Genomic DNA, 57208 nt, shown 5'->3' with positions numbered 1-57208 from the left:
GAGGTGGCGTTCGCGCGGCGAGATGATTGTCCTACGTGTTCCGGTGGAGTGCGAGGCGATATCGATGAGGATGTCTCTGTGTGCCAAACCAGCGGAGTGGCTGCGACGCGAATGGAGCCGCATTGCTACATCGCCCCCGCCGAGCTTGATGCACTGATGCGGGCGGGGACCTCAGGGGTACGGCTTATTGATGTGCGCGACGCCAACGAGTTGGAGGTATGTCGTCTGCCGGAGGCGTTACATATCCCGTTGGCTGAGTTGGACGAAAATCTGGGAGGATTGCCGCGCTCGGATCGGTATGTCGTGGTGTGTTACGCGGGTACGCGCGCAGAACGCGCGGCGTCCTCGATGCTGGCATCAGGCTTCGCGAAGGTCCAGGTGCTCGACGGCGGGATCAGACGCTGGGCGAAGGACGTCGAGCGCGATATGCCGATGTATTGAACGAGGCTATGGGTGGCGATGATCTTCGATTCGATACTTGACCTGATCGGTAAGACACCGATCGTACGACTTGCCAGCGTGTCTGGTGACACGGGGCTTTCCGTTTACGCCAAGCTTGAGTCATTTAACCCTGGGCGAAGCCACAAGGCGCGGATCGCATTTGGTATGGTGCTGGACGCCGAGCACAAGGGGCGGCTGGTTCGCGGTCGTGGTCAAACCATTCTGGAGCCGAGCGGTGGCAATACGGGGATCGGCTTGGCCATGATCGGCAACGTGCTCGGCTACAAGGTCATACTGGTCATTCCCGACAACTACAGTCCCGAGAAGCGTCGCCTGCTGGAAATGTACGGCGCGACGATCGTTCTGTCGGATAGCCGCCGAGGCAACAATTCGCACGGCGAGAAAGCGATGGAGATGCAACTGGAGCATCCGGACTACGTGATGCTCAATCAACAACGAAATCCGGCCAACCCGGAGGCACATCGGCAGGCCACCGCGAGAGAAATCATCGATGAATTCGCCGACTATTCACTGGATGCATTCGTCGGCGGTATCGGTACAGGCGGCCATATCACTGGGATAGGCGAGGTGCTGAAGCAATGGCGTCCAGGCATCCAGGTTTTCGGCGTGGAGCCTGAGCAATGTGACCTTTTACGCGGCAAGCACGCATCTCATGAGATCCAGGGGCTCTCGATTGGGATCGTGCCGGACGTGCTGAATCTCTCGGTACTCGACGGCATGATTCGCGTTTCTAAGGACGAGTGTCTGGCGATGGTCAAGAGCGTCATGCGGCGAGATGCCATCAGTCTTGGCATTTCGTCAGCAGCGAATCTCGTGGCTGTATCGAAGTTGGCGACTGTGCTTAAGCCTCGAGCCGATGTGTTGACGATGATTTACGACGACGTGGATTCCTATATTTCCTATTTCCAATAACCTCATGTCGCGAGCTCGTGTCGACTTGCGTTCACGGCGTAGAGGGCTCTGGAATCCACAGTCATGTGGGTGTTAAACGATGAAAGAACTGGTACGGAACCATATGCGCGCGGCACTGATGGAGTGCTGCTCGCCGTCGACTGTCGATTTGGTGGAACAATCACTGCCATTCCGAGCCGCCGTTGGTGTTGCAACGGAGGATCTATTGGCGTTCGCGCAGAAAGATCCTGCGGCGCGTGGTGAGGCGAAGGCGATCGCCTATGGATACTTGTCCTACAAGGCAGTCTTACATTACCGGCTTGCTCGCGCGCTTTCGTGCATGTCCAGCGGCGAATACGGCGTGCCCACCGAATTGGACGATGCCGTGCTGTTGGTGTCAGCGCGCGGGCGCCTTCTGTCAGGCGCGGAGATTCATCCGCGAAGTATGATCGGGAGTCGCTTTGTGCTCGATCACGGATACGGTACGGTGATCGGCGAGACGGCGCAGATTGGGGACGATTGCTACATCCTCGGGGGTGTCGTACTCGGTGCGACAGGCATCGCCGCCAACCCGGAGGGAAAGCGTCACCCGACGTTGGGAAGTCGTGTCGAGGTGGGTGCCTTCTCGAGGATTTTCGGCGACATCACAGTGGGCGACGATGTGTTGATCGGCTCGCATTGCGTTATCAAAGACGACGTGCCGCCAGGATCGGTAGTGACAGTTCGGTCGGTATTGCAAGTGACTCGTGGGCGAGCGCTCGATGGTAAGGCGAAGTCTGCAACTATCTGACCTTGGCGATTCACGATAACCCGAAAAAGCAACGGGACATATCTAGCGAGAAACCATCCCATGGCCACAGAAGCACTGTTTCGAACCCACAGCTATCTTCGCAGCTGCGAAGCTCAAATCATCCAGATCGACGAGGCGGGGGTGACACTGGATCGCACCGTGTTTTACCCGCATGGTGGGGGGCAACTAGGCGATTGCGGCACGCTTATGTTGGCTGACGGAACTCGATTGACGATCGCGGACGCACGTAAGTCAGCGCAGCCGAATGCACATCCTGATGATGTCGTTCATATTCCCGCGCCGGGACAAGACGCGGTACTGGCTCGCTTGGCACCGGGCGATAGGGTAGTACTCGAAATCGATTGGGAGCGCCGATATCGACTCATGCGTTTCCACACCGCGGCTCATTTGATGTGTGGCGTGCTGCCCTATGCGGTGGATGGGTGCAGCATAACGTCGGACTATGTGCGTCTGGACTTCGTGACCAGCGATCCGTTGTCCCGGGAGGGCATCGATCGGGCTTTGGATGAGCTGGTTTCCTCCGCTAGGCCGGTGCGTTGCGATGTCGTGACCGATGCTGAACTGAGAGCTAATCCCGAGTGGGTTCGTACGATGAGCGTGATGCCCCCGACGGGACACGGCACGGTACGCGTCGTGACTATCGAGGGTGTCGATCTGCAGCCGTGTGGAGGAACGCATGTCGCGAATACCGCCGAAGTCGGCGCGGTTTGCGTACAGAAGATGGAAAAGAAATCCTCACGTACGCGACGAGTCGTGATTGGGTTCAAAGAGGGCGTGTAGACGCGACGATGTCAATAACCTACACGGGCGCCGCGTGAAACTTCGCGCGGCCTTCCCGCTGTGGAAGATCATTCGCCCGTCCTGCGGCGAGCAGCGCACGATTTGCCACACGCCACACAATTCGTCTTTTCTGGGCTGCTTGCAGAACCCACTTATCATCTCGGTACCAGAGTGAAGGAGATGCAAGTTGACCGCAGTCACCGCGCAAGAGGAGCCACCCAGGGATCTGACCCATCAGGTGCTGCCAGAACCGATCAGCAACGTGGTCGCCGGGCTATGCAACCTGAAACTGGTGATGGACCGCCAATCACGTGGTTTGGTCGGCCAACCGTTCCTCGACGACTGGATGGATTCGCGCGACACTTGCGCCTACTTTGGCGATTCGCTGCTGCGGCTTGTTCTGCCATTTATGGACTGGGAGCAGGAAGAGGAGCGGCGGCAGTACTTCAGGGCTTACGTGAACCCGAGGCATGTCCTCGGTGCGAGCATCAAAGGGTTTCCGGAGCACGTCGAGGCGGACAAGGTGCCGGAGAAAATTGCCGGCTATGCCGGGACGTTCGGTTCGCCGAGCAACGCCTGCTACATCTGGATCAAGCCGTTGGGGATCTTCTGGGCTCACGAGGGCAAGCACCGGGTTGCCTTCATGCGCGCGCACGATCAACCGGCCATCGCCGCCTGGGTGCGCGAGGCGTCCTATCCGGCAGCCGAGCGGCTGGCTATCATTGCGCCTAGCGACGAGCGCGATGAATGGTTGGTCGTGCTGGACGGGCGCTACCTGCAGGTCCTGCGCCGGCCCAGGACGTCCATTCTGTTGTTGCAGGCCTATGGGGTGAAGAAACGGCGCTGGCGAGACCTACAGGATGCTCCGGGCGAGCACGTGGTGCGTAGCGAGATCTACCGGCGCAGGCTGCACCGGAATCCGAGCACGACGGCGGAGCACATGCGCACCCTCGATCTGCACGAAGTACAGGACCGACTGAATGCTGCCAACGAAATCGTGCCTCGCTCGATCTTGGACTTGGAGCCGAATCGATTCGAGTGGCGGCGGTTCGGCCTGTGGGTCGCGGTACCCTTGGTCTTGGCGATCGCGTCGAGCCAATTTGTTTACGGTTGGCTGCATGACGCAGGTTTGCTTTTGCTCGGCTTGAGCACCGGACTGGCGCTATCGCTGAATGTCATTCGCTTCGTCGGGCCGAAGAAGCCTTGCGCGAACGAGGAGTGACCGTTCCCCTGTCTGGGATTTGGCAGCCGCTCGGTGCACCGTACGGCACCAGACGCGATTGCCGCGACCGCTTTCCTGCCTGCGTCCGTGGATCAGCCGAGACGTGACCGCAGTTGTGCGAGCGCGTGGTCGTGCGTGCGTTCGAACTTCAGCGGCGTGACGGCGACATACCCTTCGCCGAGTGCGACCGTTTCCGAATCCGGATCGTCCTCGCGCGGCGCACGGGCCAGTTTCAGCCAGTGATAGTCGATTTCGCGCGGGTCCCGCCCCGACACGATCTCGACGCCCTGCAGGGTGCCGGCACCCTGATTCGTCACCTTCAGGCCGCGCACGTCCTCGGCCGGCCGTGCGGGGAAATTCACGTTGAGGCACGCATCGCTGTCCCAGCCGGCGGCGGCGAGCCGGCGAATGACGTCCGGCGCGAGCGCGAGCGCAGTGCCCCACGGCACCGCATTGCGATCGGTGAAGGCCTGGCTCAGTGCGATGGCCGGCACGCCGACCAGCATGCTCGTCATCGCGGCGCCGACCGTGCCGGAGAACACCGTTTCGGTGCCGAGGTTCGCACCGCGATTCACGCCGGACAGCACGACGTCGGGCCGCGCATCCTTCATCAGGTGGCTGACCGCGATCGCGACGCAATCGCCGGGCGTGCCGCGCACCGCGAAGCGGCGTTCGCCTTTGCGATGCACGCGCAGCGGTTCGTGCAGGCTCAGCGAATGCGACGTGCCGCTCTGGTCTTCCGCCGGCGCGACGATCCACACTTCGCGCGCCAGTTGCGTGGCGACCTGTTCGAGCACGTCAAGGCCGGGGGCGTCGAATCCGTCGTCGTTGGTGAGCAGCACACGATCGAACAGCGGGCGGGTTTCTTGCATCGGGACGATCCTCGCGGAGATGGGTAAGGAGAGGGGGCAGCGTGGCGCAAGCCACAAGGCTAGCATTCCCGCGTGAGAATCGTCGTGTCGCGCCGTCGGCGCGGATGTGAAAACGGGCGCATCGCGCGCCCGTTCGTCGGTGGCCGTGCCGCGTGCGCGGCGGGTCGGAACCGCTCAGCCGAGCAGGTGCCGCAGCACGCCGGCCGACACGACGCCGACGATGACGGTCGGCAGGATCGACAGGCGCGTCGCCGCCATCAGCGTAACGGCCAGCGCGAGCAGGTCGGCCGGGCGCGTCGACACGAAGGCCGGCGCGATCACCGAGATCAGCACGCAGCCCGGCACGTTCTCCATCACCGACGCCATGCGCGGGCTCAGCGTGCGGTTGCGCAGCAGCACGTAGCCGAGGATGCGCGACAGGTAAGTCGTCGACGCCATCAGCACGATCGTCACGACCGTGTTGAGATCCGGGAAATCAGGCATCGCGCGGCTCCCACAGCAGCGCGGCGATCAACCCTGCGCAGGCGCCGGCCGCGACGTACCACGCGCCAGGCACGGCCAGGTGCGTGGCCGCCGCGACGACGAGGCTCACGAACCACGGGCGGCTCGCGCGCATCCCTTTCCACATCCCGCGCAGCAGCACCAGGAAGACGGCCGTGAACGCCATGTCGAAGCCGTACTGCTCGACGTTGCCGATCGTCGGGCCGACCGCCGCGCCGAGTGTGGTCATCGAGATCCACGTCAGGTAGAGCCCCACGCAGATGCCGGCGTAATAGGGCACGCTGATGTGCGTGGCCGAGCGCGCGCGGGCGTCGGCGAGCGACATCGCCCAGCTTTCGTCGCACATGAAGAACAGCGCGAAGAACGCGCGGCGGCGCGGCAGGCGGCGGATATATGGCTCGAATGCGGCGCCCATCAGGATGTGGCGCGAATTCACGAGGAACGACATCGCGACGATCAGCGCGATGTGCGGCGGCGACGTCCACAGGTGGATCGCCGCGAATTCGGAACCGCCGCCGAAGTTCATGCCGGTCATCATCGGCACTTCGAACAGGCTCAGCCCCTTCTGCGCGGCCTGCGCGCCCAGCACGAGCGCGAACGGCACGAAACCCAGCATGACGGGCAGCGCCGCGCGCAATCCGCGACCCATCTCGGCGACATAGGCGGGCTTGTCGCGAAGCCCTGACGACGTTGAAACGCTACTGCTCATTACTCCTCCTTCGGGGGAGGGATTGTCTGCTTTTTTGACTCGAATCGGGTTGCGTTGTGGCCATGAATTTCAGAGAATTTGGCATCGAACGCATGTTTTGAGAATTTCTTGGAATCGGATGCCAAATGAAACTTGATGCCATCGACCGCCGGATCCTGAGCGCGCTCCAGCGCGACGGCCGCATGCAGAACGTGGAGCTCGCGCACGAGGTCGGGCTGTCGCCGTCGCCGTGCCTGCGGCGCGTGCGGCTCCTCGAGGAGGCCGGCGTGATCGAGAAATACGTGGCCGTGCTGAATCCCGCGAAAGTCGGCAAGGGGCTGACGATCTTCACGCGCGTGTGGCTGAAGGGGCAGGACGCGGAATCGGTGAACCGCTTCGCCGAGGCGGTCCAGCAGATGCCGGAAGTCGTCGAATGCCACCTGATGGCCGGCGACTGCGATTTCCTGTTGCGCGTCGTCGCGGCCGATATCGACGACTACCGCCGCTTCCAGATGGAGTACCTCACGCGTATTCCTGGCGTGCTGAGCGTGAAGACCGACATCCCGATGCAGAAGGTGAAGCTCACGTCTGCGTTGCCGACCTAGCGCGATGCGGACACGCGGGCGTGTGGATATGCGGACTGCGGACGCGCAGACGCGCAGACGCGCAGACGCGCAGACACGCAGACACGCAGACACGCAGACACGCAGACACGCAGACACGCAGACACGCAGACACGCAGACACGCGACGACGGGTCGACGAACGGTCACGGCTCGGTGACAATCGTCCGATAGACTGACGAATCACGCCGGTTCGGGCATGTTGTCTGTGTCGTCGCGCGACGTTCGATGCGCAAGCAACTAACGGTCAATGTCGACGCGATCGGGCACGCGGCGCTGCGCGCCGGTCATGCGTTGCCGCGAATGCGTTTCTCCTTGTCGGGCCATTCATGCAGCCATTCAACAATCCGTGGAATTCGCTGGAAATCGTCAAGCTCGCGCTTGGCGTGCTGACGCCGTTGTCGGTCGCGTGTCTCGGCTGGCTCGTCGCGCGCCGGCTGAAACGGCTCGAACTCGTGCAGTGGACCAACCAGCGGCTGATCGAGAAACGCCTCGCGCTGTACGACGCGGTCGCGCCGCAGCTCAATGCGCTGCTGTGTTTCTACACGTGGATCGGCTACTGGAAGGACATCTCGCCGGACGACGTGATCCGCGCGAAGCGCGAGCTCGACCGCACGTTCCACATCTACCGCTACCTGTTCGACGACGACGTGTACGACGCGTATCACACGTATATCCACGCGTTGTTCGACGTGCATACGGGCCCGGGCCGCGATGCGCGGATCCGCTCGTTGATCCAGGCGCCCGACGGCGACCGCAGCGTGCACGGCTCGTACGAGTGGAAACCAGTGTGGTCCGACCGTTTCGCGACCGCGAATGTCGTGCCGAAGGACGATGTGCTGCGGTATTACACGCACCTGATGGAGCAGTTGCGCGTGGCACTGGGCGCGACGCGCTGACGGCCCGGCGGCGCGCATCGCCCGTTTCTCCGGTATCGGAATCCGCCACCCGGCGGCACGGATTCGCATCCTCGCGCATGCGGCGGATGCGGTACGCGGCACCTGCTGACATGCTTGCGCCAAGTTCACTCGCGCGAGGTCCGTATGGTTGTCGATACCGGCTGCCGGCCGCTCATGATCCGCCCGCTTGGCGCGGGTATTCGGCGTCTCTTCTCCGTCGATTCTTCCGAACCGCATTGCCCGTCGCTACCGGTCGAGCCGCAGATCGGCGACATCGTGTTCATCCGCGTGACGGTGCGGCCGTTTCTCGAAGTGGCCAGCGCGACGCGCGCGTGGACGAATCACGTGGGGATCGTCGTCGGCGAACGCGGCGGCGAGGTGCTGATCGCGGAGAGCACGTTCCCGCTGTCGCGCGTGACGACGATGTCGCGCTTCCTTGCGCGTTCCGATCGGGGTGCCTGCGTGATCGCGCGGCTGAGGCAGCCGCTCGATGCCGGGCAGCGGCGTCGGCTCGTCGATGCGGCGATGCGCCGGATCGGCGTGGTCTACGACACGGGTTTCAATCTCGCGTCGAGCCGGCAGTTCTGCTCGCGTTTCGTGCGTGAGGTCGTGCGCGATGCGACGCGGATCGTGCTCGGCGACGTCGAGACCTTCGACACGCTGCTGCGCCGGAATCCTGGTCATCCGCTCGGCTTCTGGAAGGTCTGGTATTTCGGCCGGATTCCGTGGCAGCGCCGCACGGTGACGCCTGCGAGCCTGATGGAGAGCGGGGAACTGCGCGTGGTGGCGGATACGCGCGATCATGACGGCGATGCGCGGGCAGGCGGAGATCGGGTGCGATGCGGGGCAGGCGGGACATCGGTCGCTTGACGAACGGCTGGCCGATTCGACGCCGCCGCGCCTTGACGCGATTCAGGCGAACGAGATCACGAGCTTCTTGCCGCACGCGGCCGCGTACTTGCGCAGCGTATCGATCGACGGCGAGTGCTGGCCGGTTGCGAGTGCGCGTTCGAGTCGTGTGACGGCAGGTGCCTTCGTGCCCATGCGCTCGGCCACCTCGGCTTGCGAAAGGCCGGCGGCTCGCCGGGCGGCCAGCATCGCGTCGAGCAGCGCGAATTCCTCGCGGTTCAGTCGCTCGTATTCGGTGCGTACTTCCGGATCGGCCAGCGCGCGCTCGCGCAGGACCTTATAGGTTGCCATATCGAACCTCCTTCAAACGGCGGCGCGCGGTAGCCAGCTCTTTCAGCGGCGTTCTCTGCGTCTTCTTCGCGAAGCTGTGAAGCATGACGATCCGCCGGTTGACGACCGCGCAGTAAAACACACGGGCGATACCTTCCAGGTCCTTCAGGCGCATTTCATGCAACCCGTCGCCGATCGGCCTGGTGTGAGGTTCGCCCAGATTCGGGCCGTACTGCTCCATACGATCGGCGAGTGCGAAGAACCTGGCGGTGAGCGTTTTCGGCAACGCAAACACGCCCGCTTCGACCTGCTCGGTGAAGAAACGGATTTCATAAGCGACGGTTTGCACAGTAACAAATATGTTATCTATTCGCAAGAAAGCGCGCCGTCGTGCGTCATGAGGGCGGCTCGCGGAATGCACGGAAACGCCGGGGAGACGTTCGGACGTTTCCCCGGTGATTCATTGCTGATGTGCGAGCCGGATTGTTTGCCGGTGGCCCGGATTCGACTAGCTGGCCGAACGGATATCGGGCGTGCCCGGATGCTTCGGGAGGGTTTCGGGAGATTGCGGGATCAGTTCCGTCCCGCGATGGCGAGCCGTGCGGCGAGTCCGACGAACACCGTGCCGAGCAGGTATTGCGGCAGTTTCGACGGGCGGCGGCGTGCGCCGATCCGCTGGCTCAACCGGCTCGCGGAGAGAATGACCGCGCCGTTGACGACGAGCCCGATCAGGTTCAGCACCGTCGCGAGCACGAGGATCTGCACGGCGATCGAACCGTGCTCGGGCCGCACGAACTGCGGGAACAGCGCGAGCACGAACAGCGCCATCTTCGGGTTCAGCAGGTTGGTCGTCAGGCCCTGGCGGAAGATCGTCGCGGTCGAGTGGCGCCGCTGCGACGCGACGGGTGACAGCGCGGTCGCATTCGAGCGGAACGTCTTCCATGCGAGATACAGCAGATACGCGGCACCGGCGAAGCGCACGGCATCGTACGCGATCGGCACCGCGACAAAGAGCTGCGACAGCCCGAGCGCCGCCGCGAGCGCGTGGCAGTAGGTGCCGGCCTGAATGCCCGCGAGCGTCGCGAAGCCGGCGCGTCGCCCCTGGCTCACGCTGCGGGACGCGATCAGCAGCATGTCGGGGCCCGGCGTGGCGGTCAGCGCGAGACACGCGCCGGAGAACAGCGCGAGCGTGGAGAGATCGATCATGGAAGGCCCTTGCGCCGGAACGGCGTAAAGGACGATCAGTTTAGAAGGGCTGCCGCGGGTGGTCAACCGCGCCTGCTCCGGGATTGGGGGCATGAGCCGCTGGCGTGGTCGGGAAATCGTCGCAGCCATTCGGATTCGCACTGTCGATTCGCGTCGAAGCGGCAGCATGAACGGAACGATCTCCACGCGATATTCGCAAGACGCATTGACCGAGCGGTTGATCCGCCGAACGTTCGATCGACGCAATGTGGAAAAGCGATTCGTTGTTGTCGCATCGGGGTCGAGTCAAGTCGGAAACTTACGAAGCGCGGCAACGTGAGGATCGACGTGCGGTTGGCGCAGGCGGGGACGGCTGGCCGTTGCGTCTCGATCGCCGTCAACGACATGGGGCATCGGCATTCCAGAAGACGCGACGCAGGATGGTGGTCCGGACGCACTGAAGCATGCGTGGCATTTGATCGAGGATGTCGTCCGGCTCGCGCTCGAACGTTTGTCGACGGATGTCGGGCCAGGATCGGGTAAGTCGGTAAAATACTACGGTTTACTAATCATATGTATAAGGCGGACGGCCACCGCGCCGCGCATGGCCGGTTTCGCATCTCGACCCCCGTCGCGCAAACTTGACACGACGTGCTCTTGCGTGCTCGAACTCACCCATCCCCGCGATAGCGAATCGATCTGCTTCGTAAATGCATTGTATTGCTAATCGAAAATTGAAGAACATTGGCAAGTCAACTTGATCGATGAGATGGGCTGCTTTCAATTTCGTACATGTCCTATTTTTATAAGAATTCGTTTAGTTTCCGTCCCATATTTATATCGGTGATAACTCTGGAAAATAGATTCCGAAATGTGCTCCGCAGCACTCGACGCGCCGCCAGGCAAGTCCGAAGCGGGAGTGGCACTTCGTTCATTTTGACAGTCATTGACAATCTTTACTCAAGGGTAATCACATGCATAAGAAGATGAGCATTGCACGTATCGTTCAAGGCGCAGCAGCAGTGGCAGTCCTCGCATCGATGGCGCCGGCCATGGCGGCCGACGGCGAGATCGCATTCAGCGGCAAGGTGCTGTCGACCACCTGCTCGATCGGCGCGGGCGGCGGCGCAACCGGCAACAAGAACATGACCGTGAAGCTGCCGAGCGTGTCGGCGAACGCGCTCGCGGCCTCGGGCGACGTGGCGGGCCGTACGCCGTTCTCGATCGTGCTGAGCGGTTGCACGGGCGATTCGACGAAGGTTTCGACCGTGTTCGAAGCGGGCGACACCGTCGATTCGCAGAGCGGCCGCCTGAATCTCGTATCGGCTGGCGCGGAAGACGCCGTCGCGCAGAATGTCCAGATCGGCCTGCTGAACGACCAGCAACGCCCGATCGTCGCGGGCGCCGCGAGTTCGCAGCAGAACTCGCAGGTCGTCGCTCTGACGGATGGCGGTGCGACGCTGAACTACTTTGCCGAATACCACGCCACCGGCAAGTCCGCGGCGGGCTCCGCGAACTCGCGCATTCAGTACTCGCTGGACTACCAGTAATGCCAGCGCTGCCGCCTGGCATTCGTCAGGCGGCATCTTCCTGCCCCACCTCGTGTCGGGCGGCATTCATCCGGATGCCCGCCCGCACCCGACTTACCGAACAGGATGAACCTATGAACTGGAGGCTACCGAAGCCGGCGGCTCTGCTGGCGTTGTGCGCGACGTTGTGGGCAACCTGCTCGCCTGCGAGCGTCGTGATCACGGGTACGCGCGTGATTTTTCCCGGCGATAGCCGCGAAGTCACCGTGCGGCTGGCAAACGACGGCAATGCGCCGGCGCTCGTGCAGGCATGGATCGATACAGGCAACGAAAAGGAAGCGCCCGAGCAGATCGCGGTGCCGTTCGTGTTGACGCCGTCGATGTTTCGACTCGATCCGGGCAAGGGCCAGTCGTTGCGACTGATCAAGACCGAAGAATCCCTGCCGGCCGATCGCGAATCGCTGTTCTGGCTCAACGTGCTGGAAGTGCCGCCGAAGGCAACCGGCGACGAAGCGTCGAACAAGATCCAGCTTGCGTTCCGGTCGCGGATCAAGGTGATGTACCGCCCGAGCGGGCTGCCCGGCCATGCCGCAACTGCCGCGGAACAATTGAAATGGCAGATCGCGCCGCAGCGCGACGGCCGCGGCTATGCGCTGAAGGCGTCCAATCCGACGCCGTACGTCGTGAATCTCGGCGTCGTCAACGTCGACGTCGGCGGCCGCAAGCAGGAACTCAAGCCGAATTTCGTGCGGCCCGGCGGCGAGACTGAATTCCCGCTTCAGGGCACGACAGTCGCCCCCGCGAGCGCAGAAGTCGAGTATGCCCCTATCGACGACTGGGGCACGATCAAGCCGTCGAAGCGCGCAACTGCCAGCGCGGCGCGGAACTGACGCGACGCGATTCGCGCGAGGCCGGCAGCCGACGCACTGCGCGACATCGACCTGCGGCACGGCCAGGGCCGGCAGCCGCTCCGGACTAGCCGGCGCAATACGTGAGACATCCGCTCATGCGGAATGTGTCGTTCATTTCGCATAACGAATTAAATCCAGCCGAACATGAATCTTGATCTCCAACCTGGCGACGGTGCGCGCCGCGTACTCCGCCCAAGCGTAATCTCTTCGATGGTGCTGACGGCCATCGCGGGCTGGACCACGCACGCGATCGGCGCGCCGGTCGTTGCCGCGGACGTCGATGCCTCTCCGGCGGCTGCAACCCAGGTGGCGAGTGTCGAGTTCGACAGCGGATTCCTGCCCGGCCAGCATGGCGGCGGCAATGTCGATCTGTCCCGGTTCGAGAAGGGCAATGCCGTGCTGCCCGGGTCGTACGGCGTCGACGTGTACGTCAACGAAAACCTCGTGACCACGATGCAGGTCGCGTTCCGCGCGTCGGCACGCTCGATCGACGCGCAGCCGTGCTTCGGCGAAGCGCAGCTGGAGGATCTCGGCGTCGACGTGCAGCGGCTTGCGCCCGACGTGCTGTCGCGGCTGCGCGACGGCCGCGCGTGTCTCGAGGTGGCCGACGCGATCCCCGATGCGACCACGTCGTTCGAATTCGGCGAACAGCGCCTGCGCGTCAGCATTCCGCAGACGGCGCTGCGCCGCAGCCCGCGCGGCTATGTGGGCCCCGAGCGCTGGGACGAAGGCGTGACGGCCGGCATGCTGAACTACAACGCTAACGTATACAGCCGCCGGGGCAGCGGTGGCCCGACGATCACGCAGGGCTATGTCGGGCTGACGGGCGGCGTCAACGTCGGTGCGTGGCGTTTCCGCCACGAGGGCTCGTACAGCTGGTCGACGGGCGGCGGCGCGCACTATCAGGACATCGCGACCTACGCGCAGCGCGATCTCACGGCGCTGAAGTCGCAGTTCACCATCGGCGAGTCGTACACGTCGGGCGAGCTGTTCGACTCGACGCAGTTCCGCGGCGTACAGCTTGCGTCGGACGACCGGATGCTGCCCGACTCGGTGCGCGGCTTTGCGCCGGTCGTGCGCGGCGTCGCGAACACGAACGCGAGGGTGACGATTCGCCAGAACGGCATGACGATCTACGAGACGACGGTTGCGCCGGGCGCATTCGTGATCGACGATCTGTATCCGACCGGCTATGGCGGCGACCTGATCGTGCAGGTGACGGAGGCCGACGGCTCCATCCATCAGTTCAGCGTGCCGTATGCGGCCGTGCCGATGTCGCTGCGGCCGGGCGTTCACCGCTACAGCTTCGTCGCGGGCACGGTGCGCGACATGGAGAGCAACCGCAATCCGCTGTTCATGCAGGGCACCTGGCAGCAGGGCCTGACGAACCTGGTGACGGCCTACGGCGGTGCGACCGTCGCGCAGGGCTACCTGTCCGGCATGATCGGCACGGCGCTCAACACACGGTACGGCGCGTTCGGCTTCGACGTCACGCAGGCGAGCACATCGGTGCCGGGCATGAAGCGCTTCAGCGGCACCAGCGCGCGGCTCAGTTACGCGAAGTCGATCACGCAGACGGAAACCGACATCGCGCTCGCCGCGTACCGCTATTCGACGAGCGGCTACTTCGGGCTGAACGACGCGATGCGCGTGCGTGAGCGCGTCGCGAACGGCGGAAACGTCGATTCGGTCGCACGGCAGCGCAGCCGCACGTCGCTGTCGGTGAACCAGGCGCTCGGCGGGCGGGCCGGGCGGCTCGCGCTCAACGTGGCCGCAACGAATTACTGGAACCGCGGCGGCACGGATTACAGCTATTCGGCAACCTACTCGAACACGTTCCGGAACATGACCTACGGCGTGTCGGTGCTGCGCCAGCAGAACAGCATGGGCCGCAGCGATACGCAGTATTACGTGAGCGCGACGATCCCGTTCGGCCGCACGTCGCCCGTGACGGCCACCACGAGCTTCTCGCACAGCACGAGCGGCGAGAACCAGGCGCTTGCGACGTTCTCGGGTTCCGCAGGCCGCGACGACAACGTGTCGTACAGCGTCACCGCGAATCACACGTCGGGCTACGGCAACACGAGCAACGACGGCAGCGGCAGCGTCGTGTATCGCGGTTCGGCCGGCGAGCTGTCGGCGACGGTCGGTGCGGGGGCCGGTTACCAGCAGGGCTCGGTCGGGATCCGCGGCGGGATGGTCGCGCACCGTGGCGGGCTGACGTTGTCGCAGCCGCTGTCGGAGACGTTTGCGATCGTCAAGGCCGACGACGCGGCCGGCGCACGCGTGATGAATTCGGCGGGGGCGCGCGTGGACGGGCGCGGTTATGCGGTCGTGCCGTTCCTGACGCCGTATTCGCTGAATGCGATCGAGCTCGATCCGGAAGGGCTGTCCACGGACGTCGAGATGAAATCGACGACGCAGCAGGTCGCGCCGCGCGCGGGCGCGGTGCCGCTGGTCGAGTTCGCGACGGCGTCCGGCAAGTCGGCCGTGATCGATGCGCGACGCGACGACGGCAGCGCGCTGCCGTTCGGCGCGGCGGTCGTCAATGCGCAGGGCAACGAAATCGGTGTGGTGGGCCAGGGCAGCCGGATCTTCGCGCGCGGGCTCGACGACAGCGGCACGCTCACGGTGCGCTGGAGCGATACGGGCGACGCGTCGTGCTCGATCAACTACTCGCTGCCGGTCGCGAAGAGCAAGGCGGCCTCGCACGGCGTGCGCCAGCTCTACTCGGTGTGCGTCGCGGGCCGATGAGGCCGGGGCGCGATCTCATGCATTCGATCCGGAAACAGGAAAATCAGATGACGCATACGACAACGAAAGGAACACGAACGACGGTCGACGGATGGCTGCGCACGATCGCGTCGATCGGGGCGGCGGCGGGCGCCTTGCTGAGCGCGACCCCCTCGCATGCTCTGGATGTCACCGCGTTCGGGCAGCAGATTTCGATTCCGAAGAATACGCCGAGCGGTACCGTGCTCGCACGCCACTACGTCTCGCCGCAGCAGGCGTGCGGCAAGCCGACGTGCTTGATCACGACAGTGTGGAACTACCCGAATGGTGGCTCGTCCGGCCCCGGTCCGACGGTTACGACCAACGTGTCGGGCGTGTCGACCCGCATGCTGATCAACGGGCGATCGTACCCGACCACCGATCCTGTGAATATCGAAATTACCCAGCCGATCGAAGTGCAGTTGCTCGGGGACGGACGCACGAACTCTGGTGGATCGCTGGCGGGCACGAGTACTAATCCGGCCTATTTCGGGATGAGACTCGCGGCTGGGCAGGGCAACATATTCATCAGTTTGAAAGGCACGATCACGCCGATCGACGGCACGTGCTCGGTGCCGAACCAGGCGGTCACGCTGCCGCCCGTCAACCTGCGGAAATTCGGCGATGTCGGTTCGGTGGCCGGCACGCATAGTTTTCAGGTCCGGGTCGAAAACTGCCCGAAAGGTTACAACCGGGTGGGCTACTCGCTCAACCCCGTCGGCGGTGTGATTGCGAACGCGCCAGGCGTGCTGCCGATCGGTGCGGACACGACGGCCAAGGGGGTGCAGATTCGCGTTGCCGATAACGCGGGCACCCCGGTGACGTTCGACCAGTCGATCAAGCTCGATGCATACAACAAGGCGACGGGCGGTTCGTTTGCGATTCCGATGCAGGCGTCCTATATCAAGACGGGGCCGACGGTGGATACGGGCACGGTCAGTGGCTCGATGGTCGTGTTGATGGACTATCAGTGACGGCGGCGAGCCGGCTGTGTGGAGATCGTTCGGTGAGACTCGCCAAACTCGTTCTGGCACCGGGCATCGGCGGTGTACTGTTCGGCCTCGTACAGACGGCACGGGCCGACACGGTGTCGAAGCAAATCGGGCTGACCGCACGGATCGACGATGCAATCGTCGTGTCGGAGCCGGATGGTTCGGCGTGGTACGCCACGGAAGAACTGGGCGCGGCCGACCAGACGTAGTCGAAGTTCACGAAGGTGCTGCCGGTTCGCACGTTCACGAAGAACGCCGGTTTCGACGTGTCGCTGGCGCAGCGGCTGAAGCGCTCGATCGCCATTCGCGACGCCGGCGAGGACTCTGTCACACCCGCTACGGGCGTGAGCCTCGTCAACAGCCAGTCTCCCGACTTGCGTACGGCATCCGGCGGCTATCGCACCGTCAACGTGAACGTGAACGGCAACACCCGGGTTGGGCTGCCGTTCCAGAGCTTCAGTCAGGTACATGAGCGGGTAAATGAAGGACGGCAGGCGAAGCCGTCGTCGTTGGCATTGAATGCGGGTGCGCGCGTCGCGGCCGGGACGATGATCCGCATGCATTGACGTGCGTCGACGCGTTGCGTGACCGCGCCACGCACGCATGGACGGCATCATTGTCTCGCCAGTCGCTCAACCCTTCGCAACGACATCGATCCGCAGCGCGTCGCCGCCCGCGACGATCGCCAGCAGCCGGTCGACGTTCGGATGCGCGCCCGGGCGGTTGCGCGCGTCGGCGGTATGCTCCGCGAACACGGCCAGACCGTGCTCGGCGGCCTTCGCGTCGAGCGTGCCGAACGCCTGTTTCAGGTAGTGGTACACCGCGAGCGAACCTTGCTTGCCCGGCTGGTTCTCGATCGTCGCGACCACGTCGCCGTTCGCGCCGACGAGATCGATGCGCGCGATGCCGTCGATGGCCGGCAGTTGCGCGAGGTTGTCCTTGAATACTGGGGTCGGTTGAATCACTGAAAACACTCCGTCGGTTCGGTCATGGGCCACAGAACGTGGCCGGCCGTATCTTATCCGATCGGCTTCGGCGCACCGGCCGGCGCGCCCACTTCGCGCGAGCGCTCGATATCCGGGCTGCGATACGCACGCTCGGGAATCTCGGCGAGCCGCGACGCGTGCACTTGCTGCGGCGCGAGGCCGTAGAACTTCTGAAAACTCATGATCAGCGGCGACCACTTGTCCGGATCGATGCGGTCGGGGTGATCATCCATCAGCAGGTCGGGATGCACGTGTACACGCTGGATGCGCACCTCGAACACGCGAATGTGGCCGCGCAGGTCGGGCGTTTCTTCGCCGATCCCGTGCGTCGCCGCGACGACCGCTTCCATGTGCACCGGGCATTCGAGCGCCCGCGGCGGTGCGACGGTTTGCGACGCCGCTTCGGTAAGCCCGGCCGTGCCGAACTTGTCGGGTTCGAACACATAACCCTTCGCGCGCTTGCCGTCGGGCACCGGATACGTGCCCGTCGTGCGCGCGATCCGGTCGACCGCGTGCGCCTGCGCCGCCGATGGCAGGTTCAGCACGCATTCTCCGGTGCGCAGCAGGTTACGGGTGGTCTGCGAACTGGCGGCGATGCCGATCACGCCGCGCCAGCCGAGCCAGAATGCGGACGAGATCGGTGCGAGATTGGCCGTGCCGTTCTCGTTCAGCGTGCTGACCAGCACGACGGGCGTGCCGAAATAAAGGATGTTCGGTTCGGTGACGCAATGCGGAGCATTCATGGTCGGCGCCTTCGTTGACGGATCAGTCCGCATGCTGATCCTGTCGTGGCGGCTCGACACTCCGAATCTTGTCGTGTTATCCGGATGGCGAACGGGAACGGCGCGTCATGCGCAGGCGTTGCCCGGCGGACGGCGGGCCATCGCAACCGCCCGCTTCCGCACCCGCCGGCATCGCGCTTGCTTTTCCGCTACAGTAGGAGATCGTGCGACCGCGCCCGCCGATCCGGCGCGGTCACGTTCCAGCATTCCACACGAGGGCCCCGATGCACACGCCGCAACGCTATACCGAGGATGCGCCGACGCGCGCGGACGTCGACGCACTCGCCGGCACCACCGTCATCGAATTCGGCACGAACTGGTGCGGGATCTGCGCGGCCGCGCAGCCCGCGATCGTCGCGTCGTTCGCCGCGCATCCCGCCGTGCGGCACCTGAAGATCGAGGATGGCCCGGGCCGCCCGCTTGGCCGCTCGTTCCGCGTGAAGCTGTGGCCGACGCTGGTGTTCCTGCGCGACGGCGTCGAAGTGGCGCGCGTCGTGCGCCCCGCCGATGCGAAGCAGATCGAAGCCGACGGCTTCGCCGCGCTGGCCTGAGGTCGAGGCGATGCAACAGGCGATCGCGCACATCGGCGTCGACACGCGCGGCAGCGGCCTCGTCGAATTCACGCCGCAGGTACGGGCGTTCGTCGACCAGCAGGCGATCCGCACGGGCCTGCTCACTGTGTTCTGCCGCCATACATCTGCGTCGCTGCTGATCCAGGAGAACGCGGATCCGTCGGTGCGGCGCGATCTCGAACGCTATTTCGCGACGCTCGCACCTGAGGACGACACACGCTACGAGCACGACACCGAAGGTGCCGACGACATGCCGGCGCATCTTCGCACCGCGCTCACGCAAGTGCAGTTGTCGATTCCGGTCGAGCAAGGGCGCATGGTGCTCGGCACCTGGCAGGGGATCTACCTGTTCGAGCACCGCCGCGCGGCACACCGGCGCGATATCGTGCTGCACCTGATCGGCGAATAAACGGGAACGTGAGAGGGAACGCCTGATGCTGCGCTGGCGCGCGATGCCGTATGCGTCTGCACGCGGCGCACCGATTCAGGCGAGCAGCTTCTCGACGAGCGCGCCGAGTTCGCGCAGGTGGACGGGCTTCGGCAGGAATTCGTCGAACACCTGCTTGTTCTCGCGCAGCGCGGCCGATTCATACGCGCTGACGCCGAGGATCGCCGGATGCCGGCCGTCGTCGTCGGGTACCGCGACTGCGCGAATGCGCCGTGCGACCTCGAAGCCGCTCAGGTCCGGCAGCTCGAGATCGAGCACGACGATGTCGTAGCGGCTCGCGCCGAAGCGCGCGACGCCTTCCTGCCCGGTGCTGCACAGATCGGCGTCGATGCCGAGCGCCGACAGCATCGCGCCGAGCGTTTCGCGTGCGTTGTCGTCGTCGTCGACCACCAGCGCGCGCCGGTCGCGGTGCGCGGCCGCGTGCGGCAGCGCGGGCGCATCTCCGGCCGCGTTGCCGGCGGTGTCGATGCCGGGCACTTCGGCCGGCAGTGTCACGACGAACTCGCTGCCTTCGCCCACCGTGCTGCGCACGTCCACATGCCCGCGCAGCGTCGTCACGATTTCGCGCACGACGGCGAGCCCCATGCCGATTCCGTCCACATGCAGCCCGACCGCGTCGTTCGCGCGATAGAACGGCTCGAAGATCTTCGACAGGTGTGGTTTCGCGATGCCGGCGCCGGTGTCGCGCACGGCGATCCGCAATTGCTGGCCGGCCGGTGCGTCGGCGAGCGTGATCGACACGTCGATCGATCCGCCGAGCGTGTACTTGACCGAGTTCTCGATCAGGTTCGACAGCACCTGGCGCAGCAGCTTGCGATCGGAACGGATCGCCAGATCGTGCGGCTCGACCTGTTGCGCGACCGCGATCCGCTTGGCCGCGATCTTCTCGCGCAGCGGATCGAGCACCTCGGCGAGCAGCGACGCCATGCCGACGGTTTCCCGTTCGGCGAGGCGCTTCGTCGAGCGCAGCTTGATGTAATCGGTCAGGTCCTTGACGAGCGCCTCGAGCGACAGCGCGGAATTCTGCAGCCGCCGGATCGTCTTCAGGTTCGCGTCCGACTGCGGGCGCGCGAGGAGGATCTCGACCGATCCGCAGATCGCCTGCAGCGGTGTGCGCAACTCGTGGCTGACCATTCCGAGGAACGCGTTTTTCGCCTCGATCATTTCGAATGCGCGGTCGGACGCCTTGCGTTCCGCGTCGAGCGCCGCGTCCTGCCGTTCGAGCAGGTCGTCACGCGTGCGCATCGTATAGAACAGCAGCAGGAACAGCGCGCACAGGATGACGCCGAGCACGATGCCGAGGATCAGGATCGCGCGCTGCTTTTCCTTCAGCTGATGGAACGTGAAGTCGCGCTGTGCCATCTCGATCGCGCGGAAATAGTTCGCGAGGCCGTTGACCTTCGGCCAGTACGCGTTCACCTCGTCGATCACCTGCCGTGCGTGCTGCGGCGTATCGCGCAGCGGCGGTACGTCGCGCTTCAGGCGCGTCATGAATTCGCCGAGTGCGTCGATCTCGTTGCGCGCGCGCGGGATGCGCAGCCAGTATTGGGACACTTCCGACGGCCGCTGCAGAAAGCCGAACGACACCGACAGGCTGTCGAGCTGCATCTGGACGTGATCGAAGTCGTCGTCCTCGTGCGTCGCGTAGAGGATCAGTTGCCGGTCGAACCGCGTATAGACGTTCCGGTATTGCGCGGCGGTCCAGAACACGCCTTCGCGCGGCCCCTCGAGTACGCCCTCGTTGACCGAGGTGGCGAGGAGGTCCCACAGCAGGAACGCCCACGCGGCGAACCCCATGATCCACAGCGAGCCGAGGACCAGGATGATTTTTCTATTTTTCCATCGCCCGCGTTTCATTTCACTTCACGGTCAGGCCGATGATCTGCCATGCGAACTTGGCTTCACCGAGCGGCGTCTTCAGTTCGTCGGGATACTGGTCGCGCGGGTACATGATCCACAGCGGGCCGTAGTTGTCGTTGTCGAGCACTTTGCCGTTCATCGTCCGCGCGAGGATCACGCCGTAGCGATCGGCGTCGGACACGGGAATCGTGAACGTGTACTCGTCGATGCAGCGGAACTCGATCTGCGTGCCGTGTGCGCCGACCGTCTTAAGGATGTCGGACAGGCGCGGGCCGGTGAAGGCCGCCTTCGGCGTCCAGCTCGTCGACGTGACGATCGTGTGCTGGGGCAGCGCCATCAGCGCCTGCTCGGAGAAGACGTAAGTCGACTTGCCCTGCTGGTTGTGCTTGTCGATCTTGCCGTCGACGGTGAAGCTGAACGACGAAGCGGCCCAGGCCGCTGCGGCCATGCCGAGCAGGCAGGCCGTCAGCAGGCTCTTGGTCCAGATGGTCGGAATTCGCATGTCATGCCCTCGGTCTTGTTGTGTGGTGGGTTGTGTTTCTGGTCTCAATTCGCGGCGGCCGCGGCCGGCAGCGTGATCTTCAGTTCGCGCGCCACTTCGGCGAACAGGATCGGCAGGCGCACCGGCTTTTCCTCGCAGCGCGCGTTGTAGTGCGACACGATGTGCGCGATTTCGTCTTCGCTGGCTTCGCCGGTCGAGATCTTGCCGGTCAGCAGGAAGATCGGCGCGCCGCTGTTCTCGCTCGAGCGGATGCCGCGCACGAGCTCGGCGGCGGTCTGGTCGCCGAGCATCCAGTCGAGGATGTAGCCGTCGAAATCCTCGACCTCCAGTGCCTTGCGGAACGTCGCGCCGTCGAAGTACGGGATCGCGTTCACGCCTTTCTCGATGAAATATTCACATACCGTCTCGGCGACGTCCTGCGAATCGTCGACCACGGCGATGCGCGCCGCATAGACGTTCGGCTGCGTCGAGCGCAGCTCGATCACGTCGACCGGATAGGTGCGGCCCTCGCGCGCGTGCTGACGCTCGGTGATGAGCCATTCGCCTTGCCACTGCAGCGCGACGAAGTCCGTCTCGATCTGGCTGCTGGCCTTGGTCGAGATCGCGGCGCGGCAGCGAAAGCGCCGCGACTCGATCACGAGCGTCGCGTCGATCATCTCGGCGGCGGCCGGCTGCGTGCCCTTGTCGTCGAGCAGGATCGCGGGCGGCACGCCGAAATGCGTCGCGATGTCCTGCAACTGCGACAGGTTCCACGGGATCAGGCCTTTCATCTTGCGCGTGACGACCGAGAAACTGAGGCCGAGCACGTTCGCGATCGTCGTGTTGTGACTTCGCGGCGGAATGCCGTTCCGGTTCAGTAGGTCGCGCACCTTGTTGGCGGTGATGAGATCGACGTTGGCCTGCTCGCTGTTGGACATCTCGATGGGGTCTCCAAGGGTTTTTGGCGAGGGAGAGCATATCAAAACTGACGTGACACGCAAACTTTGAAAAAGCGAATCACCTTGACATGCCGTTTTTCTTCATTATTATTGCTCACCACGTCACCTTTGTTTGTCGCGTCATGTTTGGAGATCGCAGCCGGCAACAGCCGGTACAACGAAAAGCGACAACAATGAAGCGGTGACTGAACGATTCGAAGAGAGAACCTGAGAGAGCCTTGGAATGCGTGTCGGCGTCGACGGATTGTATCCGTTGCGCCGCGCGCGACCGGGTGCGAGCTCACGGGGGTGAAAAGCTCGAAGAATTGCGGCGCCAATAAAACTTGGGGAAAGTAACAATGTACCGCCGTTTACTCGCACCAGGGCTGCTGTTGCTACTGGCCGCGTGCGCGCAGGATCCGTCCGCCACCAGCAACACGGTGCGGATCTGCGACGACACAGGTTGTTCCGACCGTCCTAAAGATCAGGTGTCCTATCAAAAAAGGGACGATTCGGAAGACCGGGAAGATCCGCGCATCGCCGCGCTGAAGCAAACCGCGAAGACCCAGCCGAAGGCCGCCTACGATCTCGGCCTGCGCTATTTCCGCGGCGACGGCGTGCGCCAGGACAGCTACCAGGCACTCAAGTGGATGCGCGAGGCGGCCGAGCGCGGCGACCTGCAGGCGCAGAAGGCGCTTGGCAGTTTCTACCTGTTCGGCCTCGAGGAAATGGGCTCCGACGCGCGCGAAGCGGAGAAGTGGCTGTCGATCGCGGCCGGCCGTGGCGACAAGGAATCGAAGAAGCTGCTCGACCTTGCGCGCAAGGCAAAGAAAGAAGACGAAGAAGACTGGAAATGGCGCACGCAATGGCGTGACGTCTATTACGGCTACTGGTACTCGGGCTATCCGTACTACGGCGTCTGGCAGCAGACGTACTGGTACTACTGACCGGGCCTGAAGCAACGGGGGCAGCAGCGGGGAGACCACCATCGCGCGCCAGCCGGGGGGCTTATCGAAGTTCGCACGAACACATAAGCCGAACAACGACTCTAATCGATCGACAACGACATGAAGACCAACCTTTCCCAACGTCTCACTCAAGGTGCGCTGGTTGCAGCGCTTTGCGCGTCCGTGGCGGGCTGCGGCGGCGTAGTGACGCCCGGCGGTCAGAACGCGGGCGTGACCGGTGCCGCCGCGGGCGGCACGAGCGCCGGCGCCGATTCGGGGCTGCAGCGCTGCACGTCGCCGCTCGGCACGATCGCCGTCGACGACGGCCGCAACGCCGACTGGTGGGGCCCGTTCGGCAGCGCGACCAAGATGACGACGATCGACCCGCTGCTGCGCCTGGCCGTCCAGCAGTCGAACTGCTTCGTGATCACGTCGATCGGCAACCAGAAGAGCGATGCGCGCCTGTCGCGCATCACGCAACTGCAGCGCAACTCGGGCGAATACCGCGCGGGCTCGAAGCAGCAGAAGGGCCAGCGTGTCGCGGCCGACTATTACATGGAACCGCAGATCGTCATCAACGATTCGCCGATCGGCGGCATCGGCAGCATGATCGGCGGGCTGATCGGCAACAGCGCGGTGGCGGCGGTGGCCGGCCACCTGCAGACGAAGGCATCGGTCGTCACGCTGACGCTGTTCGACGTGCGCTCGGCCGTGCAGATCGCGGCGTCGGAAGGCAGCTCGACGGCGACCAACTACGGTGCCGCGCTGGGCGGCTTCGGCGGTGGCGTGGGCGGTGCGCTGGCCGGGTTCTCGTCGACGCCGGAAGGCAAGGCGACCGTCGTCGCGTTCATCGACGCGTACAACAAGATGGTCGTCGCACTGCGCAGCTACAAGGCGCAGGACGTCAAGGGCGGCCTCGGCCGCGGTGGCCAGCTCCAGGTCAACTGACGTCCAGGGCCGGCGGTGCGCCGCCGGCCGGTTTCCGCTTCGCAATCGTCCGTGCGTGTGGCGTGAGCCGCGCGCGCCGGCTTCGTTCGTCCTGTTCGTTTCGAGGTGATTCCGATGAAAGCCGTTGCATTGATCGCATTGACCTGTCTCGCGCTGACCGCCTGCGGCGGCGACGACAATTCATCACCTGCGTCGTCCGGCGGCGGATCGGGCACGAGCAACAACGGTGGCACCGGTGGTACGGGGTCCGGCGGAACGGGAAGCGGCGGCTCGGGCGGCTCAGGTGGCTCAGGTGGCAGCACGCTGACGCTGCGCTACGACGCGCAGCCGACCGCGGCGGACCAGGCGAGCTTCCTGACGCTGCTCAACAGCGAAGGCGCGAAGGGCTACCGCTATCTGGGCGACTACTACTACGCCCCGTCCAACGGCGGCTCGCGCTCGATCTTCGTGAACGACGGCACCGTGCAGACCTACACGTACCAGTTGCAATCCACGCCGGGCGACTGGACGACCTTCCTCAACCAGGCCAACACGCAGGGCACGAACGGCTATCGCTACGAAGGGCCGCTCACGTACGGCTACCTGTATCGCAAGGATGGCGGTTCGTCGGCCACCTACACGTATACGACGACCGGCCTGCCGGCCGACCCGAACGCGTTCCTCACGCAGGCGAACGGCCAGGGCCAGTCGGGCTACTGGTTCCTGGGCCCGATGGTGATCGGCTCGGTGCAGTCGAACGTGTACATGAAGAACAACGCGTCGAGCGCGACCTACACGTACGATGCGCTCACGCCGACGACGAGCGTCAGCGACTTCATCGCGCAGGCCAACAGCGAGGGGGCGAAGGGTTATCGCGCGAAGGGCGCGCTGCTGTTCGGCAGCACGATCTCGTGGGTCTACGTGAAGGACCAGACGCAGTCGCCGACCTTCACGTACCAGTCGGCCGCGATCCAGTCGACCGGCGCCAGCTTTGTCCAGCAGTCGAACACGTTCGGCGCGCAGGGTACCGCGTATCTGAGCGATCTCGCGCTCGGCGTCTCCACGCCGGTGATGGCTTCGTTCTACTTCAAGCCGGCGAACTGCACGGGGTTCCTGTGCACGACGCTCAACCCGCTCACGCAGAACTGACCTGCCGTCGTTCGACGGCCGCCGATGTGCCTCGCCGCCTGAGCGGCGTCTCCGCGGGGGTATGCCGCTTGATGGCCCGCCCCCGCCTTTTTCCTCGCCTCTTCTTCCTCCCGGTTGCGCGTTGCATGGTCCGGCGGGCAGCCGGGATGCATCCTAACGTCACTTTTTCCCGCATCGAATTTCGGTCAAGTTCTAAATATCTGCTCAATAGTATTTGACGTGTACGAAACGGTTCATTTGGGGTGGACGCTCCCATACCCGTTTGGCATCGTCGGAATTCATTCCATCTTTTCCATGGTGAATTCCGGCCAGGCGTCGCGCTTCGAATCGGCATCGTTCGAGGGCGCGACCCTCGTCGCGCGTCATGCCGCAGAGTCCGCTTCAATCCCTCCGCCGCTATCTGAGCATTTCGGTGTTCGGTGGCGGCATCGTCGTTACCGTCCTGGTCCTGATCGCATGCGGTCTCGGGATGACGGCGATCGTCTCGGGGCATGTCGAGGGCGAGCGGCGCAATTACCTGAACGGGCTGGAGCAGACGCTCAACGAGATTCAGGTGAGCGAAACCTCGTTCCGCAACGGCGTCGCGAATGCGCAGCTGATCTGGCGCGAGGCCGATAGCGCGCCGGAATCGGTCGTCGATGCATTCTTCGGCGACGACCAGCGCGTCGCGATCCGGCCGCATCCGTCGCTCGTGCTCGGCGTGCCTGGGCAGACCGGCAATCGCACCGAGGTGGCGCGCTACCTGTCGCTGTCGGTGCTGCTGGCGCGCATCTGCGCGGCGAGCTCGATCAATCGCGGGCGCACGCTGGAGGGCTACCACTACAGCACGCGCACGGGCATGTTCGGGCTGGTGCCGAACCGGAACCGCGACGATCCCGCGCTGGCGTCGCCCGACGATCGCGCCCGCGTGCTGGATGCGCTGCGCATCGATTTCGAGCGTGCGTATCCGGGTGTCGTCGATACCCGTCCGCACGTGCGCTGGCTCGCGCCGTTCACCGATCCCGTGTCGGGGCAGCCGCGCATCCGGATCGCGGCCGAGGCGCACGACAACGGCAAGACGTTTGCCGTGCTCGTGACCGAATACTCGCCCGACTACCTGCTGTCATGGCTGGCCGACTATCGGCCCGACGGCGCGTTCACCATCACGACGGCCGACGGCCGGCTCGTCGCGATGGATCCCGCCGTGGGCGATGCCGGCCGCGCGGCGCGCCTGCTGAAGCTGGCGCCGGGGCGCGGCGGCGCGTCGTCGGGCTCGCCCGAGTTCCGCGACGGTTTCCTGCTGTTTCACGGCAAGCTCGAATCGACCGGCTGGACCTTCGCATACGCGCTGTCGTGGGCCGATGTCGCGTCCGGCGTCGCGCGCTCGGCCGGCACGTTGATGGCGGCGACGCTGCTGACGCTCGCGGTCATGTGGACGTTGCTGCTGCGCTTTCACCGTCGCGAGTTCGCGCCGCTCTATGCGCGCTCGCAGCGCGTGTTCGACAGCGAGGCGCTGTGCCGCAGCGTGATCGAGATGGCGCCGATCGGCCTTGGGCTGATCGCGCACGACGACGGCCGCTGCATGCTGGCGAGTCCCGCGCTCAGGGAAATGGTCGCGCGGATCGGCGGCGACTATCGCGAGCTGTCGAACCAGATGGCCGCCGCGTGGCAGGCGCACGTCGCAAGCGGCGGCGCGGGCCGCGTGCTGCACGACGACTTCGTGATCGACGGCGGCGAAGCCGCGCACCTGCATCTCGAATTCATCGCGTGCGGCGCACGCTATCAGGGTGCGGACGTGCTGATCGCTGCGGTCGCGGATACCACCGCGAAGCACCAGCTGATGCAGAAGCTGGAAGAGGCCGTGCGCGCGGCCGATTCGGCCAATGCCGCGAAATCGTCGTTCCTTGCGGCGACGAGCCACGAGATCCGCACGCCGCTGAACGTGATCCTCGGCAACCTCGAGCTGCTCGAACGCTCGGCGCTCGACGCGGTCCAGCACGGCCGCGTCGGCACGTTGCGCACGTCGGCGACGAGCCTGCTCGCGCTCGTCAACGACATTCTCGATTTCTCGAAGATCGAGGCCGGCGCGATGCAGGTCGAGTCGATCGAGTTCGACGTGATCGCGACGGTCGCACGCGAGCTGAGCGCGTTCGCGCCGATCGCGAAGGCGAAGGGCCTGCAACTGTTCTGCGAAGTCGACGCGGCCGACACGCAGCGGATGCGCGGCGATCCGACGCGATTCGCGCAGGTGCTCGGCAACCTGTTGAACAACGCGATCAAGTTTACGAGCACGGGCCGCGTGACCGTACGCGTGGCCGTCGTTGCAGACGGCCACGGCGCGCCGGTGCTGTCGGTCGCGATCGAGGATACCGGCATCGGCATTGCCGCCGAGCATCGGCGCAAGCTGTTCAAGGCGTTCACGCAGGTCGACACGTCGATCACGCGCCGCTATGGCGGCACGGGGCTCGGGCTCGCGCTGTGCGACCGCCTCGTCATGGCGATGGGCGGCTGCATCGACGTGGCGAGCGAGCCGGGCGTCGGCAGTCGCTTCACGATCCGTCTGCCACTCGGCGCGGACGTCGCCATGCCCGGCCGGCCGCACGGCGTGCGCACGCAGGCGTGTTCGCTGACGCTCGTTGCCGCGCATCGCGCGTGGCGCGAATTCGCGTTGCCGCACCTGCATGCATGGGGATTCGACGTCGATGTGTACGACGACCTGTCGAGCCTGCCGGGCGATCTGGCAGGTCCGGTCTTGCTGCTCGGCGATCCCGATGCCTGGTCGCATGCCGAACTGGGCAACCTGCGCGGTTGTGCGCCGCTGATCCTCGCCACGTGCGACGGCCCGCTCGAACCACACCGCGCGGGCGGCACGGTGCGCGTATCGAGTTATTCGCTCGGCGGCCTGCGCGCCGCGCTGTCGTGCTGCGCGTCGTGTCGCGGTGAAAGCGCGATTGCCGCTTCATCCGCCGGCGAGCTTGCGCGTGTCGCCATGCCCGGCCGGCGGCGCGCCGTGCTGGCGCGGCCACAGCCGTCCATCGACCGAGCGCCGCGCGTGCTGGTCGCGCGCGACGAAACCGTCGACGGGTCGATTTTCCGCGAGCAACTGCACGTACTCGGCTGTACGGTGGCTGAGGTCGGGTCCGGGCGCGCGGCGCTCGAATCGCTGGCCGACGGCGGCTGGGACGTGCTGCTGATCGGCGCCGATCTTCCCGATCTGCGCGCGCACGAGCTGGCGGAAGCCGCGCGCGACCAAGGCGTCGCGTGCGACGTCCTGGTCATCACGTCGCACCTGTCGCCCGATGGCATGCGTCGCTGCGTGGCGGCGGGCGTGCGGCGCGTCCTGACGAAACCCGTGACGCTCGCGCACCTGCGCGGCGCGCTTGCGTCCGTGTGGCAGCGGTGCGGTGCTGCGCCGGAAAGCGCGGCGAGCGGGCCGGCCGATCGCGAGGCGGCACTGCATGGCAAGTAACCGGCAACACGGAACCCAGCAACGCATGTCCGACATAAAAGAGGCAGAGTGCCTGCACCCGTCGCAGTGCACATTTCAAATCACACTGGAGGGGAAGACCATGCGTCACTTGGGGAAGATATTCGCACTGCTGATCGAATTCGCGGCGCTGTCCGAGCGGTCGCGCAAGGAATTTCTGACCATGATGAACGAGTATCTGCTGATGTCGCCGGCTCAGAGACGGCGCGCGATCAACGAGTGGAAAATGCGCCAGGAAGGAGCGCGGCATGACGAACCCGGCGAGTCGGTGCACCGATAGTGCGTGGTGGCGGGGCGATACGTAGCGGGATCGCCCTGCGCCCGTCCGCTGAGACGCCCTGCGTACGGTAGCGGCAGGCGGCGGCGACCGGATACGGCCCGGCCGGTTGCAAATGCCGCCCCTGGCGCGTACGGGCGCGCCGCGCAGCGGATTTCCCCGGTGACGCGGGTTCGATCCCTCGAACCGCGCAACGCTCCATCGCAGCGCACCCGCCTGTTGGCGCGCAGGATGCGCGATGCATCGATGGCCCGTCCGACCGGTAAACGCGGCCGGATTTATCTTAAAATTAGGTCACTATTGTCCGGCGGCCGTATGTGGCTGACGATCGGCTGACGGCGCGAGTATGCGAGCGTCGCGCGCCGGATGCGTGACGGGAAGCCTCGGGGAGAAACAGGAACATGGACGAATTTTCAGTGCGCGTGATGGTGGCGGATGATCATCCGGCATCGGCGCTCGGGATGTCGCAGGCGCTGCAAGGCAACAGCACGATCAAGCTGGTGGACGCCGTTTCGAACTCGACGGATCTGGTCGCGGCGCTCGACGCGCAGCCGAGCGACGTGCTCGTGCTCGACTACGTGATGCCCGGCGGCAAGTACGGCGATGGCCTCGTGCTGCTGTCGTTCCTGCAGCGTCGTTACCCCGCGCTGCGCATCGTGACGATCACGATGATCGACAATCCGAGCGTGCTGCGCGCGATCCAGAAGCAGGGCGTGAACTGCATCCTCAGCAAGTCGGATGCGCTGTCGCACCTGATCGGCGCCGTGCATGCGGCCTACGTCGGCGCGAACTACATGTCGCCGTTCGTGAAGCAACTGCTCCAGGATGGCGATGCGATGCCCGTCGCGCGCGCGCTGACGACGCGCGAGATCGAGGTGGTCCGGCTCTTCGGCGCCGGCTACACGGTGGGCGAGATCGCCACGCAGCTGCATCGCAGCAAGCAGACCATCAGTTCCCAGAAGTCGAGCGCGATGAAGAAGCTCGGGATCGTCCGCGACGCGGATCTGATCCGGTACGCGGACGAAGGCAATGTGCAGGATCCGGGCGGGCCGGACGCGCGTGACTGACGTGAGCACACGGCTCGGTGCGGGCCGCGGGCGGGTGTGGCGCGCGCCTGGCGCGGCGCCGATGCCGTTCCGGCGCACGGGTTCGACGTGTGACGGTCGCACGCGAGGCGAGCGGCTGCGAGTCCGGGCGCATGCCGGCGCTTGTCCGACGACAGCGAAACCCCAGCGAATCGTATGCCTGAAAAACTGAAAAGGCTTGCCGCACAGGCTGCCGCCGTCGGCCGCAAGCCGTTCGATCCGGGCCGGGTCCGGCGTCAGCAGCAGGCATTGCTGTACGGCGGCGGCGCGGCGATGACCGTGTTCATCGTGCTGTGCGCGCTGCTCGTCGTGCGGCTTGCCATCGGCGACTACGTTGCGCAAATGCGCTCGACGTTCCTGCGGGAAGTGGCGGAACTGCACGGGGAACTGCAGGTGACGCAGGCGTTGTTGGGGCGTTTCGCCGACAACATGACCGCGGCCAACGGCAGTCCCGATGTGGTGCCGCCGTCCGATCTGCAAACGATGATCGACAATGGCGGCAGGCTGGATTGGCTGGACCCGCATGGCAAGTTGACGGTTGTCGGGTTCGCCGATCTCACGTCGGGGAAGTCGCCAGCCGCGTACGTCCGCTATATTGGCGCGCTCTACCGGATGGGTCACGCTGTGTCCACACCGTCGCCGGTTTCGATTGCCAAGGATTTCACGGCTTACATGGTCGGCGTGAACGACGACTTTCTGGTGTTGTTCGGCGCGGAACTGGCCAGGCGGGCCCCCGCGCGACTGGCTCCGTCCGATCTGAAGGCGCTCGCACGCCGGCTCGAGCCGGCGGATCCCTATGGCGGCATCGTCGTCGAGACACGCGACGATCCGGTGCTCGGAAGGCCTGTTACCCGCTTTGCGCAGTTGTTGAGCGATGTGGACGGCAAGCCGTTCGCGTGGCTCGTCTTCAACGGCCGTCCCGAGCTCGACCGGATCATGGCGCCGCGGACATCCGATGTGGAGAACGTGCTCGTCGACACGAGCGGGCATATCGTGTTCGGACGACCGCATGACGGCGCGCTCGTCGCACGAACACTCGAGCGTGTACTGAAACGAAGTCCCGTTCCGATCATCCCGCATCGCATTGGCGGCAGGTTCGTGCTCGGTGACCGTCTGGCCGGGTCCGACCTCGTTCTGATCAAGAGTTACACATGGCGAAGCGTGGCGATCGCCAACGCCGTGCGCATTGGCATCGCTTGCACGTTTGCGCTGATCGGCATCGCAGTGCTGTGGACCGCGATCGTGCTGTTCGACCGGCGCGCGTTGCGCCCCGCGAACCGGCGCGCGATACGCCTGATCGAAAGCGAGGCACTCAACCGGACGCTGATTCGCACCGCGCCGGCCGGCCTGGCGCTGTTGTCGCTCGCCGACGGCGACGCGATCGTGCGCAACGACGCGATGGCCGCGTACGACAAGGCCGTGTCGGGCGCGCCGCTCGGCAAGCGGCTGTGGCAGGTCTATCGCGACGCGGTGCGCGGCGGCGGCGCGCGCAGGCTCGTCACGCACGAATTCGCGATCGAGCGCGCGGAACACGGTTTTGCGTATCTCGATGCGCACATGGTGCGCGCCAAGTATCGCGGCATCGACGTGCTGCTGTGCACGCTGATCGACATCACCGCGCGCAAGGAAGTCGAGGCGACGTTGCGCGACGCGCGTGCGGCGGCCGAGCAGGCGAACAAGGCGAAGTCGACGTTCCTCGCGACGATGAGCCACGAGATCCGCACGCCGCTGAACGCGATCATCGGCAATCTCGAACTGATGGCGCGCGCGTCGCTGCCGTCGGCGGAGCGGCGGCGGTTGAAGACGGTCGCATCGTCGTCGGACGTGTTGCTGCGCGTGATCAACGACGTGCTCGACCTGTCGAAGGCCGAGTCGAACCAGATGGTGCTCGAACATATTCCGTTCGATCTGCGCCGAATCCTGAACGACGTGACGGCGATGTTCCGGCCGCTCGCGGATGCGAAAAACCTCGAACTCGCGTGCCGCATCGCGCCGGAACTGGCCGACGGTTACGTCGGCGACCCGACACGGTTGCGTCAACTGGTGTCGAACCTCGTCAGCAACGCGATCAAGTTCACGAAGCGGGGTGGCGTGACGATCGATGCAGGGCTCGCGACGGGCGGTGCGGTTGGGCAGCGCGTCGAGATCGTCGTTCGCGACACGGGCGTCGGCATTCCGGAGGACAGCCTGCCGACGCTGTTCGACGTCTATATGCAGGCCGATGCGTCGATTTATCGCCGCTTCGGCGGCACGGGGCTCGGATTGCCGCTGTGCCGGCGCATCGTTGCATTGATGGGTGGTGAACTGAGCGTCGACAGCCGGCTGGGTGAAGGCTCGACGTTCGTCGCCGGGTTGCCGCTGACCGAAGCGCCGCACGGGTGGCGGGTCGATACGCCGGAACTGCCGGCATTCGTGGATGCGGTGCGTGGGTACGGGGCGACGTCTGAACCCGATGAAGCGGGCGACGCGACGGCGGACGCTGAAACGCATGTGTCGTCGGCCGGTGACGAAGAAGAACCGCTGCGCGTGCTCGTCGCCGAGGATCATCCGGCGAGCCGCGCGTTGCTGCACGACCAGCTCGACGCGCTGCGCTACGACGCGACGATCGTGTCCAACGGCGTCGAGGCGATGCGTGCGTTTTTCGAGCATCCGTTCGACGTCGTGCTGACGGATCTCGGCATGCCCGAGCTCGACGGGTTTGCGTTGGCGAATTTTCTGCGGGAGCAGGGTTCGAATGTGCCGGTGATCGCGATGACCGCACACGCGACGGATGAGGATCGCCGGCGTTGCGAACGGGCTGGCGCGGTGGAGGTCGTGCTGAAGCCGTTGTCGATCGGCGCGCTCGAAGCGGTGTTGCGGCGGCATGGCGGGCGGCGGGCGGTGGCGAGTGGTGAAGCGCATGCGCCGGCGCATGACGTGCCGCTCGCGGTAACCGACGAGATGCTGCAGAGATTGCGCGAGGCGACGCTGCGTTCGCTGACGGTGATCGAAGCGGCACTGCCGAAAAACGATATCGAATCGATCAAGGTCGAGTTGCATTCGATGCGCGGCGGATTTGCGCTTGCCCGCGATACCGTGGCGCGGGATGCCTGTGCGCAGGCCGAACGCGTGTTGCTTCACGACGGTTCGGATGCACTTGGACTGGCGTGGCCTGAGTGCAGGGCGGCGATCGCGGCTGCGTTGGCGCGCTTGAGCTGAACGGGCTTCGCGCAGTCCGGCAAGCACATCTGATCGACATATGCCGCGCCGCGGCGAGTCTGCCGAAGCGAAGCGTAGCGGCGTCATCCCCTCGGTCGTTACACGATCCGTAGAAACGTCAGATCGCACTTGACCGTCCCCAACCCGCGAGTCGAGCGCCCGCGTCGACCGGTCGCCTCTTCCTTTTGCGCGTGTGGCAAACCTTGTGGCGCGCCTTCCCCGATCATTTCCAGCATGTGCTGTCGCGCGCGTGAAGCGTGCGATCACCCAAATTGTGAGATTGAATTAACAATCAACGACTTGAGTTTGATGAAAGAGAATATTCGTACGTTTACGAGTATTTTTTTGACATATATAAAAATCGTCCTATTCATCATTTGGTGATGCTCTCGGAAAATTTCGTTAGTGGAGGTGATCTTCCACATAACGTGTGCCGACTAGTTTCGGCATTTAATTTTCGAAAATCGTTTAAAAGAGAGCATCAGATGAAACTCAGCAAAATCGCTCTGGCACTGGGTATGACCACGGCACTGTTCGGCATGGCACATACGGCGCAGGCCGAGCCCGTGTCGAAGAAGATCACGCTGACCGCGCAAATCAACGACGGCATCTTCGTGTCGAAGCCGGACGGTAAGACGTGGTACAGCACGGAAGAACTCGAAGCCACCGACTACACGCAATCGAAGTTCGCGAAGACGCTGCCGATCCGCGTGTGGACGAAGAACGCCGACTTCAACGTTTCGCTGTCGCAGGCGCTGAAGATGTCGAATGGTCGCTATGAAATGAAGAACGCAAAGGTTGCGCTGACCAGCCAGGCCGGCGACCACGACATCACGACGGGCGTTCAGAAAATCACGCAAACCGTTTCCGGCAACGGCGGCTTCGACGAAATCCACAACCTGAAGATCAACGTGGATGCACCGACGCAAGCCGGTACCCAGAGCACCAACGGCAGCTACAGCGGCGATCTCGTCATGGTGTTCGAGCCGGCTGCTGCTACGGCTCCGTAAGGCATGTAGCAAGGCTGACGGGAAGCCCCGGATCAAGGGGCTTCCTGTTTAGCGCCACGACAGGAAGCAAGCGCGTGTCCGTCCAACTCCTTCATAAGAAAGATCGTGTTCGCCGAAAAAGTCCCCTTCCGATTTAACAAGCTGTGGCTGGGTGCGTTTATTTTTGCTTCATCGCATTCATTCGCAGAGCTTAAGGTCTCTTACGGGGTTCCGGAAGGGTTCAGTGCGGCCGAGATGGACGACGTCGCCAATTACGTGGCAACGTTCAATGGACGGACGTTGCCCGGCTTTTTGAGCTATTCGCAAACGGATTCGGTTCTTACGTTCGATGCGAGCAAGTATGAAGAAAACGGCATTTCCAAGGAGGACATCGCTGCGTTAAGCAAAGTCGTTTCGCAACTCGACTACAAGCGTTGCAGCAATGGCTGCGACCTGGAGATCGACGGTTATCACGTGACCGTCGACAAATTGAAGCGATCGATTTCGATTCGCGATGCGCGCGAGGATTACATTGCGCCGCAGACCCATCTGGGTATTGTCAACAACCAGTCGATCGATTTGCGCGCCGCATCCGAGGGCTATCGCGCGGCGAACGTCAACGGCAATACCTGGGTCGGGCTCCCGTCCCAGAGCTTCGGCTACGTGAGCTGGTACGCAAACCAGACCAGTTCGTCCGGCTACAGCGGCGGTGACCGCGGTGTGTCGTCGTATTACCTGCAGAAGAACTTCGCCAGCACCTACGTGCGAATGGGTAAGCAGAACAGCATCGACTATTCGTCGGGGTCTGTCAGTACGATGCTGTCGCCGAGCTTCGACCAGTTCGTAACGGTCGGCAGCCAGGCGCATCTGCAACTGGACAACAACGTCGGCTCGCTGATTCTTTATGCGACAGCCGACGGGAATTACGAGTTCTACCGAAACGGTCGCCTGATTTTCAAGCGGCCGGCCGTGATCGGGCGCAACGAAATCAGTTTCGCCGATCTGCCCGGCGGCTACTATCCGCTCGAGGTTCGGCTCGTCGACCGTAACGGCAATGTGGTGAGTACCGAACGCCGTGAAATCAACAACCTGAATTTCAACGCGACGGGCGGCAATGCCTGGCATTTCACGGCCGGCAAGGAAATGGGCAGCAGCGGGTATTTGCTCGAGGCCGGGGTGAGCCGGAACCTCAAGCACTTCTACCTGAATTCGTCGGCGCTTGCGGGTCAGGGCGGCAAATGGGCGGGGGAAGTCAATATCACGCGTCCGACGCAGATCGCCGACATCGATATTCAACCGACACTTGGTTTACTGGCCGGCGAGCGCGGCGTCGGTGGCTACATAAACATCTCGATGGCCAGCGAAGCGCTCGGCAGTCTGTCGGTCGGCCGCTACCAGAGCACCGACGTGTCGCGCTTCCATACCGGTCAACCGAGCACGAGCGTGTCCTATAGCCGCAGCCTGCGCAAGGCGACGGTCGGTTACAACTACATGCAGTCGCGGAGCGGCGGCCCGTCGCATCAGGCGGAAGTCCGCTGGAACTATCGTCCGAACGGCTTGTGGGCCACGTTTGCGCTGGGTGTGCAGAAAGGCGGTTACCAGAGCCGCAGTGGCGGCTATGGCGTGTACTTCAACACGACCATGACGCTGGACAAGGTTCAGGGGACAGTCAATGCCGCGCATGTGGGTGGTCAGACGCAGCTGAGCGGGGACGTCCGGAAGGATTTCGCGGACAACTTCGGCACATCGACGATTGGCGCCACGGCCAACCGGGTCGGCGGTAATTATGGCGTCAACCTTTACGGTACGCGCTCCGGCACGCGCGGCGACGCATCGCTGAATCTCGGTACCGGCAATACGGGCAGCAATGTCGACTTCAACTATCGAGGGATGGTTGCGGCAAGCAAGGATGGCGTTGCATTCGGGCGCTATAGCTCGAGCGGCAGCGCGATGCTGTTGAAGACGCCGGTGATCGACGGCATGAAGTATGGCTTCAACGTCGAAGGTAGCCCGGTTGCCGGGGGCGGGACTTACGCGGTGCCGCTCAACGCATACAACGATGTGCCGTTCGCGCGCGTGTTCAGCAATAGCGACAACCTCGACATGAATATCGAAGTGCCGGCAAACATCGTGCGCGCGCACCCCGGGCAGGTGTTTTCGACGAAGGCGCGCGTCGAGATCAACATGATCTACAGCGGGTTCATGACGGACGGAGAAGGCAAGCCAATCAGCGGCCGGATTGTCGAAACGGGCGACACGGTGCATCGGAACGGTTTGTTCTCGATCGTCAGCAAGAAGATGCTGCGGCTCGTTACGGTCGAGCGGGATGGGCGTCGGCTGACATGTGACCTGAAGGACGCGAAGGGCAGCAATTTCCGGTGCGAATGACGATCCGGCGAATACAGAAAGGAAATGCGATGAAACGTTATACCCCACTTTCACTGCTGTTCGGTCTGGTGATGGCAGCCGCCCAATCCGCCCATGCGGAAGGTGAGCTGATGGTGATGCCGGCCACGACGAAGGTATTCAACGCACACGAGCAGACGGTAACCGTCAAGAACATGGGCGATGCGCCGCTGTATCTGAACATCAACGTCCAGAAGGTGACGAATCCGGGGGTGACGCCGGAGAAGAAGGTCGATCTCGGTGACGTTGCGCGCCCCGGTCTGCTGGCCAGCCCGGACAAGCTGACGCTCGGCCCGAATCAGACGCGGTCGATCGTCCTCAAATCGCTCGCCGAACCGGAGCAGGAGGAAATCTACCGGCTGTACATCTTGCCGGTTCGGTCGTTGAAGGTCGATAACGCACCGGAGGACAGGATCACCGCGCCAATGTCGTTGTCGATCGGTTATGGCGTGCTGGTGCGGCATATGCCGGCGCCGGGCAAGCAGATCTCGAGCTGGACGCATCGATGCGAAAGCGGCGGCCTCACGTTGGAAAACACGGGGAACGTGCGCCAGCTTTTTACCCAGGTCGTTTATGAGAAGGCGAAGGGGCCGCAGACGTTGGCCGTCTTTCCGGGCACGCCGCAGCATTTTGCGGCAAAGCGCATGTCGATGAATGTCGACGACAAACCGGTGACGCTCTCATGTCCGTGATGAAAACCCGCTTGCGTGGCGTATTGGCGCTGCTGGCCGTGCTGGCGTGTACATCGAGTATGGCTGCTGGCGTACTGAAGCTGTCGCGTGTGGAGTTGACGCTGGCGCCCGACCAGCCGGCCAGCGAGCTTTATGCCGAAAACGTTGGTGATACACCGCTCTATCTGAACGTCGAACAGCATTTGGTGGAAAACCCGGGTGAGACGCCGGAGCGTCTCGTTCCGGTGGCGGAGGTCGAGCGGCCTGGCTTGTTGATCCAGCCGAACCGGCTGGTGCTGGCGCCGGCGCAGAAATACCGGATGGTCATGAGGGAACTCGGTACGTCGCCGCAAAAAACGCAGGTTTGGCGAGTCACCTTCAGGCCCACGGAGCGCATCGTCGTGGCCAACGACACGCAGGACAGCCTCGCAACACCCTTGTCGATAAGCATTGGCTACGGGGTCGTGATTTATCAGCATGGCGACGCGGCACGATAGGGTCGATGGTCGTTCTCATTCGCTGGAATCCGTTATCGAATGTGGGCCGAATCTGTCGTGCGTTTGTGCGCTCGAAATTCCCGACGAGATCATGTGGAATATATTTTATACAGGCGGCATGATGCGAAGAATGTTGAAATGGAAAGTATCTGTATTTTCATGGAGGGTCGTGCTTGCGTTGCCGTTTTTGTTCGTGATGCAAAATGCGAGCGCATTTAAACTTATTACATCGAAGGTCGCGTCTGGTTATGGTTCGTGCTCCTGGATGGATAACGGGAATGGCACAAGTACTATTCGTCTCGATATTAAATACAATACGGCGGCCGGAAATACTGGTGGACGCACCTTTAATTCCCGGGGGATATTGATTTACACGTATGATTCGTATGGAAATCTTTTGCCAAGCAGTAGTGCGGCGCGCTCGGTAAAGATTGGTGATGTCGCTTCCGATAGATTTTATGTCGGTGAGGGGTATGTCATGTACAACTATACGACGGAGAGGGAAGGTGGCAAGGGCGGTGGGGATTGGTACAAACAAACTCCATTTACTGCCAGTGTGGAAATTCAGATTAATAATTCGGTTATCTCAAACTGGCCAGGTATTGGGGTTCGTGCCGGCAATTTCACAACAGGCGATGATGTCGGGGAGGTCACGGGCGCCGCATATCTGAGCACCATGGGCAGTAGTAGTACCTGTGAAGTCGTGGAGCCTACTTTGCCGCCGCCTCGCCCCCCGGCCGCAATATCGATCGATGTAGCCGCGCCGGACTGGAAGCTCGGCGAACTGCCGCGCGGTGACAGTGAAAAAACGCTCACGGGTTCGACGGAGCAGCTCTGTTTCACTTATACCGGCGTGAACAGCTCTCGTCAGTTTGTCATTGATGCAAAGAGTGAAAATGGTATTTCAGGTGGAAAATATTTCTTGAAGAATGTCAGTAATGCATCTCAGAAAGTTCCATATGCCGTGGTGCTGGATAGCGGCACCGGAACATTCGCCATTCCGAACAGTCAGAGCAGCCCGGTCACGCTGAATAAGGGTAACAGGACATGCTTTGTTCCGACGTTCAAAACGTCCGTGGGGGCGAGTGTCAGTACCGGAAATTACTCCGACGTCCTGACGTTCACTATTGTTACGAAATCCTGAGAGGGCGAGATGCGGAAGTGGGTCTACAAGTGGATGCTGATTGGCCTGACGGCGTTACCGACGCTCGCGTCTGCCCAGATCATTCTGATTACCGGTAAAACGACGAGTAAGGTGACGGCGAGCGTGACGCGAGCGAATAACCTGATCGTGACGGATGACAAGGGCGGATGGTTCGAAAACGGCTTGAAAATGCAGCAGCTCGGCGGCTGGGAAACGGCCTATGACGTACAGGCAAGGCTGCGCATCGATTCGACCACCGGAAGGTTTCGTGTTCGCATGGATCAACCGCTGCAAATCGTCAACCAGGCAAAGCCGACGCTTGCGTTCCGGAACCCGACTGTCAGCATGGGGCCCGAAGGCGCCGTGCTGTCGCAGTTGAGCATGGAGCAGGGCGTCGAATTCCGGAATCCGGCTGCTCCGGATCCGAATGTGGATTCCAGAGGGTACTACGCGCTTGCCATTTCGGCATTGCCGCCGGCGGGAGACTTCAAGAGTACCGTCGGCACGTACACGGGTACGCTGTCCTTGACCTTCGAGCCGATCATCGTCAAGCAGTGAAAGTGCCCGTTTCCTGTCGAGGTGGGTGAGCAATCCATTTGCCGTGGGCAGTGGCGCGCGCACGGTCCGTGCAAATCACCGGTCCGCGCGCGGTGAAGTGGGTTCCACGTCGGTTTCGTCGATTTCCTTCCAACGCCAATTGATCGATATACAGATATGAGTTCTTGTACTGTCAGGATGCGAGCGATGACCTGTATCGCGGGCGGGCTCTTTTCAGGGGCGAGCCTTGCGGCGATCGACGTGATGCCGAAAGAGGTCAGACTCGACAAGAGCGTGACGACCGTACGGATCGTCAATAACGGCGTGCGTCCCGAGTATGTGAGTGTTTCGTTGTCACGCCTCGTTAACCCCGGCGTACCGCTGGCCGACGAAAAGATCGAGCCGGTTGGCGATGAAAACAAGCCGTCGCTGTACGCCTATCCGTTCAAACTGAGTCTCGCGCCCGGTCAAACCAAGAACATCGTCTTGAAGCCGCTGCATCCGGTCGAAACGGAGACTGTGTATCGGCTTGAGGTCAAGCCCGTGATCAAGGCATCCAGCGAAGAGGGACGGCAGGCCACGGGCAGCGTCGTCGTCAATGTGGGATTCAGTGCGCTGGTTCGCCAATTGCCGGTGAGCGGACGCGCAAAGCTGTCGGTTACGTGCGATGAGTCGGGCGCGCAGCTCACCGCCACGGGCACCGTTCGCTATCGCGTGGAGGGTGCGAAAGTGGATGGCCGAAAACTCGACGACTTCAATGTCTATCCGGGCGTGCCGCAGTCCTTGCCGGGCCATGTCGTCGAGATTCCGGAACATTCGGCTTGCAGGGCGGGTGTTTCGGGTTGAGGGTAGGGGGCGGTAGTGTCGGTATGCGAATCGAGCTGATTCGCGTACCGGTGTTTCCTCGGAATGGGAGGTATCCGGAATTTCGTGTGTGAGGCGGGTTAAGACTCAGATTCCGATGCGGAATCGCTCCGGGTAAAGCAACGCAAACTGCGTCATTGGGCTTTTCCAATCGTGCCGGGAGCCGGTCCACTTGGTAACGACGTTACGCAGCGCCAGCCAGATCAGCTCAGCTCAAGCGCGGTCCCGTCCGACAGGACGTGGCCGCGTGCCTCGATGATCCTCCGAAGCTGCAGATGCAATGACTCGATCGCGTTGGTCGCATAGATAGTCTTCCGGATGTCCGGCGCGAACGCGCAAAAGGGAATGACCTGTTCCGAGACCAGGTGCCAGAGCGCAGCGATCGGCGGGTACTTCGTGCCCCACGGGCCGGCGTCAAAGGCGTCCAGCGCGACGGCGGCTGCCTCGGCCGCTGGCGCCCCGGTGGACCTCCTTGAGCGCGGTGGCGGCCGCCTTGCGATCTTTCCTGCTCACGAAGTCCAGCGAATTCCGGATCAAATGCACGTTGCAGGTCTGAACCGTCGTTTCCGGGCACACGGAGTTGATCGCTTCCGGGAAGCCCTTCGTTTGGCCCGGTTTTTGGCCCGCTCCAACGGCGCGAATCGATGATGAATCGACGGCGGCTCGCGAGAAGTCGATTGGGTCTGTCGCTCGCAGCTTCGCGAGCAGCAACTCGTGCGGGCGATCCCATACACCCGCAGCCGGCCAATCGCGTAGTCGTCGCCAGCAAGTCAAGCCCGAGCCGCAGCCCATCTCGGCGGACAGGTCGCGCCAGCGCAGTCCCGTCTCGAGAACGAACAGGATGCCGGTCAGCACGGCGCGATTCGAAACAGGTAAGCGGCCCGGGTTCTTCTCGCGCCGCGGCTTGGGTGGCGGCAGTGACGGTGCGATCAACGTCCACGGTTCGTCGTCGATGATCGGCTTGCCCATCTCCTTGGTCGCGGTTGTTCCGATGCCTGAGGTCAACCGGTCGCCGCGAAAGCTAACAGATCCACGGGATCTTTTTGAAACCGTCTCTTATGACTCGAATGCTCGAAACAGGAGCTGTGCGTGCTTGGAAGCCACGCACGGTGCCGTACTACTGATAGCTCATCGTGAAAGTGGCAATGGCGTTGGCGGAGCCCGCCGCGAGTTTGCCGCCGGTCGTGACATAGCGCGCGGTGAGCGGAATGTCGACATTGCCATTGCCGGTCTCCGTGACGAACCATTGATTCTCGTTTCCGGCGTTGCTCGAATCGGGACCATATGAAACAGCGGTCGAGCCATTCTTGATCTGCACACCGACGCCCTTCGCGGTGGAGTTGCTGGTCAGGTTCAGCATGTTGCTTCGATTGCTGGAATCGGTCGCGTCCGTCAACGTCATGTACATCCGTGTCTTGGCGGCATTGGTGCCGCCGGAGCACGACAGGCCGATATTGAACGATCGCTCCGGTGCGTTTTCCACACTGGTCATGCTCACCCCGCCGAACGGGACGTTGATCGTCTTCGTCGTGACTGAGCAGGTCGGCACGGCAGGCTTGATTTCGATTGCGCCGCTGATCTTGTACAGCAAGTATGGGAATTGATCACCGGTGGTAGCCGAAGTGACCCACTGACGGGCAATTTCGCCGGTTATCTTGCCGCCGGCCGTGATGCGGCCAATCTTGACAAACTCGAACAGGACCGGGGATGTACTCAATCCCCAAGTCGTTTCGGTTCCGCCGGCCGAGGACGTATAGGTGTACGGCCACCATTCATCACGCCAGGCTCCGGCTGTATATTTCATCCTGACGCCGACACCGCTGACGTTTGTCGGCATGGTGTGATAAACCGGTTCACTTGCTACACCAGGTTGCCCCCAGGTGGTTGTCTGGTAGACGGTATTGCATCTGACTACCATGTTGGTTGTACCGAATTGAACCGTTTGTGACGCGAGAACCGTGCCGTTCGGCACCCCGGGATCGAAGCTCGAAGTGCTGAGCGAGGAAAGTGTGACCTCATAGGGCACCGTGGTGTTCGACGATGGGTTGCTTGAGGGGAAGATAGTGCACCGATCCAGTGCTGCCGCAGTGCCGGACATCATCATCCAAAATAAGCCGAATGCCAGACTGGTTGCAGATTTTTTCGAGTTCATGTTGCTTGCGCTTGTTCGAGAAAGGAATTGAAGGCGCGCTGATGTGACGGCGAACGCAAATGCCGATGTCAGCGCTACGTCGCTGCGCTAGCGCCCCTCCATGCGACAGCTCATCGCAACGCGTTCATAGGCGACCGGCTTGCTCCGCTCCGGCAATGCATAGTCGCCTTCGCACGTACCCTTGCTCCAGCGAATCGACAGGCGCCCCTTGTCCTGGACACCGAACACGAGCACACGCGAATCACTGTCGACCATGCCGAGCATCTTTTCGCCTTCGCCGTAAGCCGTTGCGCCGAACGGAACCTTGCGGCCATCTGTCGTCGTCACGTCGAACTGGATCCGGCGCCCGGTTTCCGCCACGAACCGCGCGGTCACGATTGCGCCTCGCGTGGGCACGACCGACTTCGAGTTGTCGGTCAGTTCGGTGTCGAAGCCAAGGCTTTCGGTATCGACGGTGAGCCAGTTGTAACGGTACGGTTGCACGTACGGCAGTACGGCGTAGCCGCGTCGATCGGTGCTGATGCTCGACGAAGACGAGAAGCGTGCGCCGCGCACGCCCGGCACCTCGGCGATCGCGAAGGTTTCGCCGACCGTCTGACCAAGCGTGACCCCGCCGCTGTGCGCGACGATCGACCCCGATGCGCTGACATCCAGGTGCTTGCCCTGACCGGATTGGCTGTAGTTCGTGTTCAACTGAGCCAGAGGCGTATTCCAGCCGAGGCCCACGCCGCCGGAGCTGCTGGAATTTTTCGCGTAACTTCCCTGAACGGAATAATTGAGCGTGCTCTGTTCGTCCAGGAAGCCGCTGATGCCGGTCTGGACGTTCACATTGCCGCTGGTCGACGCGACCGTGTTCGCGAACGCACGATGCGAGCGCGAGCCGCCGCCGAGTGGAATGCTGATCGATGCGCTGATCTGCGTGTCGGAGCGACCGAACGGCCCCGGATCCTGCGTACGTGCGATCGCTACACCGTAGCTGATGTTTTTCAGCGCGCCACTGTAGCCCAGCTGGATGTTTCGACTCGAGCCGCCGCGATTCCAGTAGCTCGTTTCACCGACGCTTGCATATACCGACCCGTTGCCGCCGAGCGATTGATTGATGTTCAGGTCGACGCGGCTCTTCTGCCGCTGTAGCCCGTAGCCGTCGATGCGGTCGAGATCGTCGACGTGCTGGCTGAACGTGCGATAGCCGTCGGTCGAATATCGATAACCGACCATCGTGAACGTCGTGTCGGTTGACGCCAGCGTCTTCGAATACAGGAAGCGGAAGCTCTGGCCGCTTGCCTTGCGCCCCGGTGCTTTCGACTGGCTGTGCGTGACGTCGAACGAAACGCCGCCAAGCGGCGAGTTGTAGCCGACGCCGAGTGCCACTGCCGCATAGCGCTGCGAGCCAATGAGGCCGCCGTAGCCCGTCAGGTTGTCGGACACGCCGTAGACCACCGAGCCTTGTACGAACTGCGGCCGCGATTGACCGAAGCCGCGATACTGGCCGGCCGAGAACGCATAGCGCATCGAGCCGCGGCGGATCATGACCGGCAGGTACGAGTACGACTGCCGGTAGGTGCGTACGCTGCCATCCGATTCGGTGATCCGGATTTCGAGGTCGCCGTTCGAGCCGCTCGGATAGATATCGCGCAATTCGAATGCGCCGGGCGTGACGGATGTCGAGTAAATGACGTAACCGTTCTGCCGGACCTCCACGACCGCGTTGCTCTGCGCGATGCCGCGCACGACCGGCGCGTAACCGACGTCGCTGTCCGGCAGCATCCCCGTATCGGAACTCACCTGGACGCCAAGGAAGCGCACGCTGTCGAAGATCTCGCCGGACGAATACACTTCACCCATCGCCAAGCGGCCCTTGATCGGCTGCAGATCCCGCTCGACATACGTGCGGTTGGTCGAGAACCGTGATGGCGCGCCGCGATTCCCCGTCAATGACGATTCGTTGCGGAGCCGCCATGCACCGATATTGAGGCCGCTGCGCAAACCGAGGTAGTAATAGTCGTTGCGGTAACCGGAGCTGGTGTCGTGGCTGAAGTTTGCCTGGTAGTTCGTGTAGGCGGCAGTCGCACCCTCGCTCCAGCTCGACGGATCGACATAACCGCGCGACTGGCCCGGCACGTATGCTTGCGGGACGCTCACGTTGAGCGTCAGCAGGCCGACGTCGAAATCCGACGATGCACCGTCGACGAGGGTGTCGAGGTTTACCTGTGCGTCGTCCGCAAGGTCGGACTCCAGCTTGCCTTCGCGTTCGAGGCGCTTCACGTCCACGCCGATCGACTTGAGCAGCCCATATGTGATGATTGGCTTGACGTCGCCTGATGCGTTGGCCGTAAAGACGACGGCACTGCGCTTCGCACGCCGCTGGTTCAGCGACACATCGACATCGTAGGTTCCCGGTGGAACCGCGCTGCCCTTTTCGAAGTACTTGAGCTCGACAGGCGCTTGCCCCTTCTTCAGGAACATGTCGTTGAACTCCGCCGCCGCGACGGCGGCTGGCAAGGCGATCCCGCCGAGCGCCATCAGGCAGTACGCTCCCTGGCAAGCCGCTGCGATTTTCCTTACGGTTGTGTTCATGCCTTGTTCGCGTGCGTTTCCTACCTGACGATGTGTCAGAAATGCGCGCCCTCTATTGAATTAGTAGAACTGAGTTGTGGCGTTGGATTATTCAAATGACCTGGTGCCGCCGCGTCGCTACTTCGAGATGGCCGTTTGGGTGCTGACAGTTGCGCCGTAATCGTTGATCGATTGGAATTCGACGTTCGCATCTGCTCCAATTGAGCGGCCGGAGAAATCGTTGATCGCGAGGCGTCGCGACGATTTGGGTGCAATCATTGCCGGGACCACCGTGTACGCATTCGCGCCGTTGTGGAGGCTTGCACGCACGATGGACACGTAATAGGACGAGTCGTTGACGACGTCCACACCCGATCTTCTGTCGTTACCGGCCCAGCGCCACTTCAACTGGCCGGCGGCCTCCTCGGGTTTGCCGGGAAGATCGGCGGGCCGATAGAAGAGCTTGATGCGTTGACGAACCGCTATCTGCAGCGAATTGTCTTCCTTCGGCTTTTGCGGAATCTCCTGCACGTTGAGCCAGAAGACCGATTCGCGATCGGTAGCAAGGCCCTGGCCCGAATAGAAGATGCGCAGCATTTGCTGCTTGTCACCGCCGAGGCGACTGAGGGACGGCGTGATCGCGAACGGAAGGTCGCCGCGTGCGTCGTCGGGTGCTTCCAGCCACGACTGGATCATTACGTCATCCTTCGCCGGATTCTTGACGAGTACAGACGCTTCCTTGCTTTTTGCCGTGTAGACAACCCGAGTGCTGGATAGCGAAATGCCGGCTTCGGAAGGAACGGAAATGGACAGCAGAGAGCCGGCCGCGACCAGCCCGGCAATGAGCTTTTTTTTCATGTCGGAATCTGAATCCGGGCGAGGTGGCGGGATGGCTTGAGCCGCCATCCCGCCGCCGGGTTGGAACGAATTACTCGTACGTGAGCGTGAACGGCAGCGTGCCGTTTGCGGTACCGGCGTCGATCTTGTCGCCGTTCGCGACGTAGCCGGCGCGCATGTTCAGCGACGCGGTGTAGACCGGGGCCTCGGCGGTGCCGCCCTTGACCAACGGCGCGTCGAACGTCTCGTTGGCGGCGAGGTTCAGCAGCTTGTTGTCGGCGTCATAGATGCCGATGCCGACGCCGGTGGCCGTGCCCGTGGTCTTCAGCAGCTTGTTGTTTTTTGCGTCGCTGCCCGAGCCGGCCAGCGGGTCGAACTTCACCTTGACCGTGGTGAGGTCCGTTGCGGTGTTACCGCAATCGAGGTTGAGGTTGATCGCCGTGCCAGCCGCGATGCCGCTGCCTGCCGTGCCACCGATTGCGTCGGCGCTGACGGTACCGAGGTTGACCGCGACGTTCTGGTTGCCCTTTTCACCGGTGACTGTCGAGCCCGCGCCGCCCGTGATCGAGCAGGACGCGGCCGTGATCGAGCCGGTGAAGATGAGCGTGCCGTCGGCCGCCAAGGCCGAGCCGGCGGCGCACATGCTGGCGAATGCTGCCAGTGCGAGAATCTGCTTGTTGAATGCCACGATTTTCTCCATTCGGATTTTTTAGGATAACTCTAGGAAGAGTCCGAAAAAGTCTATCGGGCCATCAGGAATTGCCATATGGGACCAGTACTAAAGATATTTTATTTATTATCTGATTCGTACGATTTCATGCTTCTTTAATTGGTGAGGCCGAGTTCTGTCGCGGATGACTAAAGAGGATTGACGTGGTCGGTGTGTCTGGGCCGCGATCATTCGACGCATTGGGCGAAATAACGATCGTTTACGCAACGTGTCGAGATACGTACCACGTCGAGACGGGGGGGCATGGACATTCCTGGGGCAGGCTGCACTCGAGCCTGTCGGAGGCGGTGCGGTCACGAGGACTGACGGAGACGTCGATTCAGTACCGACACCATCGGTAGTTCGATCCGGATATGGCACACGTATCCGGACAGACAGACCATGCCGAGCGTTGTGCATGTCACCATGAAACCGGACCATGTCTGAAGATTCGAATGCAGCCCGACGATCTTTTCGGCAGCGCCAATGACATACGGATGGAGCAAATAGATCGAATAACTTGCCGCTCCGAGTGCGATGACAGTGCTGTTTCCGATCGACCATTTCCGCATGTCGAGCGCGACCAGGGAAACGATCAGCACACACGCTGGTACGCCCCACAGTGCGATGCGCGCGAACGCTTGTGGCGTACCGAAAAGCGCATGAGACAACGGAATCGCCGTGATGGCGACGCATGCCGCGAGCACCCACGCCGGCGCGGCGATGCGACGCACGAAACCGGTTTGCAGCACCCGGTACGCCACGACACCCAGGCCGAACTCCAGCACGAACGGTTGCCCCAGATGGTGGGCGACCGTACCCGGTGTGCCGTCGATGGCCGCCCACAGGCAAAACGACGCGAGCATCAGCGCGGCGAACGCCGTCGCGAAGCGTGCGCTGACGCACGCCAGACTTGCTGCGACTACCACGTAGAACAGCATTTCGTACTCGAGGGTCCACCCGTTCAGGTTGAGCGGCCCCCAATGACCGTTTTCCTTGACGTACGGTAAAAACAGGAGCGACTTGACCAGGTATTCGGGCGCAGCGGTCGTGCTGTTGAGCCAGTGCGGGCGCAGCATGGCGATAACGTATATGCCGAGCGTGGTTACCCAATAGAGCGGCACGATCCGTACCAGGCGCTTGCGGAAGAACTCGCGGCGTTCGTTCGGTGCGACCCACGACATGATGAACCCGCTGATCACGAAGAAGACGTCGACGCCGGCCTGACCGAACGGCAGCACGTGCATGTGGTAGGCGACGACCGCGAGGGCCGCGAATGCGCGGGCAGCCTGAATATTGGGGAAGAACGCGCGGGGTGGCACGCCGTCGTCACGCATGTGTTCCTCCATACAGGGCTGCTTGTCGTGTCGCCGGGGAACGCCGCCGGCCTGCGGCGGCCCGGGATGGACTGATTGCGTCGGATGCCCGTCCCGTCTCGCGCGTCGAGCGCGACACTCCGGCGAACTGCATCGCGCACATCAACGACACGCTCGACAAATGACGCGTATAGCTGCCCAGATCGGGCTCGAACAGCATCGATACGGCTGCGTGCCCGATGACGAGCGCGGCGAGCACGTCGCGGCCGTCGCCGCCGTCGCCGCGCGAGCGGTGCCAAACGGCAGCCAGTGCGATCCAGACGAACGCCTGCATCGCGATTTCCTTCGGCCCGGGCGAAAACAGCACCGGCAGATTCAGGCGCAGCACCGCATACAGGTAGTCGACGCAGAACGCGATGAACGAAACCGGCTCGAGCGGGTTGCGAAAGCTGGTGCGCGCGCCGAACGGTGATTGGTAGGCGAGATAGTCCGACGCCATGTCGCGCGGATGCAGCAGCAGGTAATACGCGTCGTTCGGCAGCAGGAAGATCGCGAGCGGCACGGCGAGAATCAGCAGCATCCTGCGCGGCCACCCGCCGTGCCGGAACAGCAGCACACCGACCGCGACCACGAGGATCAGCGCGAAATAGCTGCGCACGATGGCCGCGTACGCGCCGTACAGCACGACCGCGGCCGCGATCGAGACGAGCGCGGTGCGACGCAGCACGATTCGCGCGAGCACGATGGCCATCAGCACGACGAGCGTGTCCTTGCTCGCGACGAACAGGTTGAAGAACACGCACGGTGCGAGCAGCACGATGCAGGCCGCCATCGATCCGACGCGCGTGCCCTGGCCGAGCACGCGCCAGATACAGAGTGCGCCGATCGACGCGACGAACAGGTGCGTGCCGGTCGTGCCGAGCGCGGCATAGACCTGCGCGACCGCGTCGAACGACGTGCCTTCGTAGGTGCTGGCGCCGCCGATCTGGCTCTGGATCTTCTCCGCGTCGCGAAACACGAACTCGGGCAGGAACGCACCGGCTTTCGCATAGATGCCCCAGTAAGCGAGCACGGCCAGCGCGGCGATGGCGCGTATCAGGCCGCGGCTGAGCCGCGGGCCTGCGCAAAGCAGCTTATCCAGCATGACGCAGCTCCGTTGTTTGCGCGGCGAGTCGATGCCGGCGCGCGAGACGCACGACGCTCAGCGCGAGAGTTGCGGCGATCGCGACGCTCGTCGCCAGATGGGCGAACGCGGCGCCCACGATGCCTTCGCGCGCGATCAGTTGCGACGCGAGCGGCAGATACAGCAGCGCGATGGCCGTCAACGCGGCCAGCACGATGCGGCCTGCACGCACCGCGATGGCGGCGGTCCACAGCACGTCCGCCGCCGCGCGCAGCACGAACGACGCGAGCAGTACCGCGAGCAGCGCGGCGTGAGCGGCGTCCGCCGGTTGGTGCGCGAACGCGAACAGGTCGCGGTAAACGACCGCGATGGTGGCCGACGCGAGCAGCGTCACCGTCGCACTGGCCGCCACCGCGCGTCGGACTTGCCGGAGAAACGCGCCAGGCGTCTCGGCCAGCGTGCGCACGAAGCGCGGGCCGGCCGTCGCGACGACCGTGGCGAACGCGACCGTCTGCACGGCATTGGCGATCGACCACGCGAACACGTACTGGCCGAGCGCGTCGGCGCTCACCTGGCCGCCCGCGATGAAGCGTTCCGCATACTGCAGCGCCGCGAGGAGCACGCCGGCCGCGTAGAAGGGCAGCCCCTGCAGCCAGACCGGCAGCACGCCGCCCGGATCAGCCTCACACCCGGGAAACCGGATGCCGCGCAAGCGGCGCGCGAACGTGTCGATCCGGCGCAAGCAAGCGATCACGACGCATGCGTTGACCGCGACCCAGATCGCGAACACCGCTTCGATCGATTGCATCGCGCCGGAAAGCAGTCCGGCGCAAGCGATGCCGGCCCACGCGCCGGTGCGCACGAACAGCAGCAGCGAAGCGGCGCGCGGCTGGTGCAGCGAGAACAGCCATCCGTTTGCTTCGAACGCCGCATGCTCGGACAGCGCGACCAGCAGCACGCTCCAGGCAAGTGACGCTGACAGCCCGAATCGTGCGAGCAATGCAGCAGCGGGCGCGTTCAGCGTCGCCACGGCAAGCGCGACGGCGAGCAGTACGTAGAGCGCGCCATAGACGACGCACAGCCGGCGCGCGTGAGCGATCGCCGGCAGCGGGTTGGATTCGCTCAGGCGCCGGTTCAGTTCCGGACTGAAGCCGAGGCCCAGCATTTTCGACGCAATGACCGATGCGGCGACCGCCAGCCCGTACGCGGCGATCGCGTCGAAGCCGAGCGTGCGCGCGACGACGATCGCGAGCGCGAATTTCAGGCCGAGCGCCGAGAAGCGCAACAGAAGGCGTGTCAGCATCGTCCACCTTCGTTGGTGCCGCCTGCGGCGCGCAGCGCGTCGATCACGCGCCCGCGGGCCGCACGGATGCCGGCGAAGCCGGTTTGCGCGGCGTCCCAGAACGTGGCCGTCGCGCCGGGCGCGAAGATCGTATCGAAGACGTCGGCGGGATCGAAGTCCGCGCCGTTGGCGACCCAGTCGTCGAGCCGCATGTCCGAGTACGCGCCGAAGCCTTTGCGCTCGTAGCTGACGTGGAACGCCGGTACGCCGTGCAGGATCGATTCGAGCGCGCCGTGCAGCCGCACCGACACCGTGACATCGGGCCGGTCGTGCTCGAGCAATGCCCTGAGCGGCACCGGCGTTTCGCGGATGCCGAGGCTGCGGTAGTACGCGAGATCGTCGTTGCCGCGGCCGGTGCTTTGTAGCGCGAAGCTGATCCGGCACAACGCGTTCGCCTGTTTGACGAGCCGCCGGATCGACGCGTCGTAGCGTGCGCGCTGCGCGGCGGACCACGCAGGCGCGCGGCGCAGTACGAATGCGATGTGCCGCACATCGTGATTCGCGCGCGTCGCGCGCTGCAGGATCGCATCGCTGCGATGCTCGAAATCGAGCACGGCGAGATCGGGTGCGCGACGCGTGTTCGGATTCCCGGCAAGGAAGGCCGCGGAACGGTCGTCGCGAACGAACACCGTATCGAAGCCGGCGAGCAGCGAGCGCTGGTGCGCGCCGACCGGATGGGCCGACAGTACGGGCCCGATGCTTTGCGGCAGATACACGGCCGGCTTGCCCGATGCGTGCGCTGCACGCATCTGCAGCAGGTGCCCGGCTTCGAGCTTGAGTGCCTCGACGGGATTGCGCGCGCGCAGGTAGCCGCCGCCGACGCCGACGATCAGGTCGGCCCGGTCGAGCAGTTCGACGGTCGGGCGCAGCCGGCCATTCGCGCGCACGGGCAGCGCGGCGCAGGCGGCCGCTGTGAGCCGGCGCCAGCCGCGATCGGCGAGCACCGGGGCCGGGCGCACGTCGTCGTGGCCGGGAAACGACGCGGGATCGGCGGCGACGACCGACACGCGCGTCGCATCGCCGAACGCCTCGCGCAGCAGCGAGACGGACAGGTCGACCAGCAGGCCGTCGCCGGTGTTGCAGGCGCTGTACGCGTGCAGCAGCGCGACATGGGGGGATGCAGTCATGCGGGGTGTCCTTGTACGAGTGCGCGATACAGGTCGTGCGTGTGCCGCACCATCGTCGCGGCGGAGAAGTGGTCGAGCGTCGCCGCGCAGTGTTCGCGCATGGCGTCGCGTCGCGCCGTGTCGCGGGCAAGCGCGACGACGGTGCGGGCGAATTGCGTCGTGTCGTCGTCGTTCGGCACGACTTCGCCGATGGCGTGCCCTTCGACGAGTTCCGTCACGCCCGCGACGCGCGACGCGACGATCGGCACCTGCGCAGCCATCGCTTCGAGGCACACGTACGGAAATCCTTCGTAGCGGCTCGGCAGCGCGAACAGGTCGAATGCGGAGAAGTAGCGGCTGGCGCGACCGACCGGGCCGACGACGTGAAGATTGGGCGGCACGTCGTCGGCCTCGGGGCCGGCTGCGGCCGCAAAGTCGCCGGGGCCGATCGCGACGAAGCGCACGTCGAGGCCGCACTGGCGATAGACGCCGCGCGCGATCCGCACGAGCCGGTCGACGCCTTTCTGGTGGCTGAGGCGCCCGACGAAGCCGACGACGATCGCGTCGTCCGGCAGGCCCAGTGCCTGCCGCGCGGTGCGGCGCGGTAGTGTCGCGGACGCCGCGACGCCGTTGCAGATCGTCGCGATGCGATCTGCGGGGATGCCGAGCGCGTCGTGCAGATGATGCGCTTCGTCGCGCGAGACGGCGACGATCCAGTGCGAGCGGAAGTGGCCGAGCAACGCTTCGATCGTGCCGTACACGCGGCGTTGCAGGCCGCTCAGGGTCGGGTTGAGCGTGTAGATCGCGTGCGGCGTGTACACGTGCCGCCACGGGCCGATGCACAGCCGTGCGACTGCGCCGGCCTTCGAACTGTGGCTGTGCACGATATCGGGGCGAATTCGCAGCAGGCATCGGTACACGTGCGCGACGGCCCATGCGTCGCGCCAGCCGATGGCGCGATGCATGGGGACATGGTGCACGCTCGCGCACAGCGACAGCACGCGCGCATCGAGGATCGTGCCGTCGAAGCGCGGCCCGCGCGGGACGATCAGGTGAAGTTCGACGTCGCCGGTTTTGCTCAGTCCGTCGATCAGGTCGGCAAGATGGACGGCCACGCCGCCGCCCGCCGCCTCGACGACGAGCGCCACACGAAGCGGCCGAATGCGGGGCGCGCGCGACGGGACGGGCGTGCCGGCGGATGGCAATGCGGGCCGGCGCGTTGCGTCACCGGCGGCTCGGCGTTCGAGGTGTCGGATATCGTTCATCGCGATGCTCCTCGCCGAAAGCGCGCGACGAGCGAGCGCAGCGACTGTCCGATCGACGACGTGACGCCGCGACGCGGTGGCGTGTAGCAATACTCGGTGTAGCGATACGCGCCGTAGCGCGAGCCGTAGCGGCCCGAGCGCGGATCGACGCCGTTGAGCAGCACGCCGCTCGCATCGACGCCGTTGTGCGCGAGACGCCGGATCGCTTCGCCGAGTTCGGCCACACGCGTCGACGCCGCGCGGGCCGCGAGCAGCACGGTGCCTGCGTGGCGGCCGAGCACGACGGCGTCGGTGACGGCGAGGATCGGCGCGGCGTCGATCACGACGCGGTCATAGCGGGCCGACAGCGTGTCGAGCAGCGCGCCGACACGCTCGTCGACGAGCAGCTCCGACGGGTGTTCGGGGATGGTGCCGGTCGAAATGAAGTCGAGGTTGGGGATCACGTCGCGGCGGATCGCGGCGTCCGGCGTCGCGGTGCCGGACAGCAGGTCGGCAAGGCCCGGCTCGCGCCCGACGCCGAGCACGTCGTGCAGGTAGCCGCGGCGCAGGTCGCCGTCGACGAGCAACACGCGCTCGCCGTTGGCGGCCAGCAGCGCCGCGAAGTTCGACGCGACGAACGACTTGCCGGCGCCGGGCACGGGGCCCGTCAGCAGCAGCACGTTGTTGCGCGCGCGTTGCATCGCGAAGCGCAGCGCGGTGCGCAGGCTGCGCAGGCTCTCGACTGCCGGGTCGTGTGGCTGGAGCACACTCAGCAGGTGCGGCCCGGGCAGCCGTTGCGCGCTGCGCCGGGCGACCTGCCGCTGGCCGGACGATGCCGGAACGGTCGCATAGACGTCGATGCCGAGCGGCCGCTCGATCTCGTCGGCGCTGCGCACGCCGCCGAACAGATAGTCGCGCACGAACGCGAGCGCGACGCCGAGCGCGAAACCGAGCAGCGCGGCGGCCGCGATCACGACGGGCCGGTTCGGGCGCACCGGGTCTTCAGGCGCGATCGGCGTGTCGACGAGCCGCACGCTGCCGGTCTTGCCGGCCTTGACCAGTTCGAGCTGCTGCGCGTTGGCGAGCAGCGCCGTGTAGAGATCGGTGTCGACCTTCACGTCGAGCATCAGGCGCACGGCGTTCTGCTGCAGGTCGGGCAGGCGGCCGACCTGACGTTCGAACGACTGCTGTTCGCGTGCGAGCGTCGCAATCTGCGCATCGAGCGCGATCATGTCGGGATGGCCCGGCGCGAAGCGCGCACTCATCGCGTCGCGCTTCTGCTCCAGTTCGAGCCTGCGCGTTTTCGCGTCGGCCGATTGCTGGAGGATCAGCTTTGCTTCCTCGTCCAGGTCGATCGCGCCGTTCGCGTTGCGCATGTTGGTGTAGCGCTGTTCGGCGTCCTGCAACTGCTTCTTGAGCACCGGCAACTGCGCGTTGAGGAACGCGAGCGATTGCGCGGCGTCGGCGGACTTGCGCTCGATGTGCTGGCGCACGTAGTGGCTTGCGACGGCCTGCAACTGTGCCTGCACGCGCTGCGGGTCGGCGCCGCGCAGCGTCGCGACGATTACGCCCGACTGCTTGATCTTTTCCTGCACGTCGAGCCCGCGGCGCAGCGCGTCGATCGTGCCGGCACGCGATTCGCGCACGAGCGTGAAGCGGGTGCCTGGATGCGCGTCGATGCCGGCGATGTCGATCGAGATCGGGCCGTAGGCGGTCGGGATCGTCTCCAGGCGGCCGATCGCACCCGTGACCGGCGCGGGCAACGCGCCACCCGTCAGGCGGTAGCGTCCGCCGTCGAGCAGCACGAGTTCGAAACGCTCGCCCTCCAGCGGTTTCGGCACGTCGAAGCGTGCCGGCTCGGCGCTTTCGGTGCCCCATGCATAACCGCCGATGCCCAGCAGGCCGGGATGTGAAATCCCGGTGTTGAAGCGCGACACGAATTCGCCGACGACCGGGAAGCGCTTCGGCTGCACGACGATGTAGCTGCGCAGCTCGTCGACCGCACGCGTGACGACGAGCCGCGACGCGAGAATCTGCGCTTCGGCCGCGGCGCTCGACTTGATGTCGAACAGCGACGACACGTCGCCGAGCGCGCTCTTCGCGGCCGACGTGTCGCCGCTGTCCTCGACCTGCACCATGATGTCGGCCTGGTACTGGCGCGGCGCGAGGAACGCGTACAGCGTGCCGGCACCCATGCAGGCGGCGGTGACGGCGGCGATCAGCCAGCGTCGGGCAACGAGCACGTCGATCGCGCCCGCGAGATCGAGCTCGGCGTCACGGTCGTGCGCATGCTCGTGGGAAGGTGTGGATGTCATCGGTTCGAATCGGAAAGGGCAAGCGTGGGAGGGGCGGCCGGTGCGATGCGCGCGCACCATGCGTCGACGCCGCGTTCGATGAGCCGCAGGCTGTGCTCGAACGACGCGCGCGGGCCCAGATAGGGATCGGGGACGTCGAAGCCATGCGCGCGGCCGGTGGATGGATCTGGCATGCCGAGCAGGAACACGCGGCCGCGTATCGCCGGCAGGCGGTGTTCGAGCCAGTGTTGCTGGTCGGCGTCCATCGTCAGGATCAGGTCGGCGCGCATCGCAAGCCCGGGCGGCACGCGGCGCGCGCGGTGCGCGGCGATGTCGAGGCCGCGCTCGCGCATCAGGTCGACCGCATGCGGATCGGCCGGCTGGCCGTCACGCGGGCCGAGGCCGGCCGATTGCACGTCGACGCCCGGCAGCCGCGCGCGCAACAGCGCTTCGGCCATCGGGCTGCGGCAGACGTTGCCGATGCACACGACGAGCAGCGTGGAGATCGCGCTCATTTGACGGCGAGCGCCGCGGTGGCGCTGGTATTGACGCCCGGCAGCAGCAGGCTGAGCACGCGGCTGAAGCGCACGAGGCCATTGCCGTCGACATACACGATGTCCTTCGGCTGCAGCTCGAACTCGTTCGCGAGCACCATCGACACCGGTGAGCGCGCGTCGAGATGGAACACTTGCGGGCTGTCCGTGCCCGAGCCGCGGATCACGAACATCTGCGCCGCGTCGGCGGTGCCGGCGTTCACGCTGCCGGCCTGGGACAGCGCGTCGGACAGCGTCAGGCGACCGTCGCGCAGCGGCACCGCGAGCGACGGCTTGTTGACTTCGCCCATCACGTACACGCCGTAGTCGCTGCGGGCCGGCACGTGAAGAAGATCGCCGGCGGCGAGCACGACGTCGGCCGGATTGCGGCCGTTGCGCAGCATCCGGCTCAGGTCGAGCGGATAGGTCACGCCGTCGCGCACCAGCGTCATGCGGCTCTGGTCGGCGGCCGGACTGAGGCCACCCGAGCGGCCCAGCGCCTCGTACAGCGTCATCGGTACGTCGTTGACGGGCTGGGCGCCCGGCGTGCGAACCTCGCCGTCGATATAGACCTGCTGCGAACGGAACGACGCGACGCGCAACGTCACCTGCGGGCCGCGATACACGCGCGACAGCGCGGCGACGATCCGCGCTTGCGCGGCGTCGGCGGTCAACCCCGCGACGTGCACGGCGCCCGCGAACGGGAACGACAGGTTGCCTTTCGGATCGACGACGAAGCCGGATGCCGGGTCCGCCGCGCGCGGCGCGTTCTGCGGCGCGGGGCCTTGCGAAGCCGCGAGTTCGGGGTGGTCCCACACGGTGATCTGCAATACGTCGCCGGGGCCGATCCGGTACGGGCCGGGCGATGCGGCAAGCCGCTCGGCTTGCCCGGTTTGTCGGCTCGCCGATTGCACATCGAGTTCGCGAATCAGGCCGGCATCGATCGGCGTGATCCGGAACGCGGGGGCACCGCTGGCGGCGTGCGTGTCTGCTGCGTCGGACGGCGGGCTCATCCGCATGCCGGGCGCGAGAGCGCAAGCTGACAGCGTGACGCTCGCGGCCATGGCCAGCAGCATGCGCATGCAACGCGGATGGGCGGAGTCGGATCGCTCGGGTGTCGGGTTTGTCATCAGTTATCCTTATTGATAGGCGGCGCTTCGAAAGGCGCGCGTTGCGTGCAGGTCAGAACGCGTTGTGATGCACCCAGCCGCGCAGAACGGTGGCCGAGACGATCCGCATGTCGAGCGAGAACGACCAGTTGCGCAGGTAATGGAGATCGGCCTCGACGCGGCGCTGCATCTTCTCGATCGAATCGGTTTCGCCGCGCAGCCCGTTGATCTGGGCCCAGCCCGTGATGCCCGGCTTCACGCGATAGCGGTGGATGTAGCCGTCGACGATCGGCTGATACAGGTTGTCGTGCTGGAGCGCGTGCGGGCGCGGCCCGACGACGGACATC

General features: G+C 64.2%; 54 protein-coding genes and 2 pseudogenes (2 of these 56 running past the window's edge). 30 read left to right on the top strand and 26 right to left on the bottom strand.

All coding sequences use genetic code 11. The annotated features are described in order from the left end of the window. From moeB to HWX87_RS19405, 5 genes are all read left to right on the top strand, one after another. Positions 1-441 carry the final stretch of a molybdopterin-synthase adenylyltransferase MoeB gene (gene moeB, locus HWX87_RS19425; protein WP_208456540.1) on the top strand. It extends 978 nt beyond the left edge of the window, so only the last 441 of its 1419 coding nucleotides appear in the window; the start codon falls outside the window, past its left edge; its stop codon occupies positions 439-441. Positions 442-459: 18 nt separating this feature from the next. Further along, the gene (locus HWX87_RS19420; protein ID WP_176048822.1) at positions 460-1374 is read left to right on the top strand and encodes a PLP-dependent cysteine synthase family protein; all 915 of its coding nucleotides are present in this window, start codon (positions 460-462) and stop codon (positions 1372-1374) included. Between the two features lie 79 nt (positions 1375-1453). Beyond that, positions 1454-2143 carry a serine O-acetyltransferase gene (locus tag HWX87_RS19415; protein ID WP_208456539.1) on the top strand — a complete coding sequence of 230 codons (690 nt, stop codon included), beginning with the start codon at positions 1454-1456 and terminating at the stop codon, positions 2141-2143. Positions 2144-2203: 60 nt separating this feature from the next. Further along, the gene (locus HWX87_RS19410; protein WP_176048622.1) at positions 2204-2944 is read left to right on the top strand and encodes an alanyl-tRNA editing protein; all 741 of its coding nucleotides are present in this window, start codon (positions 2204-2206) and stop codon (positions 2942-2944) included. 187 nt (positions 2945-3131) lie between these two features. Then, positions 3132-4166: a hypothetical protein gene (locus tag HWX87_RS19405; protein WP_176048621.1), complete on the top strand. Its 1035-nt coding sequence runs from the start codon at positions 3132-3134 to the stop codon at positions 4164-4166. Positions 4167-4258: 92 nt separating this feature from the next. Here HWX87_RS19405 and surE read toward each other — a convergent pair whose 3' ends face one another. The 3 genes from surE to HWX87_RS19390 all read right to left on the bottom strand — a co-directional run bounded on the left by surE (position 4259) and on the right by HWX87_RS19390 (position 6248). Then, entirely contained in the window at positions 4259-5038 is a 780-nt protein-coding gene (surE, locus tag HWX87_RS19400; protein ID WP_165581667.1) for a 5'/3'-nucleotidase SurE, read from the bottom strand. Positions 5039-5212: 174 nt separating this feature from the next. Next, on the bottom strand, positions 5213-5521 hold the full coding sequence (locus HWX87_RS19395; RefSeq protein WP_048021434.1) for an AzlD family protein: 309 nt from the start codon (positions 5519-5521) through the stop codon (positions 5213-5215). Further along, entirely contained in the window at positions 5514-6248 is a 735-nt protein-coding gene (locus HWX87_RS19390) for an AzlC family ABC transporter permease (RefSeq protein ID WP_059696142.1), read from the bottom strand. The genes HWX87_RS19395 and HWX87_RS19390 overlap by 8 nt, the downstream gene beginning before the upstream one ends. Positions 6249-6373: 125 nt before the next feature. Between HWX87_RS19390 and HWX87_RS19385 the strand changes: the two genes are divergently transcribed. From HWX87_RS19385 to HWX87_RS19375, 3 genes are all read left to right on the top strand, one after another. Next, complete coding sequence (locus HWX87_RS19385) at positions 6374-6832, top strand: Lrp/AsnC family transcriptional regulator (RefSeq protein WP_006486309.1); 459 nt, start codon at positions 6374-6376, stop codon at positions 6830-6832. 346 nt (positions 6833-7178) lie between these two features. Then, positions 7179-7748: a hypothetical protein gene (locus tag HWX87_RS19380; protein ID WP_176048620.1), complete on the top strand. Its 570-nt coding sequence runs from the start codon at positions 7179-7181 to the stop codon at positions 7746-7748. A gap of 144 nt (positions 7749-7892) precedes the next feature. Beyond that, complete coding sequence (locus tag HWX87_RS19375) at positions 7893-8618, top strand: YebB family permuted papain-like enzyme (protein ID WP_176048619.1); 726 nt, start codon at positions 7893-7895, stop codon at positions 8616-8618. 42 nt (positions 8619-8660) lie between these two features. Here HWX87_RS19375 and HWX87_RS19370 read toward each other — a convergent pair whose 3' ends face one another. The 3 genes from HWX87_RS19370 to HWX87_RS19360 form a co-directional block, all read right to left on the bottom strand. Beyond that, the gene (locus tag HWX87_RS19370; protein WP_176048618.1) at positions 8661-8948 is read right to left on the bottom strand and encodes a helix-turn-helix transcriptional regulator; all 288 of its coding nucleotides are present in this window, start codon (positions 8946-8948) and stop codon (positions 8661-8663) included. Then, positions 8935-9276 (bottom strand): type II toxin-antitoxin system RelE/ParE family toxin, encoded by a 342-nt coding sequence (locus HWX87_RS19365; protein WP_176048617.1) that lies wholly within the window; start codon positions 9274-9276, stop codon positions 8935-8937. The genes HWX87_RS19370 and HWX87_RS19365 overlap by 14 nt, the downstream gene beginning before the upstream one ends. Before the next feature lie 224 nt (positions 9277-9500). Beyond that, positions 9501-10133 (bottom strand): LysE family translocator, encoded by a 633-nt coding sequence (locus HWX87_RS19360; RefSeq protein ID WP_176048616.1) that lies wholly within the window; start codon positions 10131-10133, stop codon positions 9501-9503. A 965-nt stretch (positions 10134-11098) separates the two neighbouring features. Between HWX87_RS19360 and HWX87_RS19355 the strand changes: the two genes are divergently transcribed. The 6 genes from HWX87_RS19355 to HWX87_RS19330 all read left to right on the top strand — a co-directional run bounded on the left by HWX87_RS19355 (position 11099) and on the right by HWX87_RS19330 (position 16882). Then, positions 11099-11662 (top strand): fimbrial protein, encoded by a 564-nt coding sequence (locus HWX87_RS19355; RefSeq protein WP_244137712.1) that lies wholly within the window; start codon positions 11099-11101, stop codon positions 11660-11662. A gap of 113 nt (positions 11663-11775) precedes the next feature. Then, entirely contained in the window at positions 11776-12531 is a 756-nt protein-coding gene (locus HWX87_RS19350; protein WP_176048615.1) for a fimbria/pilus periplasmic chaperone, read from the top strand. A 231-nt stretch (positions 12532-12762) separates the two neighbouring features. Continuing rightward, positions 12763-15306 (top strand): fimbria/pilus outer membrane usher protein, encoded by a 2544-nt coding sequence (locus HWX87_RS19345; RefSeq protein ID WP_176048614.1) that lies wholly within the window; start codon positions 12763-12765, stop codon positions 15304-15306. A gap of 47 nt (positions 15307-15353) precedes the next feature. Beyond that, positions 15354-16298: a fimbrial protein gene (locus tag HWX87_RS19340; protein ID WP_244137711.1), complete on the top strand. Its 945-nt coding sequence runs from the start codon at positions 15354-15356 to the stop codon at positions 16296-16298. A 32-nt stretch (positions 16299-16330) separates the two neighbouring features. Then, entirely contained in the window at positions 16331-16525 is a 195-nt protein-coding gene (locus HWX87_RS19335; protein WP_176048613.1) for a hypothetical protein, read from the top strand. Between the two features lie 15 nt (positions 16526-16540). After that, the gene (locus tag HWX87_RS19330) at positions 16541-16882 is read left to right on the top strand and encodes a hypothetical protein (RefSeq protein WP_176048612.1); all 342 of its coding nucleotides are present in this window, start codon (positions 16541-16543) and stop codon (positions 16880-16882) included. Between the two features lie 66 nt (positions 16883-16948). On the opposite strand, the gene HWX87_RS19325 is transcribed toward HWX87_RS19330, so the two are convergent. Beyond that, a complete protein-coding gene (locus HWX87_RS19325; protein ID WP_176048611.1) occupies positions 16949-17281 on the bottom strand; it encodes a DUF2322 family protein in 333 nt (110 codons plus the stop codon). Between the two features lie 53 nt (positions 17282-17334). Next, positions 17335-18045, bottom strand: coding sequence for a flavin reductase family protein (locus HWX87_RS19320; protein ID WP_176048610.1), 711 nt, complete (start codon positions 18043-18045; stop codon positions 17335-17337). A gap of 263 nt (positions 18046-18308) precedes the next feature. Between HWX87_RS19320 and HWX87_RS19315 the strand changes: the two genes are divergently transcribed. Continuing rightward, positions 18309-18635, top strand: a complete 327-nt coding sequence (locus HWX87_RS19315) for a thioredoxin family protein (protein WP_176048609.1) — start codon at positions 18309-18311, stop codon at positions 18633-18635. A gap of 10 nt (positions 18636-18645) precedes the next feature. Next, on the top strand, positions 18646-19065 hold the full coding sequence (locus HWX87_RS19310; protein WP_176048608.1) for a secondary thiamine-phosphate synthase enzyme YjbQ: 420 nt from the start codon (positions 18646-18648) through the stop codon (positions 19063-19065). Between the two features lie 75 nt (positions 19066-19140). Here the strand turns inward: HWX87_RS19310 and atsR are convergent, their stop codons facing one another. Genes atsR through HWX87_RS19295 form a run of 3 tightly spaced genes read right to left on the bottom strand, consistent with a single transcriptional unit; the run spans position 19141 to position 22383 of the window. After that, entirely contained in the window at positions 19141-20961 is a 1821-nt protein-coding gene (gene atsR / locus HWX87_RS19305) for a hybrid sensor histidine kinase/response regulator AtsR (RefSeq protein WP_176048607.1), read from the bottom strand. Position 20962: 1 nt separating this feature from the next. Next, complete coding sequence (locus HWX87_RS19300) at positions 20963-21466, bottom strand: molybdopterin-dependent oxidoreductase (protein WP_176048606.1); 504 nt, start codon at positions 21464-21466, stop codon at positions 20963-20965. Positions 21467-21510: 44 nt separating this feature from the next. After that, positions 21511-22383 carry a helix-turn-helix domain-containing protein gene (locus HWX87_RS19295; RefSeq protein WP_085038381.1) on the bottom strand — a complete coding sequence of 291 codons (873 nt, stop codon included), beginning with the start codon at positions 22381-22383 and terminating at the stop codon, positions 21511-21513. A gap of 359 nt (positions 22384-22742) precedes the next feature. On the opposite strand from HWX87_RS19295, the gene HWX87_RS19290 reads away from it, so the two are divergent. The 14 genes from HWX87_RS19290 to HWX87_RS19225 all read left to right on the top strand — a co-directional run bounded on the left by HWX87_RS19290 (position 22743) and on the right by HWX87_RS19225 (position 40522). Then, positions 22743-23330 (top strand): SEL1-like repeat protein, encoded by a 588-nt coding sequence (locus tag HWX87_RS19290; RefSeq protein ID WP_176048605.1) that lies wholly within the window; start codon positions 22743-22745, stop codon positions 23328-23330. A gap of 120 nt (positions 23331-23450) precedes the next feature. Further along, a complete protein-coding gene (locus HWX87_RS19285) occupies positions 23451-24278 on the top strand; it encodes a hypothetical protein (RefSeq protein ID WP_176048604.1) in 828 nt (275 codons plus the stop codon). Positions 24279-24392: 114 nt separating this feature from the next. Then, entirely contained in the window at positions 24393-25406 is a 1014-nt protein-coding gene (locus tag HWX87_RS19280; protein ID WP_176048603.1) for a hypothetical protein, read from the top strand. Between the two features lie 364 nt (positions 25407-25770). Beyond that, the gene (locus HWX87_RS19275; RefSeq protein WP_176048602.1) at positions 25771-28854 is read left to right on the top strand and encodes an ATP-binding protein; all 3084 of its coding nucleotides are present in this window, start codon (positions 25771-25773) and stop codon (positions 28852-28854) included. Between the two features lie 25 nt (positions 28855-28879). Beyond that, positions 28880-29152, top strand: coding sequence for a hypothetical protein (locus HWX87_RS19270; RefSeq protein WP_347880181.1), 273 nt, complete (start codon positions 28880-28882; stop codon positions 29150-29152). A gap of 398 nt (positions 29153-29550) precedes the next feature. Beyond that, the gene (locus HWX87_RS19265; RefSeq protein ID WP_176048601.1) at positions 29551-30216 is read left to right on the top strand and encodes a response regulator transcription factor; all 666 of its coding nucleotides are present in this window, start codon (positions 29551-29553) and stop codon (positions 30214-30216) included. Positions 30217-30390: 174 nt separating this feature from the next. After that, on the top strand, positions 30391-33432 hold the full coding sequence (locus HWX87_RS19260; protein ID WP_176048600.1) for a hybrid sensor histidine kinase/response regulator: 3042 nt from the start codon (positions 30391-30393) through the stop codon (positions 33430-33432). A gap of 485 nt (positions 33433-33917) precedes the next feature. Next, positions 33918-34442 carry a CS1 type fimbrial major subunit gene (locus HWX87_RS19255; RefSeq protein ID WP_176048599.1) on the top strand — a complete coding sequence of 175 codons (525 nt, stop codon included), beginning with the start codon at positions 33918-33920 and terminating at the stop codon, positions 34440-34442. 234 nt (positions 34443-34676) lie between these two features. Beyond that, entirely contained in the window at positions 34677-36809 is a 2133-nt protein-coding gene (locus tag HWX87_RS19250) for a TcfC E-set like domain-containing protein (protein WP_176048817.1), read from the top strand. Positions 36810-36838: 29 nt separating this feature from the next. Next, positions 36839-37519: a pilus assembly protein gene (locus HWX87_RS19245; protein WP_176048598.1), complete on the top strand. Its 681-nt coding sequence runs from the start codon at positions 36839-36841 to the stop codon at positions 37517-37519. Next, positions 37510-37995, top strand: a complete 486-nt coding sequence (locus HWX87_RS19240; protein ID WP_244137710.1) for a hypothetical protein — start codon at positions 37510-37512, stop codon at positions 37993-37995. Before HWX87_RS19245 ends, HWX87_RS19240 begins: the two co-directional genes overlap by 10 nt. A 91-nt stretch (positions 37996-38086) precedes the next feature. Further along, positions 38087-39139 carry a hypothetical protein gene (locus tag HWX87_RS19235; protein ID WP_176048597.1) on the top strand — a complete coding sequence of 351 codons (1053 nt, stop codon included), beginning with the start codon at positions 38087-38089 and terminating at the stop codon, positions 39137-39139. 9 nt (positions 39140-39148) lie between these two features. Continuing rightward, complete coding sequence (locus tag HWX87_RS19230) at positions 39149-39697, top strand: hypothetical protein (protein ID WP_176048596.1); 549 nt, start codon at positions 39149-39151, stop codon at positions 39695-39697. Positions 39698-39883: 186 nt separating this feature from the next. Further along, entirely contained in the window at positions 39884-40522 is a 639-nt protein-coding gene (locus HWX87_RS19225) for a hypothetical protein (protein WP_244137709.1), read from the top strand. Positions 40523-40627: 105 nt separating this feature from the next. On the opposite strand, the pseudogene HWX87_RS19220 reads toward HWX87_RS19225, so the two are convergent. From HWX87_RS19220 to HWX87_RS19150, 15 genes and pseudogenes are all read right to left on the bottom strand, one after another. Next, positions 40628-41143 (bottom strand): annotated as a pseudogene (locus HWX87_RS19220) (transposase); the annotation flags it as partial. A 12-nt stretch (positions 41144-41155) separates the two neighbouring features. Continuing rightward, a pseudogene (locus HWX87_RS19215) lies at positions 41156-41509 on the bottom strand (transposase); the annotation flags it as partial. A 148-nt stretch (positions 41510-41657) separates the two neighbouring features. Continuing rightward, on the bottom strand, positions 41658-42692 hold the full coding sequence (locus tag HWX87_RS19210; RefSeq protein ID WP_176048594.1) for a fimbrial protein: 1035 nt from the start codon (positions 42690-42692) through the stop codon (positions 41658-41660). An 87-nt stretch (positions 42693-42779) separates the two neighbouring features. After that, complete coding sequence (locus HWX87_RS19205; RefSeq protein WP_208456538.1) at positions 42780-45269, bottom strand: fimbria/pilus outer membrane usher protein; 2490 nt, start codon at positions 45267-45269, stop codon at positions 42780-42782. Positions 45270-45386: 117 nt separating this feature from the next. Further along, positions 45387-46106: a molecular chaperone gene (locus tag HWX87_RS19200; RefSeq protein ID WP_176048593.1), complete on the bottom strand. Its 720-nt coding sequence runs from the start codon at positions 46104-46106 to the stop codon at positions 45387-45389. A gap of 70 nt (positions 46107-46176) precedes the next feature. Beyond that, positions 46177-46773 carry a fimbrial protein gene (locus HWX87_RS19195; protein WP_244137708.1) on the bottom strand — a complete coding sequence of 199 codons (597 nt, stop codon included), beginning with the start codon at positions 46771-46773 and terminating at the stop codon, positions 46177-46179. 335 nt (positions 46774-47108) lie between these two features. Next, a complete protein-coding gene (locus tag HWX87_RS19190; RefSeq protein WP_176048591.1) occupies positions 47109-48131 on the bottom strand; it encodes an acyltransferase in 1023 nt (340 codons plus the stop codon). Next, positions 48124-49254, bottom strand: a complete 1131-nt coding sequence (locus tag HWX87_RS19185; RefSeq protein WP_244137707.1) for a hypothetical protein — start codon at positions 49252-49254, stop codon at positions 48124-48126. The genes HWX87_RS19190 and HWX87_RS19185 overlap by 8 nt, the downstream gene beginning before the upstream one ends. Then, positions 49244-50536 (bottom strand): polysaccharide biosynthesis protein, encoded by a 1293-nt coding sequence (locus tag HWX87_RS19180; RefSeq protein ID WP_176048590.1) that lies wholly within the window; start codon positions 50534-50536, stop codon positions 49244-49246. The genes HWX87_RS19185 and HWX87_RS19180 overlap by 11 nt, the downstream gene beginning before the upstream one ends. Beyond that, positions 50530-51702, bottom strand: a complete 1173-nt coding sequence (locus tag HWX87_RS19175; RefSeq protein ID WP_176048589.1) for a polysaccharide pyruvyl transferase family protein — start codon at positions 51700-51702, stop codon at positions 50530-50532. Before HWX87_RS19175 ends, HWX87_RS19180 begins: the two co-directional genes overlap by 7 nt. After that, positions 51699-52946, bottom strand: a complete 1248-nt coding sequence (locus HWX87_RS19170) for a glycosyltransferase family 4 protein (protein WP_176048588.1) — start codon at positions 52944-52946, stop codon at positions 51699-51701. Before HWX87_RS19170 ends, HWX87_RS19175 begins: the two co-directional genes overlap by 4 nt. Further along, positions 52943-55240, bottom strand: a complete 2298-nt coding sequence (locus HWX87_RS19165) for a polysaccharide biosynthesis tyrosine autokinase (protein WP_176048587.1) — start codon at positions 55238-55240, stop codon at positions 52943-52945. The genes HWX87_RS19170 and HWX87_RS19165 overlap by 4 nt, the downstream gene beginning before the upstream one ends. Further along, the gene (locus HWX87_RS19160) at positions 55237-55734 is read right to left on the bottom strand and encodes a low molecular weight protein-tyrosine-phosphatase (protein ID WP_176048586.1); all 498 of its coding nucleotides are present in this window, start codon (positions 55732-55734) and stop codon (positions 55237-55239) included. Before HWX87_RS19160 ends, HWX87_RS19165 begins: the two co-directional genes overlap by 4 nt. Further along, a complete protein-coding gene (locus tag HWX87_RS19155) occupies positions 55731-56882 on the bottom strand; it encodes a polysaccharide biosynthesis/export family protein (protein WP_176048585.1) in 1152 nt (383 codons plus the stop codon). The genes HWX87_RS19160 and HWX87_RS19155 overlap by 4 nt, the downstream gene beginning before the upstream one ends. A gap of 52 nt (positions 56883-56934) precedes the next feature. Further along, positions 56935-57208 carry the 3' portion of an undecaprenyl-phosphate glucose phosphotransferase gene (locus tag HWX87_RS19150; protein WP_176048584.1) on the bottom strand. 1139 nt of this gene lie beyond the right edge of the window, so the window shows 274 of its 1413 coding nt (coding positions 1140-1413); the start codon falls outside the window, past its right edge; the stop codon is at positions 56935-56937.

The sequence above is a fragment of the Burkholderia sp. BCC1644 genome (genome assembly GCF_902833225.1).
Lineage (GTDB): Bacteria > Pseudomonadota > Gammaproteobacteria > Burkholderiales > Burkholderiaceae > Burkholderia.
Note: the sequence above shows the minus strand (reverse complement) of the source record. Positions and strands in the feature narration are given on the sequence as shown.

What these genes read in the sequence shown, in the direction of transcription:
- HWX87_RS19370 (WP_176048618.1), bottom strand. Translation starts at nt 8,948, where the DNA reads ATGGCAACCTATAAGGTCCTGCGCGAGCGCGCGCTGGCCGATCCGGAA.
- HWX87_RS19415 (WP_208456539.1), top strand. Translation starts at nt 1,454, where the DNA reads ATGAAAGAACTGGTACGGAACCATATGCGCGCGGCACTGATGGAGTGC.
- HWX87_RS19375 (WP_176048619.1), top strand. Translation starts at nt 7,893, where the DNA reads ATGGTTGTCGATACCGGCTGCCGGCCGCTCATGATCCGCCCGCTTGGC.
- HWX87_RS19340 (WP_244137711.1), top strand. Translation starts at nt 15,354, where the DNA reads ATGACGCATACGACAACGAAAGGAACACGAACGACGGTCGACGGATGG.
- HWX87_RS19320 (WP_176048610.1), bottom strand. Translation starts at nt 18,045, where the DNA reads ATGAATGCTCCGCATTGCGTCACCGAACCGAACATCCTTTATTTCGGC.
- HWX87_RS19350 (WP_176048615.1), top strand. Translation starts at nt 11,776, where the DNA reads ATGAACTGGAGGCTACCGAAGCCGGCGGCTCTGCTGGCGTTGTGCGCG.
- surE (WP_165581667.1), bottom strand. Translation starts at nt 5,038, where the DNA reads ATGCAAGAAACCCGCCCGCTGTTCGATCGTGTGCTGCTCACCAACGAC.
- HWX87_RS19270 (WP_347880181.1), top strand. Translation starts at nt 28,880, where the DNA reads ATGTCCGACATAAAAGAGGCAGAGTGCCTGCACCCGTCGCAGTGCACA.
- HWX87_RS19310 (WP_176048608.1), top strand. Translation starts at nt 18,646, where the DNA reads ATGCAACAGGCGATCGCGCACATCGGCGTCGACACGCGCGGCAGCGGC.
- HWX87_RS19380 (WP_176048620.1), top strand. Translation starts at nt 7,179, where the DNA reads ATGCAGCCATTCAACAATCCGTGGAATTCGCTGGAAATCGTCAAGCTC.
- HWX87_RS19355 (WP_244137712.1), top strand. Translation starts at nt 11,099, where the DNA reads ATGAGCATTGCACGTATCGTTCAAGGCGCAGCAGCAGTGGCAGTCCTC.
- HWX87_RS19170 (WP_176048588.1), bottom strand. Translation starts at nt 52,946, where the DNA reads ATGAACGATATCCGACACCTCGAACGCCGAGCCGCCGGTGACGCAACG.
- HWX87_RS19300 (WP_176048606.1), bottom strand. Translation starts at nt 21,466, where the DNA reads ATGCGAATTCCGACCATCTGGACCAAGAGCCTGCTGACGGCCTGCCTG.
- HWX87_RS19390 (WP_059696142.1), bottom strand. Translation starts at nt 6,248, where the DNA reads ATGAGCAGTAGCGTTTCAACGTCGTCAGGGCTTCGCGACAAGCCCGCC.
- HWX87_RS19275 (WP_176048602.1), top strand. Translation starts at nt 25,771, where the DNA reads ATGCCGCAGAGTCCGCTTCAATCCCTCCGCCGCTATCTGAGCATTTCG.
- HWX87_RS19360 (WP_176048616.1), bottom strand. Translation starts at nt 10,133, where the DNA reads ATGATCGATCTCTCCACGCTCGCGCTGTTCTCCGGCGCGTGTCTCGCG.
- HWX87_RS19245 (WP_176048598.1), top strand. Translation starts at nt 36,839, where the DNA reads ATGAAACGTTATACCCCACTTTCACTGCTGTTCGGTCTGGTGATGGCA.
- HWX87_RS19410 (WP_176048622.1), top strand. Translation starts at nt 2,204, where the DNA reads ATGGCCACAGAAGCACTGTTTCGAACCCACAGCTATCTTCGCAGCTGC.
- HWX87_RS19385 (WP_006486309.1), top strand. Translation starts at nt 6,374, where the DNA reads ATGAAACTTGATGCCATCGACCGCCGGATCCTGAGCGCGCTCCAGCGC.
- HWX87_RS19185 (WP_244137707.1), bottom strand. Translation starts at nt 49,254, where the DNA reads ATGCTGGATAAGCTGCTTTGCGCAGGCCCGCGGCTCAGCCGCGGCCTG.
- HWX87_RS19420 (WP_176048822.1), top strand. Translation starts at nt 460, where the DNA reads ATGATCTTCGATTCGATACTTGACCTGATCGGTAAGACACCGATCGTA.
- HWX87_RS19200 (WP_176048593.1), bottom strand. Translation starts at nt 46,106, where the DNA reads ATGAAAAAAAAGCTCATTGCCGGGCTGGTCGCGGCCGGCTCTCTGCTG.
- HWX87_RS19295 (WP_085038381.1), bottom strand. Translation starts at nt 22,383, where the DNA reads ATGTCCAACAGCGAGCAGGCCAACGTCGATCTCATCACCGCCAACAAG.
- HWX87_RS19210 (WP_176048594.1), bottom strand. Translation starts at nt 42,692, where the DNA reads ATGAACTCGAAAAAATCTGCAACCAGTCTGGCATTCGGCTTATTTTGG.
- HWX87_RS19225 (WP_244137709.1), top strand. Translation starts at nt 39,884, where the DNA reads ATGACCTGTATCGCGGGCGGGCTCTTTTCAGGGGCGAGCCTTGCGGCG.
- HWX87_RS19395 (WP_048021434.1), bottom strand. Translation starts at nt 5,521, where the DNA reads ATGCCTGATTTCCCGGATCTCAACACGGTCGTGACGATCGTGCTGATG.
- HWX87_RS19235 (WP_176048597.1), top strand. Translation starts at nt 38,087, where the DNA reads ATGTGGAATATATTTTATACAGGCGGCATGATGCGAAGAATGTTGAAA.
- HWX87_RS19255 (WP_176048599.1), top strand. Translation starts at nt 33,918, where the DNA reads ATGAAACTCAGCAAAATCGCTCTGGCACTGGGTATGACCACGGCACTG.
- HWX87_RS19190 (WP_176048591.1), bottom strand. Translation starts at nt 48,131, where the DNA reads ATGCGTGACGACGGCGTGCCACCCCGCGCGTTCTTCCCCAATATTCAG.
- HWX87_RS19160 (WP_176048586.1), bottom strand. Translation starts at nt 55,734, where the DNA reads ATGAGCGCGATCTCCACGCTGCTCGTCGTGTGCATCGGCAACGTCTGC.
- HWX87_RS19285 (WP_176048604.1), top strand. Translation starts at nt 23,451, where the DNA reads ATGAAGACCAACCTTTCCCAACGTCTCACTCAAGGTGCGCTGGTTGCA.
- HWX87_RS19345 (WP_176048614.1), top strand. Translation starts at nt 12,763, where the DNA reads ATGGTGCTGACGGCCATCGCGGGCTGGACCACGCACGCGATCGGCGCG.
- HWX87_RS19155 (WP_176048585.1), bottom strand. Translation starts at nt 56,882, where the DNA reads ATGACAAACCCGACACCCGAGCGATCCGACTCCGCCCATCCGCGTTGC.
- HWX87_RS19240 (WP_244137710.1), top strand. Translation starts at nt 37,510, where the DNA reads ATGTCCGTGATGAAAACCCGCTTGCGTGGCGTATTGGCGCTGCTGGCC.
- HWX87_RS19230 (WP_176048596.1), top strand. Translation starts at nt 39,149, where the DNA reads ATGCGGAAGTGGGTCTACAAGTGGATGCTGATTGGCCTGACGGCGTTA.
- HWX87_RS19315 (WP_176048609.1), top strand. Translation starts at nt 18,309, where the DNA reads ATGCACACGCCGCAACGCTATACCGAGGATGCGCCGACGCGCGCGGAC.
- HWX87_RS19165 (WP_176048587.1), bottom strand. Translation starts at nt 55,240, where the DNA reads ATGACATCCACACCTTCCCACGAGCATGCGCACGACCGTGACGCCGAG.
- HWX87_RS19280 (WP_176048603.1), top strand. Translation starts at nt 24,393, where the DNA reads ATGAAAGCCGTTGCATTGATCGCATTGACCTGTCTCGCGCTGACCGCC.
- HWX87_RS19260 (WP_176048600.1), top strand. Translation starts at nt 30,391, where the DNA reads ATGCCTGAAAAACTGAAAAGGCTTGCCGCACAGGCTGCCGCCGTCGGC.
- atsR (WP_176048607.1), bottom strand. Translation starts at nt 20,961, where the DNA reads ATGAAACGCGGGCGATGGAAAAATAGAAAAATCATCCTGGTCCTCGGC.
- HWX87_RS19205 (WP_208456538.1), bottom strand. Translation starts at nt 45,269, where the DNA reads ATGAACACAACCGTAAGGAAAATCGCAGCGGCTTGCCAGGGAGCGTAC.
- HWX87_RS19175 (WP_176048589.1), bottom strand. Translation starts at nt 51,702, where the DNA reads ATGACTGCATCCCCCCATGTCGCGCTGCTGCACGCGTACAGCGCCTGC.
- HWX87_RS19250 (WP_176048817.1), top strand. Translation starts at nt 34,677, where the DNA reads ATGGACGACGTCGCCAATTACGTGGCAACGTTCAATGGACGGACGTTG.
- HWX87_RS19265 (WP_176048601.1), top strand. Translation starts at nt 29,551, where the DNA reads ATGGACGAATTTTCAGTGCGCGTGATGGTGGCGGATGATCATCCGGCA.
- HWX87_RS19180 (WP_176048590.1), bottom strand. Translation starts at nt 50,536, where the DNA reads ATGCTGACACGCCTTCTGTTGCGCTTCTCGGCGCTCGGCCTGAAATTC.
- HWX87_RS19290 (WP_176048605.1), top strand. Translation starts at nt 22,743, where the DNA reads ATGTACCGCCGTTTACTCGCACCAGGGCTGCTGTTGCTACTGGCCGCG.